General features: G+C 72.7%; 45 protein-coding genes, 9 tRNA genes and 2 pseudogenes (1 of these 56 running past the window's edge). 32 read left to right on the plus strand and 24 right to left on the minus strand.

Annotation, left to right across the window (positions count from 1 at the left end):
- The 5 genes and pseudogenes from ACFVS6_RS35390 to ACFVS6_RS35410 all read left to right on the plus strand — a co-directional run.
- A pseudogene (locus tag ACFVS6_RS35390) lies at window positions 1-677 on the plus strand (DNA polymerase III subunit gamma and tau); the annotation flags it as partial.
- Window positions 678-737: 60 nt separating this feature from the next.
- Window positions 738-1,991: a phosphoribosylamine--glycine ligase gene (gene purD / locus ACFVS6_RS35395; protein ID WP_389710573.1), complete on the plus strand. Its 1,254-nt coding sequence runs from the start codon at window positions 738-740 to the stop codon at window positions 1,989-1,991.
- A 288-nt stretch (window positions 1,992-2,279) separates the two neighbouring features.
- Window positions 2,280-4,142: a hypothetical protein gene (locus ACFVS6_RS35400; RefSeq protein WP_389710575.1), complete on the plus strand. Its 1,863-nt coding sequence runs from the start codon at window positions 2,280-2,282 to the stop codon at window positions 4,140-4,142.
- A 294-nt stretch (window positions 4,143-4,436) separates the two neighbouring features.
- On the plus strand, window positions 4,437-5,912 hold the full coding sequence (locus ACFVS6_RS35405) for a N,N-dimethylformamidase beta subunit family domain-containing protein (RefSeq protein ID WP_389710577.1): 1,476 nt from the start codon (window positions 4,437-4,439) through the stop codon (window positions 5,910-5,912).
- 85 nt (window positions 5,913-5,997) lie between these two features.
- Complete coding sequence (locus ACFVS6_RS35410) at window positions 5,998-6,900, plus strand: phosphoribosylaminoimidazolesuccinocarboxamide synthase (protein ID WP_389710579.1); 903 nt, start codon at window positions 5,998-6,000, stop codon at window positions 6,898-6,900.
- Between the two features lie 44 nt (window positions 6,901-6,944).
- Here the strand turns inward: ACFVS6_RS35410 and ACFVS6_RS35415 are convergent.
- From ACFVS6_RS35415 to ACFVS6_RS35450, 8 genes are all read right to left on the minus strand, one after another.
- A tRNA-Gly gene (locus ACFVS6_RS35415) sits at window positions 6,945-7,017 on the minus strand.
- 24 nt (window positions 7,018-7,041) lie between these two features.
- Complete coding sequence (locus tag ACFVS6_RS35420) at window positions 7,042-7,653, minus strand: response regulator (RefSeq protein WP_385572654.1); 612 nt, start codon at window positions 7,651-7,653, stop codon at window positions 7,042-7,044.
- Window positions 7,650-8,882 (minus strand): sensor histidine kinase, encoded by a 1,233-nt coding sequence (locus ACFVS6_RS35425; protein ID WP_389710581.1) that lies wholly within the window; start codon window positions 8,880-8,882, stop codon window positions 7,650-7,652. Before ACFVS6_RS35425 ends, ACFVS6_RS35420 begins: the two co-directional genes overlap by 4 nt.
- Window positions 8,883-8,911: 29 nt before the next feature.
- Window positions 8,912-9,673 (minus strand): ABC transporter permease, encoded by a 762-nt coding sequence (locus tag ACFVS6_RS35430; protein WP_389710582.1) that lies wholly within the window; start codon window positions 9,671-9,673, stop codon window positions 8,912-8,914.
- A complete protein-coding gene (locus ACFVS6_RS35435; protein WP_389710584.1) occupies window positions 9,670-10,638 on the minus strand; it encodes an ABC transporter ATP-binding protein in 969 nt (322 codons plus the stop codon). Before ACFVS6_RS35435 ends, ACFVS6_RS35430 begins: the two co-directional genes overlap by 4 nt.
- Before the next feature lie 185 nt (window positions 10,639-10,823).
- Window positions 10,824-10,896: transfer RNA gene (locus ACFVS6_RS35440), tRNA-Gly, on the minus strand.
- A 78-nt stretch (window positions 10,897-10,974) separates the two neighbouring features.
- Window positions 10,975-11,046, minus strand: a tRNA-Gly gene (locus ACFVS6_RS35445).
- A gap of 86 nt (window positions 11,047-11,132) precedes the next feature.
- Window positions 11,133-11,450 (minus strand): Lsr2 family protein, encoded by a 318-nt coding sequence (locus tag ACFVS6_RS35450; RefSeq protein ID WP_388891686.1) that lies wholly within the window; start codon window positions 11,448-11,450, stop codon window positions 11,133-11,135.
- Window positions 11,451-11,776: 326 nt separating this feature from the next.
- Here ACFVS6_RS35450 and purS point away from each other — a divergent pair, with 326 nt between their 5' ends.
- The 8 genes from purS to ACFVS6_RS35490 all read left to right on the plus strand — a co-directional run bounded on the left by purS (window position 11,777) and on the right by ACFVS6_RS35490 (window position 19,450).
- Entirely contained in the window at window positions 11,777-12,037 is a 261-nt protein-coding gene (purS, locus tag ACFVS6_RS35455) for a phosphoribosylformylglycinamidine synthase subunit PurS (RefSeq protein WP_385572651.1), read from the plus strand.
- Between the two features lie 2 nt (window positions 12,038-12,039).
- Window positions 12,040-12,720 carry a phosphoribosylformylglycinamidine synthase subunit PurQ gene (gene purQ, locus ACFVS6_RS35460; RefSeq protein ID WP_389710587.1) on the plus strand — a complete coding sequence of 227 codons (681 nt, stop codon included), beginning with the start codon at window positions 12,040-12,042 and terminating at the stop codon, window positions 12,718-12,720.
- On the plus strand, window positions 12,717-14,966 hold the full coding sequence (gene purL / locus ACFVS6_RS35465; RefSeq protein WP_389710589.1) for a phosphoribosylformylglycinamidine synthase subunit PurL: 2,250 nt from the start codon (window positions 12,717-12,719) through the stop codon (window positions 14,964-14,966). The genes purQ and purL overlap by 4 nt, the downstream gene beginning before the upstream one ends.
- A 125-nt stretch (window positions 14,967-15,091) precedes the next feature.
- The gene (locus ACFVS6_RS35470; RefSeq protein ID WP_389710591.1) at window positions 15,092-15,610 is read left to right on the plus strand and encodes an ArsR/SmtB family transcription factor; all 519 of its coding nucleotides are present in this window, start codon (window positions 15,092-15,094) and stop codon (window positions 15,608-15,610) included.
- 13 nt (window positions 15,611-15,623) lie between these two features.
- Window positions 15,624-16,457, plus strand: coding sequence for a M23 family metallopeptidase (locus tag ACFVS6_RS35475; protein ID WP_389710593.1), 834 nt, complete (start codon window positions 15,624-15,626; stop codon window positions 16,455-16,457).
- A 57-nt stretch (window positions 16,458-16,514) separates the two neighbouring features.
- Window positions 16,515-17,765 (plus strand): hypothetical protein, encoded by a 1,251-nt coding sequence (locus ACFVS6_RS35480; RefSeq protein WP_389710595.1) that lies wholly within the window; start codon window positions 16,515-16,517, stop codon window positions 17,763-17,765.
- Between the two features lie 54 nt (window positions 17,766-17,819).
- On the plus strand, window positions 17,820-18,611 hold the full coding sequence (locus ACFVS6_RS35485) for a sterol carrier family protein (protein ID WP_389710597.1): 792 nt from the start codon (window positions 17,820-17,822) through the stop codon (window positions 18,609-18,611).
- A 47-nt stretch (window positions 18,612-18,658) separates the two neighbouring features.
- Window positions 18,659-19,450, plus strand: coding sequence for an META domain-containing protein (locus tag ACFVS6_RS35490; protein WP_389710599.1), 792 nt, complete (start codon window positions 18,659-18,661; stop codon window positions 19,448-19,450).
- A gap of 81 nt (window positions 19,451-19,531) precedes the next feature.
- On the opposite strand, the gene ACFVS6_RS35495 is transcribed toward ACFVS6_RS35490, so the two are convergent.
- The 3 genes from ACFVS6_RS35495 to ACFVS6_RS35505 form a co-directional block, all read right to left on the minus strand.
- Complete coding sequence (locus tag ACFVS6_RS35495; RefSeq protein ID WP_389710601.1) at window positions 19,532-20,140, minus strand: hypothetical protein; 609 nt, start codon at window positions 20,138-20,140, stop codon at window positions 19,532-19,534.
- A gap of 20 nt (window positions 20,141-20,160) precedes the next feature.
- Complete coding sequence (locus ACFVS6_RS35500; protein WP_389710603.1) at window positions 20,161-21,585, minus strand: sulfatase-like hydrolase/transferase; 1,425 nt, start codon at window positions 21,583-21,585, stop codon at window positions 20,161-20,163.
- Between the two features lie 188 nt (window positions 21,586-21,773).
- The gene (locus tag ACFVS6_RS35505) at window positions 21,774-21,869 is read right to left on the minus strand and encodes a putative leader peptide (RefSeq protein ID WP_319189759.1); all 96 of its coding nucleotides are present in this window, start codon (window positions 21,867-21,869) and stop codon (window positions 21,774-21,776) included.
- Between the two features lie 194 nt (window positions 21,870-22,063).
- Here ACFVS6_RS35505 and purF point away from each other — a divergent pair, with 194 nt between their 5' ends.
- Both purF and purM read left to right on the plus strand, forming a co-directional pair.
- A complete protein-coding gene (gene purF / locus ACFVS6_RS35510; protein ID WP_319189761.1) occupies window positions 22,064-23,581 on the plus strand; it encodes an amidophosphoribosyltransferase in 1,518 nt (505 codons plus the stop codon).
- 106 nt (window positions 23,582-23,687) lie between these two features.
- Window positions 23,688-24,758: a phosphoribosylformylglycinamidine cyclo-ligase gene (gene purM, locus ACFVS6_RS35515; RefSeq protein WP_389710605.1), complete on the plus strand. Its 1,071-nt coding sequence runs from the start codon at window positions 23,688-23,690 to the stop codon at window positions 24,756-24,758.
- A 93-nt stretch (window positions 24,759-24,851) separates the two neighbouring features.
- On the opposite strand, the gene ACFVS6_RS35520 is transcribed toward purM, so the two are convergent.
- A complete protein-coding gene (locus ACFVS6_RS35520) occupies window positions 24,852-25,121 on the minus strand; it encodes a DUF3073 domain-containing protein (protein ID WP_267088905.1) in 270 nt (89 codons plus the stop codon).
- Window positions 25,122-25,399: 278 nt separating this feature from the next.
- Window positions 25,400-26,539 (minus strand): Leu/Phe/Val dehydrogenase, encoded by a 1,140-nt coding sequence (locus ACFVS6_RS35525; protein WP_389710606.1) that lies wholly within the window; start codon window positions 26,537-26,539, stop codon window positions 25,400-25,402.
- Window positions 26,540-26,797: 258 nt separating this feature from the next.
- Between ACFVS6_RS35525 and ACFVS6_RS35530 the strand changes: the two genes are divergently transcribed.
- On the plus strand, window positions 26,798-27,652 hold the full coding sequence (locus tag ACFVS6_RS35530; protein WP_389710608.1) for a hypothetical protein: 855 nt from the start codon (window positions 26,798-26,800) through the stop codon (window positions 27,650-27,652).
- A 587-nt stretch (window positions 27,653-28,239) separates the two neighbouring features.
- Window positions 28,240-28,446: a developmental transcriptional regulator BldC gene (gene bldC, locus ACFVS6_RS35535; protein ID WP_003949541.1), complete on the plus strand. Its 207-nt coding sequence runs from the start codon at window positions 28,240-28,242 to the stop codon at window positions 28,444-28,446.
- Window positions 28,447-29,127: 681 nt separating this feature from the next.
- On the opposite strand, the gene ACFVS6_RS35540 is transcribed toward bldC, so the two are convergent.
- Both ACFVS6_RS35540 and hrpA read right to left on the minus strand, forming a co-directional pair.
- Window positions 29,128-29,201, minus strand: a tRNA-Asp gene (locus ACFVS6_RS35540).
- 70 nt (window positions 29,202-29,271) lie between these two features.
- Window positions 29,272-33,195 (minus strand): ATP-dependent RNA helicase HrpA, encoded by a 3,924-nt coding sequence (gene hrpA, locus ACFVS6_RS35545; protein WP_389710610.1) that lies wholly within the window; start codon window positions 33,193-33,195, stop codon window positions 29,272-29,274.
- A 110-nt stretch (window positions 33,196-33,305) separates the two neighbouring features.
- Between hrpA and ACFVS6_RS35550 the strand changes: the two genes are divergently transcribed.
- The 3 genes from ACFVS6_RS35550 to ACFVS6_RS35560 all read left to right on the plus strand — a co-directional run bounded on the left by ACFVS6_RS35550 (window position 33,306) and on the right by ACFVS6_RS35560 (window position 35,432).
- Window positions 33,306-33,767: a hypothetical protein gene (locus ACFVS6_RS35550; RefSeq protein WP_389710612.1), complete on the plus strand. Its 462-nt coding sequence runs from the start codon at window positions 33,306-33,308 to the stop codon at window positions 33,765-33,767.
- Window positions 33,768-33,840: 73 nt separating this feature from the next.
- On the plus strand, window positions 33,841-34,593 hold the full coding sequence (locus tag ACFVS6_RS35555) for a DsbA family protein (RefSeq protein ID WP_389710614.1): 753 nt from the start codon (window positions 33,841-33,843) through the stop codon (window positions 34,591-34,593).
- Window positions 34,590-35,432, plus strand: a complete 843-nt coding sequence (locus ACFVS6_RS35560; RefSeq protein ID WP_389710616.1) for a cytochrome c biogenesis CcdA family protein — start codon at window positions 34,590-34,592, stop codon at window positions 35,430-35,432. The genes ACFVS6_RS35555 and ACFVS6_RS35560 overlap by 4 nt, the downstream gene beginning before the upstream one ends.
- 40 nt (window positions 35,433-35,472) lie before the next feature.
- Here ACFVS6_RS35560 and ACFVS6_RS35565 read toward each other — a convergent pair.
- From ACFVS6_RS35565 to ACFVS6_RS35575, 3 genes are all read right to left on the minus strand, one after another.
- Window positions 35,473-35,546, minus strand: a tRNA-Phe gene (locus ACFVS6_RS35565).
- A gap of 22 nt (window positions 35,547-35,568) precedes the next feature.
- Window positions 35,569-35,642: transfer RNA gene (locus tag ACFVS6_RS35570), tRNA-Asp, on the minus strand.
- Between the two features lie 41 nt (window positions 35,643-35,683).
- Window positions 35,684-35,756: transfer RNA gene (locus ACFVS6_RS35575), tRNA-Glu, on the minus strand.
- Between the two features lie 103 nt (window positions 35,757-35,859).
- Between ACFVS6_RS35575 and ACFVS6_RS35580 the strand changes: the two genes are divergently transcribed.
- From ACFVS6_RS35580 to ACFVS6_RS35620, 9 genes are all read left to right on the plus strand, one after another.
- Window positions 35,860-36,210 carry a metallopeptidase family protein gene (locus ACFVS6_RS35580; protein ID WP_030225620.1) on the plus strand — a complete coding sequence of 117 codons (351 nt, stop codon included), beginning with the start codon at window positions 35,860-35,862 and terminating at the stop codon, window positions 36,208-36,210.
- A gap of 44 nt (window positions 36,211-36,254) precedes the next feature.
- Window positions 36,255-36,725, plus strand: coding sequence for a CrcB family protein (locus tag ACFVS6_RS35585; RefSeq protein ID WP_389710618.1), 471 nt, complete (start codon window positions 36,255-36,257; stop codon window positions 36,723-36,725).
- Window positions 36,722-37,096 (plus strand): fluoride efflux transporter CrcB, encoded by a 375-nt coding sequence (crcB, locus tag ACFVS6_RS35590; protein WP_389710620.1) that lies wholly within the window; start codon window positions 36,722-36,724, stop codon window positions 37,094-37,096. The genes ACFVS6_RS35585 and crcB overlap by 4 nt, the downstream gene beginning before the upstream one ends.
- Window positions 37,097-37,182: 86 nt before the next feature.
- Window positions 37,183-37,815 carry a hypothetical protein gene (locus tag ACFVS6_RS35595; protein WP_389710622.1) on the plus strand — a complete coding sequence of 211 codons (633 nt, stop codon included), beginning with the start codon at window positions 37,183-37,185 and terminating at the stop codon, window positions 37,813-37,815.
- Between the two features lie 305 nt (window positions 37,816-38,120).
- A complete protein-coding gene (locus ACFVS6_RS35600; RefSeq protein ID WP_389710624.1) occupies window positions 38,121-40,091 on the plus strand; it encodes a DEAD/DEAH box helicase in 1,971 nt (656 codons plus the stop codon).
- Between the two features lie 183 nt (window positions 40,092-40,274).
- Window positions 40,275-40,347 (plus strand) — tRNA-Lys (locus ACFVS6_RS35605).
- Between the two features lie 191 nt (window positions 40,348-40,538).
- A tRNA-Met gene (locus tag ACFVS6_RS35610) sits at window positions 40,539-40,612 on the plus strand.
- Window positions 40,613-40,786: 174 nt separating this feature from the next.
- Complete coding sequence (locus tag ACFVS6_RS35615; RefSeq protein WP_389710642.1) at window positions 40,787-41,953, plus strand: PP2C family protein-serine/threonine phosphatase; 1,167 nt, start codon at window positions 40,787-40,789, stop codon at window positions 41,951-41,953.
- Window positions 41,954-42,282: 329 nt separating this feature from the next.
- A complete protein-coding gene (locus ACFVS6_RS35620) occupies window positions 42,283-43,338 on the plus strand; it encodes a M23 family metallopeptidase (protein WP_389710626.1) in 1,056 nt (351 codons plus the stop codon).
- On the opposite strand, the gene ACFVS6_RS35625 is transcribed toward ACFVS6_RS35620, so the two are convergent.
- The 4 genes and pseudogenes from ACFVS6_RS35625 to ACFVS6_RS35640 form a co-directional block, all read right to left on the minus strand.
- Window positions 43,335-44,690 carry a PrsW family intramembrane metalloprotease gene (locus ACFVS6_RS35625; RefSeq protein ID WP_389710628.1) on the minus strand — a complete coding sequence of 452 codons (1,356 nt, stop codon included), beginning with the start codon at window positions 44,688-44,690 and terminating at the stop codon, window positions 43,335-43,337. The genes ACFVS6_RS35620 and ACFVS6_RS35625 overlap by 4 nt on opposite strands.
- Before the next feature lie 41 nt (window positions 44,691-44,731).
- A complete protein-coding gene (gene trmB, locus ACFVS6_RS35630; protein ID WP_389710630.1) occupies window positions 44,732-45,607 on the minus strand; it encodes a tRNA (guanosine(46)-N7)-methyltransferase TrmB in 876 nt (291 codons plus the stop codon).
- Between the two features lie 148 nt (window positions 45,608-45,755).
- The gene (lhgO, locus tag ACFVS6_RS35635; RefSeq protein ID WP_389710632.1) at window positions 45,756-46,976 is read right to left on the minus strand and encodes an L-2-hydroxyglutarate oxidase; all 1,221 of its coding nucleotides are present in this window, start codon (window positions 46,974-46,976) and stop codon (window positions 45,756-45,758) included.
- Window positions 46,977-46,995: 19 nt separating this feature from the next.
- A pseudogene (locus ACFVS6_RS35640) lies at window positions 46,996-48,600 on the minus strand (sporulation protein).
- Between the two features lie 643 nt (window positions 48,601-49,243).
- On the opposite strand from ACFVS6_RS35640, the gene ACFVS6_RS35645 reads away from it, so the two are divergent.
- Entirely contained in the window at window positions 49,244-51,538 is a 2,295-nt protein-coding gene (locus tag ACFVS6_RS35645; protein WP_389710634.1) for an asparagine synthase-related protein, read from the plus strand.
- A gap of 31 nt (window positions 51,539-51,569) precedes the next feature.
- On the opposite strand, the gene ACFVS6_RS35650 is transcribed toward ACFVS6_RS35645, so the two are convergent.
- On the minus strand, window positions 51,570-53,543 hold the full coding sequence (locus ACFVS6_RS35650) for a sigma-70 family RNA polymerase sigma factor (RefSeq protein WP_389710636.1): 1,974 nt from the start codon (window positions 53,541-53,543) through the stop codon (window positions 51,570-51,572).
- A gap of 1,394 nt (window positions 53,544-54,937) precedes the next feature.
- A complete protein-coding gene (locus ACFVS6_RS35655; RefSeq protein WP_389710638.1) occupies window positions 54,938-55,714 on the minus strand; it encodes a TetR/AcrR family transcriptional regulator in 777 nt (258 codons plus the stop codon).
- A gap of 342 nt (window positions 55,715-56,056) precedes the next feature.
- Between ACFVS6_RS35655 and ACFVS6_RS35660 the strand changes: the two genes are divergently transcribed.
- Together ACFVS6_RS35660 and ACFVS6_RS35665 are read left to right on the plus strand one after the other, a co-directional pair.
- Window positions 56,057-57,475 carry an NAD(P)/FAD-dependent oxidoreductase gene (locus ACFVS6_RS35660; RefSeq protein WP_389710640.1) on the plus strand — a complete coding sequence of 473 codons (1,419 nt, stop codon included), beginning with the start codon at window positions 56,057-56,059 and terminating at the stop codon, window positions 57,473-57,475.
- Between the two features lie 157 nt (window positions 57,476-57,632).
- Window positions 57,633-57,671, plus strand: the beginning of a protein-coding gene (locus tag ACFVS6_RS35665) for a SpoIIE family protein phosphatase (RefSeq protein ID WP_389710644.1). It continues 1,692 nt past the right edge of the window; 39 of the gene's 1,731 nt are visible here — the first part of the coding sequence; the start codon lies at window positions 57,633-57,635; the stop codon falls past the right edge of the window.

Here is a 57,671-nt window from a genome sequence, read left to right on the forward strand (position 1 = left end):
GTGCCTGGCCCAGCGCCGCCGCCCCGGGCAGCGGGGCCCCGGCGCCCGCCCCGGCCCCGTCGGCCCCCTCGTCCCCGTCCGCCGCCGCGCCCGCCGCGGCCGCGCCCTCCCCCGGCATGGCAGCCGGGGCGGGCCAGGTCCAGGCGATGTGGCCCGGGGTGCTGGACGCCGTCAAGAACCGGCGTCGCTTCACCTGGATCCTGCTCAGCCAGAACGCCCAGGTCACCGGCTTCGACGGGACCACCCTCCAGCTCGGGTTCCCCAACCCCGGAGCCCGCGACAACTTCGCGAGCAGCGGCAGCGAGGAAGTCCTGAAGGCGGTCCTGGCCGAGCAGTTCCAGGTCAACTGGAGGATCGAGGCGGTCGTCGGCCAGGGCGGCGCCCCCGCCCCCGCGGCCCACGGTTCGTACGCCCCGCCCGCCCCGACCCACAACCCGCCGCCCGCGCAGTACCAGCAGCCGCAGGCCCCCGCCGCCCCGCAGCAGTCGTACGACCAGGCCCAGCGGCAGGCTCCCGCGCAGCAGCCCCCCGCGCAGCAGGCGCCGCCGCCGGTGGCCCCCGAGGACGACGTCGCGGAGGCCGACGATCCCGACCTCGTGGAGAGCGCGCTGTCCGGGCACGACCTGATCGTGCGCGAGCTCGGGGCCACCGTTGTGGAGGAATACACGAATGAGTAGCGCCCCGTAGTTGGGTGGCCGCACGAAACCGGCCGCGCCGTCCGGGCTACCCTGGGCGGCGTGAAGGTCCTCGTCATCGGCGGCGGCGCCCGCGAACATGCCCTGTGCCGCTCTCTGTCCCTCGACCCCGACGTCAACGCGCTGTACTGCGCTCCCGGCAACGCCGGCATCGCCGAGGTGGCGGAGCTGCGCCCGGTCGACGCCCTCGACGGCGACGCCGTCGCCCTCCTCGCCACCGAACTCGGCGCCGACCTGGTCGTCGTCGGCCCGGAGGCCCCCCTGGTCGCCGGGGTCGGCGACGCCGTCCGCGAGGCCGGCATCCCCGTCTTCGGCCCGTCCGCGGCAGCGGCCAGGCTGGAGGGGTCCAAGGCCTTCGCCAAGGACGTCATGGCCGCCGCCGGGGTCCCGACCGCGCGCAGCTACGTCTGCGTCACGCCCGAGGAGGTGGACGAGGCCCTCGACGCCTTCGGTCCCCCGTACGTCGTCAAGGACGACGGCCTCGCCGCGGGCAAGGGCGTCGTCGTCACCGACGACCTGGCCGCGGCCCGCGCCCACGCGCTGGCCTGTGACCGCGTCGTCATCGAGGAGTACCTCGACGGCCCCGAGGTGTCCCTCTTCGCCATCACCGACGGCGTCACCGTGCTGCCGCTCCAGCCCGCGCAGGACTTCAAGCGCGCGCTCGACGGCGACGAGGGCCCCAACACCGGCGGCATGGGCGCGTACTCACCGCTCCCCTGGGCCGACCCGAAGCTCGTCGACGAGGTCATGGAGCTGGTACTCCAGCCCACCGTCGACGAACTCCGCCGTCGCGGCACCCCCTTCTCCGGACTGCTCTACGCGGGCCTCGCCCTCACCGGCCGCGGCACCCGCGTCATCGAGTTCAACGCGCGCTTCGGCGACCCCGAGACCCAGGTGGTCCTCGCCCGGCTCCGCACCCCGCTGGCGGGCGTCCTGCTGAACGCCGCCAACGGCACCCTGGACGCCGGCGCCCCGCTCAGCTGGAGCGACGAGGCGGCCGTCACGGTGGTCATCGCCTCCCACAACTACCCGGAGACGCCGCGCACCGGCGACCCGATCGAGGGCCTGGCCGAGGTGGCGGAGCAGGACGGCCCCGACGCCTACGTGCTGCACGCCGGCACCCGGAGCCAGGGCGACGCGGTCGTCAGCGCGGGCGGTCGCGTGCTCTCGGTGACGGCGACCGGATCCGATCTGGCGCAGGCCCGGGAGAAGGCGTATAAGGCCGTCGGGCGCATCCGGCTCGACGGATCGCAGCACCGCACCGACATCGCCGCCAAGGCGGCCGAAGGCCGCTGACCAGCACGAGAGCGGCAAGGCGGGCCCGGGGCGCGAGCTGTGCGCACCGGGCCCGCGCGCATGTCCGCGTACGACTGCATCCAGCCGCGTTCGAACGCACCCACCTTTGCCCAAAGCCATTCCATCGGGTGATCGTCACCCGGACCGCCTGACGTTCGCCCGTGCCCCAACTAGGGTGCGGCGCAAGCATTCCGGCACATGGCCCACCGGCATTGCGATGTCGGTGGCGGGTGTCACAGTGGGGGAGTGAGCTACGCCGCCGCAGGGCAAAGGGGGTGAGGTCCGGCCGTGTCCGGAACAGGTTCGATCGCAGAAGTGGGCGCGCCCTCCGCGCGTTCACGGGCCCTCGCCGTGCTGCAGGTCCGCAGCAGGGCGCTGGCCGCCGTGCTGCTGCCCGCCGCTGTCGCGGTGGTGTTGGTGAGCGCCCGGATGACGGGCCGGCTGGCCGGGGATCCCTGGCCGGCGGTGACCCTGGTCGTCTGCGCGGTCGCCGCGCTGGTGCTGCTGGCGGGCGGCGCCTTCGCCGCGGTGGTGCTGCGTGCCGGCCCCGCCGTGACACCGACGGTGCCCCTCTCGGAGGCCGCCGCGCCCGACCTCTACCGGCTCGTGCGCGATCTGGCCGACCGGATGGACGTGCCCGCGCCCTCGGCGATAGCCCTCACCCCGGACTGCGACAGCTGGCTGGAGGACCGCACGCACCCGGCCCACCGCCGGAGCGCCATATCCGCCGGGCCCGAGTCGGAGCCGGGCGCGGCCCCCGTGCTGGTGATCGGCTCCCCGTTCCTGTGGTGGATGCGCGTCGCCGAACTCCGCGCCGTCCTCGCGCCGGTCGTCGCCGGTACGGGCCCCTCCGCGCACCCGGACATAGCCGACGCGCGCGGCTTCGTCCGCGGGCTCGACGCCGCCGTGGACGTGGGCGGTCGGCGCGGCCTGGGCTGGATCGCCCCTCCCGCCCGACTGCTGCTGCGGTTGTGCCGCACGGACGCCGCCGAGATGGAACGCGGGGTGGCCGCGGCCGCCTCCGACCGTGCACAGGGTGTGGACTACGGGCTGCGCATCGTCGCCCAGGAACAGGTCGGCCTCGCCTACGCGGGCTGGGACCGGCTGCTGACCCGTGTCGCCCTGCCCGCCTGGCGGATGGGCCGCTGGCCGGCGCACCTCGACGCCGGGGTGGTCTCCGCCCTGACCGAGCTGTCCCGCCGGGACCGGCTGGCCGACGGCTTCACCTCGCGCCTCGGCGAGCGCCCCGCCTGTGACCTGCTGGAGCAGCCCGGCGCGATCGACGAGGCCACCTCGCTGCTCGCCGCCCGACTCTTCCACGGCGGCCCCGCCGAGGCCGGTCCGGACTGGTCGCCGGTGGACTGGACGGCGTACCCGGAGGAGGTCGTGGACCGCAAGTGGCGTACGGAGGCGGCGCGGCTGCACACCGCTCTGGACGCCCTGTCCGTCCCGGCGGGCCCGCCGACGGCCACGCCGGCGCCGGACTCCACCCGCCCCGCCGAACCGCCGCCGACGCACGGCCCGAACGCCTCCCGTGCCCCCGCGGGCCCCACCGGCCCCGTGGGCGTTGCCGCGGGAGCGGGAGCGCCGCCCGCGTACGCCTCGGCCTCGGCCCCGGCGGGATCCGCCCAGTCGCCCGCGGCCCCGGCCCCGTCGGTGCCCACCGCCCCGTCCACCGCCCCGTCCACCGCCCCGTCCCCGGCCGGGGACGCCTTCGACGGCCCCACCCTCGAACGGGTCCTGGGGCACCTGACCGACCCGGGCGGCGACTGCCTGGCAGCCGAGGCCCTCGCCGGGCGACTCAGCGGCGACCTGGCGCGCGAGGAGCACGCGGCGGGCAGCCGCGAGGGCTCCGGCAAGGCCAGGGGCGCTGACACGGTGCCGCTGTTCCCGCTCCAACCGCCGCGAAGCGGCCGGGACCTGCTGGCCGACCACGTCACGGCACTGGTGTGCTGCGCCGCCGTGGACTCGGCCGGCGCCGGCCCGGGCCTGGACTGGCTGGACGGCCCGGTCCTGCTGGTCGGCGGCGAACGCCGCTCCGACCTCGCCCCCCGGGTGCTGTCCCTCGTGGAGGACGGCGACCCCGGCCCCCTGCGGGACTGGCTCGCCGAACTCGGCGTCCGCCCGGACAAGCCGGTCCGCCTGGTCTGAAGCCCGGGGGACCACCACACCCCCACACGACCGGATCCCGCCACAACGGCCCGCGCGCCACTCGACGGGAGCCCTCCCCGCCGCCCCCCGAAAGCCACCCCGACCACCGCAATCCGACCGGCCGAAGCGGGGGCCGGCCTTCCATTCCGGCTCCGGGCACGTCAATTCGCGACGAACGGTGACGGAGTGCGTGCGTAATGTGATGTGCTGGGACCGGTGGCGGCAGGTGTCCGAAAGCTGTCGTGCACCGAAGCGAATGAAGACGCGTTCGGGGGAGCGAGGGAGGGGAGCGGAATGGGTGCGGACCAGATCCGGCGTTGGGAGTCAGGTGCGCTCGCGCACGCGGTGAACGACCCCTTCGGTCAGGGCCCCCTGCCCTGGTTCCGGGGCAGCGAGCTCTACTACGACGACACCGGCCAGGTCGTCCCCTGGTACGTCGACCCGGCGGTCGCCGCCGGTCAGATCCCGCGCGCCCGCACCGGCGGCCCCCGTACCGCCGATGACGTCCACCGCCAGATCAAGGGCTTCGCCTCCACCGGAGCCGTCTCCCCCGGCGAGGCGATCGACTTCCACATCACCGTCGACCCGCCCCAGCAGTTCTCGGTCGACGTCTACCGGATCGGCCACTACGGCGGCGACGGCGCGTTCAAGATCACCACGAGCCCGCGGCTGTCCGGCATCGTCCAGCCGGCCCCGCTCACCGCCGACCGCACGGTCTCCTGCCACCACTGGTGGCTGTCGTGGCGGCTGCAGGTCCCCTCCTACTGGACCGTCGGGGCCTACGTCGCCGTCCTCACCACCGCCGACGGCTACCGCTCGCACATCCCCTTCACGGTCCGCGACGACCACCCCGCGGACCTCCTGCTCCTGCTGCCCGACATCACCTGGCAGGCCTACAACCTCTACCCCGAGGACGGCCACACCGGCGCCAGCCTCTACCACGCCTGGGACGAGGACGGCCGGCTCCTCGGCGAACGCGACGCCGCGGTCACCGTCTCCTTCGACCGCCCCTACGCGGGCGCCGGCCTGCCCCTGCACGTCGGCCACGCCTACGACTTCATCCGCTGGGCCGAGCGCTACGGCTACGACCTCGCCTACGCCGACACCCGCGACCTGCACGCCGGCCGCATCGACCCCACCCGCTACCGCGGCCTGGTCTTCCCCGGCCACGACGAGTACTGGTCGGCCCCCATGCGCCGCACCGTCGAGCGGGCCCGCGACCACGGCACCTCCCTCGTCTTCCTCTCCGCCAACACCATGTACTGGCAGGTCGAGCTGGGCCCCTCCCCCTCCGGGGTCGCCGACCGGCTCCTCACCTGCCGCAAACGCCGCGGTCCCGGCCGCCCCAGCCTCTGGCGCGAGGTGGACCGCCCCGAGCAGCAACTGCTCGGCATCCAGTACGCGGGCCGCGTCCCCGAGCCGGCGCCGCTGATCGTCCGCAACTCCACGCACTGGCTGTGGGACTCGACCGGAGCCGCCGAGAACGACGAGCTCGACGGCCTCGTCGCCGGCGAGGCCGACCGGTACTTCCCGCGCACCCAACTGCCCGAGCACCAGGACCGGATCCTGCTCGCGCACTCCCCGTACCTCGACACCGAGGGCGCCAAGCGGCACCAGGAGACCTCCCTCTACCGGGCGCCCAGCGGGGCCCTGGTCTTCGCCTCCGGCACCTTCGCCTGGTCCCCGGCCCTGGACCGTCCCGGCCACGTGGACGAGCGCGTCCAGCGGGCCACCGCCAACCTCCTCGACCGGATCTGCAAGCGCGACTGACCCGCCCGCCGCACCCCCGGGGCCGGGCACGGGCCTCCGTACGGGAGAATGGCCACGCGCTCGTACAGAACCACAGGGAGACCCCGTGTCCGGATTCGTCGAAAAGCCCGAGCCGGTCCAGGTGCCCGGCCTCGTCCACCTCCACACCGGCAAGGTCCGCGACCTCTACCGCGACGAGGACGGCCGGCTCGTCATGGTCGCCAGCGACCGCATGTCCGCCTTCGACTGGGTGCTGCCCACCGAGATCCCGGACAAGGGCCGCGTCCTGACCCAGCTCTCCCTGTGGTGGTTCGACCGGCTCACGGACATCGTCCCGAACCACGTCCTCAGCACCGAGCTGCCCGCGGGGGCCCCCGCCGACTGGGCCGGCCGCACCCTGATCTGCAAGAACCTCGACATGGTCCCCGTCGAGTGCGTGGCCCGCGGCTACCTCACCGGATCAGGCCTGGCCGAGTACGAGCAGACCCGCACCGTCTGCGGCCTCGCGCTCCCCGAGGGCCTCGTCGACGGCTCCGAGCTGCCCGCCCCGATCTTCACCCCGGCCGCCAAGGCCGCGGTCGGCGAGCACGACGAGAACGTCTCCTACGAGGAGGTCGCCCGCACCGCCGGCCCCGAGACCGCAGCGCTGCTGCGCCGGACCACCCTGGACGTGTACGGGCGCGCCCGGGACATCGCCCGCGAGCGCGGCATCCTCCTCGCGGACACCAAGTTCGAGTTCGGCTTCGACGCCGACGGCACCCTGGTGGCGGCCGACGAGGTCCTCACCCCGGACTCCTCCCGCTTCTGGCCCGCCGACCAGTGGGAGCCGGGCCGCGCGCAGCCGTCCTTCGACAAGCAGTTCGTCCGCGACTGGCTGAAGTCCCCGGCCTCCGGCTGGGACCACAAGGGCGAACTCCCGCCGCCCGCGCTGCCGCAGGACGTCGTCGACCGGACCCGCGCCAAGTACGTCGAGGCCTACGAGCGCCTCACCGGCCAGAGCTGGACCTGAGGAACGACGAAGGCCCCGATCGGTGATCGGGGCCTTCGTGGCTGAGCGGACAACGCGACTCGAACGCGCGACATCCACCTTGGCAAGGTGGTGCTCTACCAACTGAGCTATGTCCGCCTGTGCGCCGTAGCGCGAGGACAACTATACCCAACCCCGCTCGCGTGCGAGACGCACTGCCGTGTGCCGGTTCTCGGCGCCCAGCTTCGTCGCCGCCGAGGACAGGTAGTTCCGTACCGTCCCCTGCGACAGCGAGGCACGCTCCGCGATCTCCGCGATCGGCGCGCCGTCCGCCGCGAACTCCAGCACCTCGGCCTCCCGGGCGGTCAGCGGCGAATCCCCCGCGCTGATCGCGTCCGCCGCCAACTCCGGGTCCACGTAACGCCCGCCGCCGTGCACGGTCCGGATCAGCTCGGCCAGCCGCTGCGCCGACACCGTCTTCGGCGCGAAGGCGCGCACGCCGGCGGCCAGGGCCCGCTTGAGGTGCCCGGGCCGCCCGTGACTGGTCACGATCATGGTCTTGCAGTCGGGGAGTTCGGACCGCAGCGTTGTGGCCACGCTCACACCGTCCGCCCCCGGCATCTGGAGGTCCAGGACCGCCACGTCGGGCCGGTGCGCCCGCGCCATGGCGAGCGCCTCCGGCCCCGAGGCCGCCTCCGCGACGACCACCAGGTCGTCCTCCAGACCCAGCAGCGCGGCCAGCGCGCCCCGGATCAGGTGCTCGTCGTCCGCCAGCAGTACTCGTACGGGGTTCACGCCCGCGCCTCCACTCGTCGCATCTCCGGACCCGGAACCTCGGCCCGCAGCCGGAACAGGCCGCCCCCGGCCGGTCCCGCCAACAGGGTCCCGCCCACCGCCGCGAGCCGCTCGCGCAGCCCGGCGAGACCGGAGCCGGGCGGCCCGGCCGGGGCGTCGGGGGCCCCGTCGTTCTCCACCAACAGGGTCACCGGGCCGGAGCCCTCCGGCACCGTCAGCCGGATCAGGCAGCTGCGCGCGTCCCCGTGCCGCAGCACGTTCGTGGTCGCCTCCCGGACCACCCAGCCCAGCGCCGACTGCACTTCGCCCGGCAGCGTCCGCCCCCGCGCCTCCAACTCGACGCGGCAGTCCATGCCGGCCGCGCTCAGCACCCCGCGCGCCCCTTCCAGCTCCACCGCGAGGTCCGCCTCCCGGTAGCCGCGCACGACGTCGCGGACCTCGCGCTGCGACTCGCGGGCGATCCGCTGCACCTCGATCATCTGGTCCACCGCCTCCGGGCGCTCGCGCCGCGCCAGCTGCACCGCGAGCTCGCTCTTCAGGGCGATCACCGCCAGGTTGCGGCCCATCACGTCGTGCAGGTCCCGCCCGAACCGCAGCCGCTCCTCGGCGACCGCCAACTGCGCCTGGAGCTCCCGGGCGTGGTCCAACTCGTAGACCGTCTTCAGCAGCCACCGGGAGAACCCGCAGGTGAAGGTCAGCAGCAGGCTGACGATCAGGAACCCGACGGCGAACCCGAAGGAGTCCAGCGCGGGCTGCCCGGTCGCGAGGGCCATGCAGGCCACCCCGACCGCCCCGATGGGCGCCGGGAGCAGCATGTGGCGGACCTTGTCCAGCATCAGCGTCAGCGCACCGGAGGAGAAGGCCATGGTGTTGATCACGAGGGCGGGGGCGACGTTCTCGTGGGTGATCGTCCCGGTGGACCGCAGGGCCATCGCGGTCACGCTGATCGCGGCCGTGAGCGCGACCAGCGCCACCGCGAGCGGCAGGGGCCGCTCCCGGCGGCCCAGCGCCCAGTCCAGCGAGCGCGAGGACAACAGCCCGCACAGCGCGACCTGCGCGGCCAGCGGCAGCACCAGGGCGGCGGTGACGGTGCCGCCGCCCTGGGGGGCGAGGCCCACCAGTACGGCGAAGGCCTGGATCACCATGAAGAAGTGGAACGACCAGCGCGTGTACAGCTCGACCTTCGCCGCGCTGCTGCGGTTCTTCCACCATCCGGTCAGTTTCGACACGTCTTTCCCACGTCCCCCGGTCCTACGCGCTAGCGGCGCGGTTCCCAGCGGAACCACCGCTGGACAGCAAACACCGTCACCATGATCCAGGCCACCGTGACGGCCGCGGCGGTCAGGAGTTCCCCGCCCGCCGCGCCCCCGCTCCAGCCGGCCCGCACGAGGGTCATCACCCCGCTGAGCGGGAGGAGTTCGCAGATCGACGCCACCGCGTCGGGCAGCGAGTCCAGCGGGAGGAACAGCCCGGAGCCGAGCGCCGTCAGGAGGAACAGCGGCAGCGTGGTGATCCCGGCGGTCTCGACGTTGCGGGTGAAGGCGCTGGTGGCGGCCGCCATCCCGGCGAGCAGCGGCAGCGCCGCGAGGACGGCGGCGACCAGCAGCAGCGGGTTCTCCGGCGCGGGCGCGTCGAGGACGGCCGCCCCGGCCAGGGCGAGGGCGATGATCTGCACGAGGGCGATGACGGCGGCGGGCAGCGCGGTCCCGGCGAGGATCTCCAGGTCACCGGCCTCCCCGGTGCGCAGCCGCTTCAGGACGAGTTCCTCGCGCCGGGCGACGAAGGCGGAGACCAGGTTCATGTAGACGACGAGCAGGAGCACCATCCCGATGCCACCGGTCAGCGTGGCCTCGGCGAGAGCGCCCGCGGTGTCCGCGCTCAGGGTCGTTCGCAGGACGAAGACCATCATCACCGGCATGAGCAGGGCCACGCTCAGGGCGGCCCGGTTGCGCACGAGCAGCGTCAGTTCGGAGCGGCCGAGCGCCGTCAGCCGGCCGGGGTTCAGGGCGAGCGCGTTCATCGGGTCCCCACCATCACGTCGTCGTTGTCGTTTCCGTTGGTGCCGGTGGGCTCCGCGGCGGCCGCGCGCCGGTTCCGCGCGATGTCCAGGAAGGCCTCCTCCAGGGAGGCGGAGCGGGCGTCGAGCCCGATCAGTTCCACCTCGGAGTCGTACGCCCAGCGCAGCAGTTCGCCGAGCGCCCACTGGAGCCGGTCGGTGCGGATCTCCACGTGCGGGCCGTCGGCAGCCGCCCGCAGCCCCAGCGGGAGCCGCCCGGCGGGCACGCCCTCCGGCAGGGTGAAGCGGATCCGGGACGGCCGGGTCGCCGTCACCTCGGCGGGGGTGCCGGTCAGGACGAGTTCCCCCTCGTGCAGGATCGCCAGCCGGTCCGCGAGGGCCTCGGCCTCCTCCAGGTAGTGCGTGGTCAGCAGCACCGTGGTGCCCTCCGCCCGCAGTTCCCGTACGAGGGCCCAGGTGTCCCGGCGCCCCTCGGGGTCCATGCCGGTGGTGGGCTCGTCCAGGAACAGCACCTCGGGACGCCCCAGCAGGGCCAGCGCCAGGTCGAGCCGCCGCCGCTCGCCGCCGGACAGCTGCTTGACCCGTACGGAGGCCCGCGCGCCCATCCCGACCAGCTCCAGCACCTCCGCCGCGGGCCGGGCGCCCGAGGTGAGCCCGCTCCACATCCGGACGGTCTCGGCGACCGAGAGGTCCGAGGGGAAGCCGCCCTCCTGGAGCATGACGCCGGTCCGCGGGCGGACCTCGCTGCGCCGCGTGTACGGGTCCAGGCCGAAGACGCGGACCTGCCCGCCGGTCGGCGCGGCCAGCCCCTCCAGCAGTTCCACCGTGGAGGTCTTGCCGGCCCCGTTGGTGCCGAGCAGCGCGAAGATCTCGCCGCGGGCCACCGAGAAGGAGACGCCCCGTACCGCCTCGAACCCGCCGGCGTAGCCGCGGCGCAGTCCCTCTGCCTGGATCACTGTGTCGGTCATGTCCCCAGCCTCGCGGCGGTGGGCCGGGCCGGTCAGTGCGGGCTGTCACGGCTCCCGATGACATTTGTCATCGGCCGTGATCCGCGCCACAGGGCAATGCGGGTCATCGGGGCACAGGGCCGGGGGAAGAACGCGACGCACACACGACGAAGGCCCCGATCGATGATCGGGGCCTTCGTTCGCTGAGCGGACGACGCGACTCGAACGCGCGACATCCACCTTGGCAAGGTGGTGCTCTACCAACTGAGCTACGTCCGCATGCTTGCACGACACGAGTGCCGTGGGCTGCGAGCATCACTCTACCTGATCCACAACCGTGGCCGGTAAAGTGTGCAGAGCGGGTGACAGGGATCGCACACTGCGCCTCCCCCCTGGAAGGGGGGTGTTCTGCTACTGAACTACACCCGCACGACTTCGGGTTCCGGCCTTCCGGCTGGCCCCTCGGCGTGATCCACACATTAGCCGATCGATGGGGGTGCTTGGCAAATCAGCTCTCAGTGGGCTGCGTTGTACGCCTCGTAGACGCGCTTGGGGATGCGCCCGCGGGGCGGCACGTCGTGCTGGTTCGCGCGGGCCCAGGCCCGGACGACCGCCGGATCCGGGGCGACGGCCGTGTGCCGGAACACCTTCCCGGAACGTGACTGGCGGCGGCCGGCGGCCACGAAGGGAGCCAGGCCCTTCCGCAGTTTCTTTGCGTTGGCCGCATTGAGGTCGATCTCGTACGACTTACCGTCCAGAGCGAACACGACCGTTTCCGCCGCTTCCCCGCCGTCGAGGTCGTCGGAGAGCGTGACTACTACGCGCTGCGCCACGGATATCGGTCCCTTCGTGCGCGGTCACTCCCCGCTGACGTGCGGCGATGTCGCGTGTGTGGTTGTTTCGGTGGAATGCATCAAACCGCCGGAATCCCGGCTGATTCCTTTGTACCGTGATTCTCATTGAATAGCGAAGCCCAGTTAATTCTCCCCGCGTGTCCCGCCGCAATGCCGGGGGCGTGGTTTTCCGGTGGATTTTGCGAAGCGTTGGTGAAGCCGAAACGGCGGGATCATCGGGGGCATCCGATATCTACCCGCGTAGAAATTTTGGCCGGGTACGCTGATGGAACCGCCTTCGCACCAACCACCACACGGGAGTGCCAGTGGCACGCGTCGTAGTCGACGTCATGCTCAAGCCGGAGATCCTCGACCCCCAGGGCCAGGCGGTGCAGCGTGCACTGCCGCGTCTGGGCTTCGATGGGATCGCCGACGTCCGCCAGGGGAAGCGCTTCGAACTGGAGGTGGAGGGACCGGTCGACCAGGCCGCCCTCGACCGCATCCACAAGATGGCCGAAACCTTCCTCGCCAACACCGTCATCGAAGACTTCACCGTCCGCGTCGAGACCGTGAAGGTCGAGGCCTGACGGTGACCACTCGCATCGGAGTCGTCACGTTCCCCGGAACGCTCGACGACCGTGACTCGCTGCGCGCCGTCCGCCTCGCGGGGGCCGAGCCGGTCTCGCTCTGGCACCGCGACAAGGACCTGCACCAGGTCGACGCGGTCGTCCTCGCGGGCGGCTTCTCCTACGGGGACTACCTGCGCGCCGGGGCCATCTCCCGCTTCTCGCCGGTCATGGAGACCATCATCGAGCAGGCCAGGGGCGGCATGCCCGTCCTCGGCATCTGCAACGGCTTCCAGGTCCTCACCGAGGCCCACCTGCTGCCGGGGGCGATGCTCCGCAACAACCACCTCCACTTCATCTGCCGCGACCAGAAGCTGCGGGTGGAGAACACGGAGACCGCGTGGACCGGCGACTACACCGCCGGCCAGGAGATCTCCGTCCCGCTCAAGAACATGGACGGCCGCTACACCGCCGACGAGCGCACGCTCGACGAACTGGAGGCCGAAGGCCGCGTGGCCTTCCGGTACGTCGACGTGAACCCGAACGGCTCGCTGCGCGACATCGCGGGCATCACCAACGCCGCGGGCAACGTCGTCGGCCTCATGCCGCACCCCGAGCACGCGGTCGAGCCGCTGATCGGGACGGGCCGCACCGACGGCCTCCCGTTCTTCACGTCGGTCCTGAAGAAGCTGGTCAGCGCATGAGCCTCGATACCGTCAAGAACGCCACCGGCACCCCGGACGCCGCGCAGCCCTGGAAGGAGCTCGGCCTCAAGGAGGACGAGTACGCGCGCATCCGCGAGATCCTCGGCCGCCGCCCCACGGGCGCCGAGCTCGCCATGTACTCCGTCATGTGGTCCGAGCACTGCTCGTACAAGAGCAGCAAGGTCCACCTGAAGCAGTTCGGCGAGAAGGTCCCGGAGAACGACGCCATGCTCGTCGGCATCGGCGAGAACGCGGGCGTCGTCGACGTCGGCCAGGGCTACGCGGTCACCTTCAAGGTCGAGTCGCACAACCACCCCTCGTACATCGAGCCCTACCAGGGCGCGGCCACGGGCATCGGCGGCATCGTCCGCGACATCCTCGCGATGGGCGCCCGCCCGGTCGCCGTCGTGGACCCGCTGCGCTTCGGCGCGGCCGACCACCCCGACACCAAGCGCGTCCTGCCGGGCGTGGTCGCCGGCATCGGCGGCTACGGCAACTGTCTGGGCCTGCCGAACATCGGCGGCGAGGTCGTCTTCGACGCCTGCTACCAGGGCAACCCGCTGGTCAACGCCGGCTGCATCGGCGTGATGAAGCACGAGGACATCCACCTCGCCAAGGCCTCCGGCCCGGGCAACAAGGTCATCCTCTACGGCGCCCGCACCGGCGGCGACGGCATCGGCGGCGTCTCGGTCCTCGCGTCCGAGACCTTCGACGACACGAAGCCGACCAAGCGCCCCGCCGTGCAGGTCGGCGACCCCTTCCAGGAGAAGCTCCTCATCGAGTGCACCCTGGAGATCTTCAAGGAGAAGCTGGTCGCGGGCATCCAGGACCTCGGCGGCGCCGGGCTCTCCTGCGCCACGTCCGAGCTCGCCTCGGCCGGTTCCGGCGGCATGCGCGTCGAGCTGGACACCGTCCCGCTGCGCGACGCGACGCTCTCGCCCGAGGAAATCCTCATGAGCGAGTCGCAGGAGCGCATGTGCGCGATCGTCGAGCCGCAGCACGTCGACCGCTTCATGGAGATCTGCGAGAAGTGGGACGTCATCGCCACCGTCATCGGTGAGGTGACCGAGGGCGAGCAGCTGGAGATCTACTGGCACGGCGAGCTCATCGTGGACGTGCCCCCGGGCACCGTCGCGCACGAGGGCCCGACGTACCACCGCCCGTACGCCCGCCCCTCCTGGCAGGACGCCCTCCAGGCCGACGACGCGGGCAAGCTGCCCCGTCCGCAGACCTCCGAGGAGCTCCGCGCGCAGGTCCTGGCGCTGGTGTCGTCCCCGAACCAGGCCTCGAAGTCCTGGATCACCGACCAGTACGACCGGTTCGTGCAGGGCAACACGGTGCTCTCGCAGCCCGAGGACGCGGGCATGGTCCGCATCGACGAGGAGACCAACCTCGGCGTGGCCATGGCCACCGACGGCAACGGCCGCTTCGCCAAGCTCGACCCGTACACGGGCGCGCAGTTGGCGCTGGCCGAGGCGTACCGCAACGTCGCGGCGACCGGTGCGAAGCCGCTGGCCATCTCCGACTGCCTGAACTTCGGCTCGCCCGAGGACCCGGACGTCATGTGGCAGTTCGCCGAGGCCACCCGCGGTCTCGCGGACGGTTGCCTGGAGCTGGGCACCCCGGTGACCGGCGGCAACGTCTCCCTCTACAACCAGACGGGCGAGACCGCGATCCACCCGACCCCGGTCGTGGCGGTCCTCGGTGTGATCGACGACGTCAACCGCCGTACGCCGATGGCGTTCGCGGAGGCCGGTCAGCTGCTGTACCTGCTCGGCGACACGGCCGAGGAGTTCGGCGGCTCGGCCTGGTCGCAGGTCGTCCACGACCACCTCGGCGGCATGCCGCCCAAGGTGGACCTGGGTCGGGAGAAGCTGCTCGGCGAGATCCTGATCTCCGCCTCGCGCGACGGCATGGTCGACGCGGCGCACGACCTGTCCGACGGCGGCGTCATCCAGGCGCTCACCGAGTCCTGCCTGCGCGGCGGCAACGGTGCGCGGATCGTGGTCCCCGAGACCCTGGACGCGTTCACCTTCCTGTTCTCCGAGTCCGCGGGCCGGGCCATCGTGGCCGTCCCGCGCAGCGAGGAGCTCCGGTTCACCGACATGTGCGGTGCGCGGGGCCTGCCGGCCGCCCGCATCGGCGTGGTCGACGGCGACGCGATCGAGGTGCAGGGCGAGTTCACGCTCCCGCTGGCCGAGCTCCGCGAGGCCCACGAGGCGACGATCCCGGCGCTGCTCGCCTGATCCCGCCCGCCCGTTCCACGTACGAGCCCCCGTCCGGACACCGTCCGGGTGGGGGCTCGCACGTTTTCGGCGGCCGTTGCCGTCGGCTCTTGTATGGAGTTACGTAATGACGTAATTTCGGAGTCATGGAGCTCGATGACCGGGTCGCCGCGCTGGAACGCCGGCTGGCCGCACTGGAGGCGCGGGGCGACGCCCGCCCCGAACCCGCCCCCACCGGCGGGGACTTCTGGGCGCTGGAGGGCTGGAAGGCCCGCCTCGCCGAGGCCGGGGACGCAGCCGGAGCGGGCGGGGTGCTCTTCACGGGGGCCGTCACCCTGCCCACCGGGGAGCGCTACGAATGGCAGCAGGCCGCCGTCACCGAGGACGTCCTCGACCCCGGGGCGGAAGCCGGACGCACCGCCGACTCCCTCGCCGCCCTCGGCAACCCGGTCCGCCTCCGTCTGCTCCGCGAGATCCTCGCCGGGCGGCGCACGGCGGCCGAACTGACCGCCCTCGACGGGGTCGGCACCAGCGGGCAGGTCTACCACCACCTGCGCCAGCTGACCGCGGCCGGCTGGCTGCACACGACCGGCCGGGGCCGCCACGAGGTTCCCGCCGGCCGGGTGGTCCCGCTCCTCGTCCTGCTGTCCGCCGCGATCGGCTGAGGTGACCGTGCCCATGATGGCCAAGGTGTTGTACGTGCTCTACCGGCTGCTGCTGGTCCTCGCGTTCGCCATGATCGCGCTGGACCTCGCGGTCGGACTGCCCTTCGGAACGGCCTGGTTCCTGGCCTGCGTGGCGGGCGGAGTGGTCCTCCAGCTCGCGACCGGGGTGGTGGCGGCCCGCAACCCCCGCACCGCCGAGCCGCCGATCGAGCTCGACCCGCCGGTGCGGGGCCGGTGGAGCGCCCTCAACAGCCCGGCCGACAAGGTCCCCAGCCATGGCACGCACCGCTTCGGACAGGCCTGCGCGATCGACGTCGTCGCCGAGCCGGAGCCCGGTTCGGGCCGTGCGCGGCCCCCGTTCGCCGCGTTCTGGCCGCTGGTACGGCCCGCCGCGGACTTCCCGGCCTTCGGCGCCCCGTTGTTCGCCGTCGCAGACGGCACCGTCGTGCGGGTGAGCGACCACCGGCGCGACCACGCGAGCCGCAACTCCTGGCCCGCCGCGCTCCACCAGATGCTGATCGCCGGGGGCGTCCGCGATCTCGCCGGCGCCGGCTGCGTCCTCGGCAACCACGTGGTCCTCGACCTCGGCGAGGGCCGGTACGCCGTCTACGCCCACCTGCGCCGCGGCACCCCGACCGTCCGCGCGGGGGACCGCGTCACCGCCGGCGACCTCCTCGCCGAGTGCGGCAACTCCGGCAACTCCACCGAACCGCACCTGCACTTCCAGCTCATGGACGGCCCCGACCCGGACACGGCCCGGGGCCTGCCCTTCACCTGGCGCGGCGTCGGCGTCCCTGCCGGCGGCGAGACCTTCGACGCCGGAACCGGACGCGCGATCCGGCTGTAGCGATTCCGTGTCACGGCGGGCACCTCCGGCCGCGGGCGGTTTCCGCATACTGACGCCGTGAGTGACATCGTCAAGTACCTGCCGCCCGCGGCGATACCCGCGGGCGGCGCCCCCGAATGGAAGGTCGCCGACGCCGAACGCTGGCGCGCGGCCCGCGTCCCCGCCGTCCTCGGACCCGTCGCGGGAGGCTGGATCCTCCTGCCCCTCGTCCTGTGCGCGGTCGTCCTGCTCGCCTGGAACACCCCCGAGGACACCTCCGTCGGCACCGAATGGGGCGGCTACCCGGCGGCCGTCCTCCTGCTGGCCCTCCCCGCCTGGTACCGGTTCCTGCCGGTCGCGACCGCCGTCGCCGCACCCCTGATCGCCCTGGACGCGTGCCTCGTCCTCGGTGAACTCGCCCCGGACGACGCAGCCGGCCGGGTCGGGGCCGGCCTGATCATCGGCACCGCCCTGTCGGCCCTCACCGGCGCCGTCCTGCGCCTGCGCTCCCGCAGGATCCAGCGGGCCCTGATCCTGGAGGCGGCCGGGGAAGCCCGCAGCGCGCTCCCGGACGCCCTTCCCCACACTCACCGCATCCGCGGCCGCACACTGCTCCTCACCGGCGCCCCGCTCTGCGCACTCGCCGCCGCCCTGATCCTGACGGGCCTCGCCCAGGACCTGAACGCGCCCGCGGGCCACCCGTACGACGCCACCGGCCAGCAGGTCCTCGCCCTGCTGCTGCTCGTCCCCGGCACCCCGCTGCTCGGCCGCGGCATCACGGCCGGCGGCGCCGCCCGCCGGCTCCACCACGGAGGGCAACCCGTGCTGCGCGTCGGCGTCCGCCGCTCCGCGGACCGGGCCTGGATCCTCGCGGACGCCCGGACCCCCACCGCCCCGCCGCTGGTCGCCTTCCGCAACCGCTTCGACGACAGCTACTCCTCCCTCCCCGGGCGGATCCTCGTGGGCGGCCCGCAGGAGCGGCTGCGCGCCGACCACCACGACATCGACCCGTTCGCCGAACCGTACGAGGCGCTCATGTACGGCGTGCCCCGCGAAGGCGCCGAAGTGGTCCTGGAGTTCGCTGTCAACACCCACGACGGCCACATCGTCACCAGGTTCACCGCCGCCCCCCTCATGCCGTTCCGCCGCTCCGCCCCGCGCCCGTGGACCGCGGCCGGCACCTCCTACGCCCAGCGCCGCGAGGACCTGGCCGAGCGCCACCGCGCCCAGCGTTCGTCGTCGTCCTCGTCGTCGGGGAGCTGCGGCTCCTCCGGCGGCTGCGGGAGCAGTTGCGGCAGCAGCTGCGGCGGGGGCTGCGGCGGCGACTGACGTCCGGCGGCCACCTCCCGGCCCGGGGGCCCGGCCCCCGAGTAGGGTCGGCCCATGCCGCCTGGGAAGAAGAAGCCGCGCACGTACGACCCCGCGAAGATCCGTACGGCCGTCACCACGCAGTTCGGGCACGTCGCCGAAGCCGTACCGGGCCTGACGCCGGAGCAGCTCGCACGACCCACCGGGCTCGGCGACTGGACCGTGGCGGACCTCGCCGCCCACATCGCGTGGATCGCCGACTCGCTCGCGGCCGGCCTGGCCCGCCCGCCCGCCGCCGTCGCCGAACTCCCCGCCGTCGAATGGCCCTTCGCCACCGCCTCGCTCGCCGGGAAGATCTCCGAGGCCGCCCGCGAGACCCTGGACGGCGCCCCGCTGCCCGAGCTGTACGAGCGGGCCGCCGCCCGGCTGGCCGCGGAGCTCGAACGCAACGCGGGCAGCAGGGTGCTCGACCTGTGGATCGGCGACATGACCCTCGCCGACTTCCTCGTCACCCGGACCGTCGAACTGGTCGTCCACACCGACGACCTGAACCGGGCCACCGGACTGGAGGTGCCCCTCGACCGGCAGGCACTGGCCGCCTGCACCCGGCTGCTCGCCGACGCCCTCGCGGTCAAGGCGCCCGGCGGGTCGGTGGAGGTACGGATCCCGCCGTTCGCGGTGGTCCAGTGCGTCGAGGGCCCCCGCCACACCCGCGGCACCCCGCCCAACGTGGTCGAGACCGACCCGCTCACCTGGATCCGGCTCGCCACGGGACGCACCGGCTGGGCCGAGGCCCTGGACTCCGCCCGGGTCACCGCGAGCGGGGAACGCGCCGACCTGTCGGCCCTGCTTCCCGTGATGCGCTGACGGAGCGGGCCGGGGAACCGTCCGGCGACCCGTCCCGTCACAGGAGCATGCGTACCCTCAGGCACCTCACGACCGGTCTGGCCCTCCTCGGCCTCGCCGCCTGCGGCCAGTCCGCGCGGAGCGGGTCCGACCCGCTCCCCGATCCCACGGGCTCCTGGGCCGTCGAGTCCCTGACCACCGGCGGCCGGACGCTCCACGCACCCGCCGCCGCCCGCGTCGACCTCGGCGCCGACGAGGCCACCGGCAACTACGGCTGCAACGGCTTCACGGCCCGGGTCGCCCGCGAGGGCGCCACCACCCTCGTCCTCACGCCCGGCGTCAGCACCACGATGGCCTGCGAGAACATGGAGTTCGAGACGGCCTTCGCCAAACTGCTCACGGGCCGCCTCACCCTCGACCGCGGCCCCGACCGGCTGACCCTGAAGACCGCCGACGGGAGCACCATCGCCATGAGCTCCAAGCCGCCGGTCCCGGACGCCCCCCTCGTCGCGACCCACTGGACCGTCGACTCCCTGATCAACGGGGAGAGCGTGTCCTCCCTCGCACCGGAAGCCGCGGGCCGGGCCCGGTTCACCCTCGCCGCCGACGGTGCCGCGAGCGGCACCCTCGGGTGCAACCGGTTCAGCGCGCAGGCCGAGGTCGACGGTCCCTCGCTCACCTTCGGGCCGCTCACCGCGACCCGGATGGCCTGCGAGGGACCGACGGGCGAGGTCGAGCGGGCACTGACCGAACTGTTCGGCAGCGGCCCGCTCGCCTGGAAGGTCCAGGGCACGTCCCTGACCCTCACCGCGCCCGACGGCAAGGGCCTCGGCGCCAAGGCGGTCACGGCCGTCGAATGACGGCCCGGCGCGGCCCGACCCGGCCGCCCGTTCTCCCGTCCGCCCGTTCTCCCGTCCGGGCGCTCGGCCGCCCGGGCGTGCTCAGACGTGCGCCGTACCGCCGTGCGCCGTGCCGCCGTCCAGCGCCATGGCCCGGGCGATCCGGTGCGCGGTGTCGGCCGCCACCGCGTCCGGCAGACGCGGCAGCAGGTCGTCCCACAGCGCCAGGTTCGAGCCGCGCAGCTGGAGCATGCCCTCGGGCCGGGCGAAGAGGAACATGTGCAGGTGGGCGCCCCCGTCGCCGTACCGGCTGACGTGGACGCGGGCGATCCCGCCCAGCCCCAGCACCGCCCGCTCCACGCGCTGGAGCATCGGCCCCAGCTCCGCGGCCCGCCCGGGCGGCAGGTCCAGCAGGTCGTGGTGGTCGCGCGGCAGCAGCTTGACGATCGCCGGCAGCCCCCCGTCGTGCCAGGCCAGCCGCCAGTGCTCGTCCGTCCACAGGAAGTCCGAGTCGGGCAGCCCGCAGGGCCCGCAGTCCTCCCGGCCGGCCTCCCCGTCGCGGGGCGGCTCCGGGAGGACCGGCCGGTGGAGCGGCTTCACCCGCAGCTCACCCTCGAAGGGGAAGGTCTCCCACATCGGGACGCCGTCGGCGGCGAGGGGTATCCGCTCGCCGATCGGCAACCCGCTGACGTACGCACTGGGTTCGGTCATGCGGTGATCATGGCAGCGGTTCAGACCGGGTAGGGCAGCAGGCCCGCGTCCGTCCTCTCCCACGCGGCCCGCAGCTCGGCCAGTCGGGCCGGCTCCACGGCCGCCTTGTCGGCCTGCTCCCTGATGTCCCCGGCCAGGTTGAACAACTGGTCCCGGCCCGCCTTGCCCCGGTAGTACTTCCAGTCGCCGCGCCGCAGCGCCCGCTCCCCGCGGACCCGCCAGAAGATGTCCCGCTCGGCGGGCTTCTCGCCGCGCAGCAGGTACCCGGCCAGGCTCACCCCGTCCAACGGGTACGCGCGGTGCGGACGGGTCCCGGCCAGCTCCAGCAGCGTCGCCGTCCAGTCAGGACTGAACACCGGAACGTGGCTGACCTGGCCGCCGTCCACCCGGGCCGGCCAGCGCAGGATGTTCGGCACCCGGATCCCGCCCTCCTGGAGCGAGGCCTTGTTGCCCGACAGCGGCCAGTTGTACGAGAACCGCTCGCCGCCGTTGTCACTGGAGAACACGACCACCGTGTTGTCCTCCTGCCCGGAGCGCTTCAGCGCCTTGAGCACCTCACCGATCGACCGGTCCAGGTCCTCCACCAGCTGCTTGTACTTCTCGACCGAGCCGCCGTCCTGGTGCCACAGCGCCCGCCCGTCGCCCGCCTTGATCCGCCGGACGATCTCGGCGCTCTCCTTCGTGTCCCCCTCGGCGATCCACGGCCAGTGCGGGGTGGTGAAGTTGAGGTTCAGCAGCCACGGCTTGCCGTGGTGGTCGCGGGAGACGTACTCGCTCGCCCGCTCGGTGAGGACCTTCGTGTAGTACCGCAGGTCCTTGTACTCGGCGTCGCCCTCGTACAGGTCGTACTCGCCGCCCAGGCCCAGCTTCGAGTAGTACTCCAGGGCCCCGCCGAAGTTCCCGAAGAACTCGTCCCAGCCGGACCGGGTCGGGCTGTAGTCCGGCAGGTACCCCGCGTGCCACTTGCCGATCAGCGCGGTGGCGTAGCCGGCGTCCTTCAGCAGCGAGGCCAGCGTCGGGTGCGTCGGCTCCAGGCCCACCGACTTGTCGGCGATCGGCTCCGCCAGTCCGCCCTTCGTACGGGCCGGGTAGCGCCCGGTGTACAGGCTGAAGCGGGTCGGGGAGCAGGTCGCGGAGCCCGAGTAGGCGTCGGTGAAACGGACGCCCTGACGGGCGAGGCGGTCCAGGTTCGGGGTCTTGATGTGCGGCGAACCGTACGAGGACAGGTCCGACCAGCCGAGGTCGTCACCCAGGATGAAAAGGACATTCGGCCGCTTCGAATGCCGCCCCCGGGCGGCCCGGAACTCCCTCTCCTCGGGCCCGGCGTGCTCCGCCCCGGCGGCCGCTGCCGGGCCGGCGCCCAGCCCCACCGCGGCGACGGCCGCGGTCACCCCGACCGCGCCTCCGAAGGCACGTCGGGACAGGTTCGATTCGTACGAACTCACAAGTACTCCAAGGCATGGCGGACCGGCCTGCCCGGGGCGGCGCGGGACGGCGCACGGCACGACGGGGCGGGCTCGGTCGGGGCAGGGTTGCAGAGCGGGAAGGGCCGGCGCGGAACGTCACAACACGGGTCGGTGCGACGGGAAGAGCCGGAAGGAAGGAACGCGCGCGCCGCGGCGCGCGGGGATGCCTACGCGCAGCTTCGACAGATGGCGCTCGCGACACGGACCAGGTCCACGTGTCGGCGCTCGACGAGGGTGACGGAGCGGTCACCGAAAGGCTGCATGAGTCGGAACCTTGTACGAACCCACAGGCACCTGTCAACCAGGGCATTCCGGATACCGAGACGGCCCCCCACGACCCCCGCCACGACGCCGTTCGCGGTCACCCTCCGCAGGGGTTACCCGACTGTCCGCACTGTGACTTTTCCGGGAGGTCCTCAATTCGGACCAGTGGTCGATCTCGCCTACACTCGGAGCCGTGCCTCGTGGTGATGGACGACTCAACCACGACCTGCTCCCCGGTGAGAAGGGCCCCCAGGACGCTTGCGGCGTCTTCGGTGTCTGGGCTCCGGGTGAAGAGGTCGCCAAGCTCACCTACTTCGGACTGTATGCACTGCAGCACCGCGGACAAGAGTCCGCGGGAATCGCTGTGAGCAACGGTTCCCAGATCCTCGTCTTCAAGGACATGGGCCTCGTTTCCCAAGTCTTCGACGAAACCTCTCTCGGCTCGCTCCAAGGTCATATCGCGGTCGGTCACGCCCGCTACTCGACCACCGGAGCCTCCGTCTGGGAGAACGCCCAGCCGACCTTCCGCGCGACCGCCCACGGCTCCATCGCCCTGGGTCACAACGGCAACCTGGTGAACACCGCCGAGCTTGCCGAGATGGTCGCCGACCTCCCCCGTCAGGACGGCCGTGCCACCCAGGTGGCGGCCACCAACGACACCGACCTGGTCACCGCCCTGCTCGCGGGGCAGACCGACGAGGACGGCAGGCCGCTGACCATCGAGGAGTCGGCCACCAAGGTCCTCCCCCAGGTCAAGGGCGCCTTCTCCCTCGTCTTCATGGACGAGGGGACCCTCTACACCGCCCGTGACCCGCAGGGCATCCGCCCGCTGGTCCTCGGCCGCCTTGAGCGCGGCTGGGTGGTCGCGAGCGAGACCGCCGCCCTCGACATCTGCGGCGCCAGCTTCGTCCGCGAGGTCGAGCCGGGCGAGCTCATCGCGATCGACGAGAACGGCCTGCGCACCTCGCGCTTCGCGGAAGCGAAGCCCAAGGGCTGTGTCTTCGAGTACGTCTACCTGGCGCGCCCGGACACCGACATCGCGGGCCGGAACGTCTACCTCTCGCGCGTCGAGATGGGCCGGCGCCTCGCCAAGGAAGCCCCCGTCGAGGCCGACCTGGTGATAGCGACACCGGAATCGGGCACGCCCGCCGCCGTCGGCTACGCCGAGGCCAGCGGGATCCCGTTCGGAGTCGGCCTGGTCAAGAACGCCTACGTGGGCCGGACCTTCATCCAGCCCTCGCAGACGATCCGCCAGCTCGGCATCCGACTGAAGCTCAACCCCCTCAAGGAAGTCATCCGGGGCAAGCGCCTGGTGGTCGTCGACGACTCGATCGTCCGCGGCAACACCCAGCGCGCCCTCGTGAAGATGCTCCGCGAGGCCGGCGCGGCCGAGGTCCACATCCGGATCTCCTCGCCGCCGGTGAAGTGGCCGTGCTTCTTCGGCATCGACTTCGCCACCCGGGCCGAGCTGATCGCCAACGGCATGACGGTCGACGAGATCGCCACGTCGATGGGCGCGGACTCGCTCTCGTACATCGCGCTCGACACGATGATCGAGGCGACGACCATCCAGAAGCCCAACCTCTGCCGGGCCTGCTTCGACGGCGAGTACCCGATGGAGCTGCCCGACCCGCAGCTCCTGGGCAAGCAGCTCCTGGAGACCGAGCTCGCCGGCGGCACGGACGCCGCCGACGCGCTGCGCCGCCCGTAGCCGGATCCCCCGCGCGGCCCGCTCAACCTGCGCGGGGCCCTGTCTTTCAAGCTTCTCCCAGGGCCCTGCACCACCCGCAGTAACGACACGAAAGCTCTCTCCTGTCATGACAGAGAAGACCACCGGTGCCAGCTACGCAGCCGCAGGCGTGGACATCGAAGCGGGCGACCGCGCCGTCGAGCTGATGAAGGAGTGGGTGAAGAAGACGCAGCGCCCCGAGGTCCTCGGCGGCCTCGGCGGCTTCGCCGGCCTCTTCGACGCCTCCGCCCTCAAGCGCTACGAGCGGCCCCTCCTGGCCTCCGCCACCGACGGGGTCGGCACCAAGGTGGACATCGCCCGCCGGCTGGGCGTGTACGACACGATCGGCCACGACCTGGTCGCGATGGTCATGGACGACATCGTCGTGTGCGGCGCCGAGCCGCTCTTCATGACGGACTACATCTGCGTCGGCAAGGTCCACCCCGAGCGTGTCGCGGCCATCGTCAAGGGCATCGCCGAGGGCTGCGTACTCGCCGGCTGCGCCCTGGTGGGCGGCGAGACCGCCGAACACCCGGGCCTCCTCGGCCCCGACGACTTCGACGTGGCGGGCGCGGGCACCGGCGTCGTCGAGTACGACCGCCTCCTGGGCGCGGACCGCATCCGTACGGGGGACGCCGTCATCGCGATGGCATCGTCCGGCCTTCACTCGAACGGGTACTCGCTGGTCCGCCACGTCCTCCTGGACCGGGCCGGGATGTCCCTGGACCAGCACGTCGAGGAACTCGGCCGGACCCTCGGCGAGGAACTGCTGGAGCCGACCAAGATCTACTCGCTGGACTGCCTGGCACTCACCCGTACGGCCGAGGTCCACGCGTACTCGCACATCACCGGCGGCGGACTCGCGGCCAACCTGGCCCGGGTCATCCCGGACCACCTGCACGCCACGGTCGACCGCACGACCTGGTCCCCGGGCGCGATCTTCGACCTGGTCGGCAAGGCCGGACAGGTCGAGCGGCTGGAGCTGGAGAAGACCCTGAACATGGGCGTCGGCATGATGGCCGTCGTCCCGCAGGAGTCGGTGGAAGTGGCCCTGACCGCCCTCGCCGACCGGGGCGTCGACGCCTGGGTCGCGGGCGAGATCCTGGACCGCGGCGACCACACCGAGGGCGCGACCCTCACCGGCACCTACGCGGTCTGAGCAGCACCGAAACCCGGTCCGGGGCCATGCCCCGGACCGGGTTTCGATGTATGTCAGCCGACTTGGACGCCGTTGAGCAGGAGGTCCTGCGCGTCAAGCCCCACGACGGTGCGCCGACGGACCGGACTCTTCGTCCTCGTCCTCGTCGTCATCGCTGTTGTACAGAGCCGCGTACTTGGCGTACGGGTCGTCGTCGTCATCGTCCTGATCGTCATCGACTTCGACCGGCGCGCTGATAGGCAGCGGCTCCGTCGGCGATGCGCCCAGCTCATTGGCCAGACGCGAGAGGTCAGTCCCGCCGCTGTTGTACTTCAGCTGGCGGGCGACCTTTGTCTGCTTGGCCTTGGCCCGGCCGCGCCCCATGGCTCGACCCCCTCGGTGACGGGGCTCGACGGCCCCAGAGTCTGACACGCGTTCATGGTTCGGAGCGGGCTCTCCGTGGAGAGACCGTCCGTAGGGGTTTAACGGTACCTGCTTCCGCGGCCATACGGTACGCCGCCCGCATGACGCGCCCCGGTGCAGAACCAGCGGGACACCCCGTACTCGCTGGTCAGCTGCGATTTTAACCCTTTCCTGGCGGGCGACCCGCCGAAGTGCAGTGAGTTCCGTCTCGCCGCACCCCGACGGGCCCCCTTCCGGGGTTACGCCGTACGGGCACCGCCGGCCCGGGCGGCGGCGCGGGCCGCGAGGGCCTCGGACATCCGCTGCTCGGCGATCCGGTCGGCCGCGGCGGCCGGCGGGATCCCGTCAGCCTTCGCACGTGCGAATATGGCCAGGGTGGTGTCGAAGATCTTCGAGGCCTTGGCCTTGCAGCGGTCGAAGTCGAAGCCGTGCAGCTCGTCGGCGACCTGGATGACACCGCCCGCGTTGACCACGTAGTCCGGCGCGTAGAGGATCCCGCGGTCGGCGAGGTCCTTCTCGACGCCCGGGTGGGCGAGCTGGTTGTTCGCCGCGCCGCACACCACGGTGGCGGTGAGCACCGGGACGGACTCGTCGTTCAGCGCGCCGCCGAGGGCGCACGGGGCGTAGATGTCCAGACCCGGGGTGCGGATCAGGGCGTCCGTGTCGGCGACCGAGGTGACCTTGCCGCCGGGGTGCTTGTCGAGGATCTCCTGGACCGACTCCGCGCGGACGTCGGTGATCACGACCTCGGCGCCGTCCTCCAGCAGGTGCTCCACGAGGTGGCGGCCGACCTTGCCGACACCGGCGACGCCGACCTTGCGGCCGCGCAGCGTCGGGTCGCCCCACAGGTGCTGGGCGCTGGCGCGCATGCCCTGGAAGACGCCGTAGGCGGTGAGGACCGAGGAGTCGCCTGCGCCGCCGTTCTCGGGGGAGCGGCCGGTGGCCCAGCGGGTCTCGCGGGCGACGACGTCCATGTCGGCGACGTACGTGCCGACGTCGCAGGCGGTGACGTAGCGGCCGCCGAGCGACTCCACGAACCGGCCGTAGGCCAGCAGCAGTTCCTCGCTCTTGAGGACGTCCGGGTCGCCGATGATCACGGCCTTGCCGCCGCCGAGGTCGAGACCGGCGAGGGCGTTCTTGTACGACATGCCGCGCGCGAGGTTCAGCGCGTCGAGGACGGCCTCCTCGTCGGAGGCGTACGCGTGGAAGCGCGTGCCGCCGAGGGCGGGGCCCAGAGCGGTGGAGTGGATCGCGATGACGGCCTTGAGGCCTGAGGCTCGGTCCTGGCACAGCACGACTTGCTCGTGGCCGCCCTGTTCCGTGCGGAACAGGGTGTGCAGGACGCCGTCGGTCATTTCGGTCACGGTGGTGACTCCCATGGAAGAGATGCGGCGGAAAGACGCCCGCCCTGCGGGTGGGGGAGGGCGCGCTGGGAGCAGCGTAAGACCTGTGGGCCGCCCGGGAAGGGCCTGTCCGGGGATCGGAACACTCCCGTGTCACACCGGCCCCGGGGGCACGGCGGAAACCGGCCGGAGCGAGTGTTTCCGGGGGACGCGCGGAGCGGTTCGGGAGCCGCGTTCCGGGCCGTGGGATGTCCCGGAGGTGAGGGAGCCCCGAAAACGGGGAGGTACGACAGCGTGAGCGAATCCCCCGAATTGCGGCCGCCGTCCGCGCGCCCGGTGCCGACCGTCCCGTACGCCTCCTACCTGCGCGTCTACGAGCCATTGGCGGCTTTCGCGGAACCGGAACGGACGCACTGGGCGGACTACGTCCGGCGCGGGGTGGTCGCGACGGCGCAGGACGAACTGCGCCGCTCGCTGGCGGACTTGGTCCGCGTCCCGGTGGTGGGGGTGCCGGCGCACGAGAGCGCGGACGCGTTCACGGCGGAGCGGGACGGGGTGGTCCTGGTCTGCCCTTGGCGCACCCGGCTGCGCGGCTGGCTGGCGCTCCAGGAGCTGACGGAGTCGTTCCCGCTGCCGGTGCTGGACGCGGCGCTGCCGGCGTCGACGCGCCGGCGGGCGGCGGAGGAGTACGAGGAGTGGCGGGAGCGGAACCCGGACGCGCGGCCGTGGATCCGTACGGGGGTGTGGCAGGTTCCGCTGCGCTGGTTCGTGCTGGTCGGGGACGAGGAGCGGGAGTACGTGCCGGGCGAGCGGCTGCGGTACCGGACGCCGATGGTGCAGGCCCGCCGCCGGCTGGCCCGGGGGTTGCGGACCCTGCGGCGGGCGGAGGGGTACGCGCCGCTCGCCGAGGGGCTGGTGGAGGTCGGGAGCTGGCTGGAGGAGTTCCATCCGCGGTCGATGGTCGAACTGGATTACGGGGGGCTGCTGCACGCGCTGCCGGCTGACGCCCTCGCGGGCGACCGGTCGGCCCGCGACCTCGCGGCGGGGATGGAGGCGCTGCGGTCGGGCGACCGGGAGGGCGCCTCGGAGGTGTACGGCGAACTCGCTCAGCGCTGGCGGGCGGTCCGGGAGAGACTGTTCGCGAACTAGCAGACCTGGCAGGGTGTCCTTCGCCACGGTGCGGCGGGGGCCGTCGCCGGGCCCTGGGCGTATCACCCGTATCGGTCGTATCGGCCGATCGGCCATAAGGTGCAGATCAGGGGCTTGATCGTCACATTAGGGCCTTAGTTCCAGGACCTACGTCCCGATACGGGCCATTGGCCCAAGGGTGACGGACCGCACTATCTACACCCTTGCGCCCTTCCCCTACCCTCGTGCCAAAATAGGACAAGGAGTCCGGGGAGGGTTCCTTCCGTCCAACTAAGGGCGGAATGCTCGGTATTGCACTCTATGGGGGGTCTGACGACTCCTGATCGCTCTGTGACTGATCGTCACAGTGGGGTGACTGTCCGTTATGGGGCGGTCCATCGGCTTCCGCCGCTGATGAACACCTCGGAGGGCAATTCCATCGGTTTGGCCGTCGAGGCTGGACGGATGGTGTAGTTGTAGTGCCGAGGACAAGCCGTTCGTCCTATAACCGACTCGGCCTGCGTATGTCCATTTCGGGCAACGCGGGCCAAGGTGCAGAATTTAGAGGAAAGAACCGAGATGGTTCGGTTCTCCCGAGGAGGCCGCTCATGACCGCTCGCACCCCTGATGCCGAGCCGCTGCTGACCCCGGCTGAGGTTGCCACGATGTTCCGCGTGGACCCGAAGACGGTCACCCGCTGGGCCAAGGCTGGCAAGCTCACGTCCATCCGCACCCTGGGTGGACACCGCCGTTATCGCGAGGCCGAGGTTCGCGCACTGCTCGCGGGAATTCCGCAGCAGCGCAGCGAGGCCTGAGGTCCCGCAGCACCACCGCATTAACGGGTCGATATCGGGTCCCCCAATCCGATGAAACCCACAACGCTTCAGACGGTTGAGGCTGCCCCAACAGCCTCATTGCCGTTCGATCGCGCTGGACTCCGCCGGGTCCAGCGCGATCTTTTTTATGCCCGCGGGAGGGTGGAATCGCCGGAGCGCGCGGGGGGCCGCGCGGTGGGTGCCATTGCACATATTAAATCGAGCCGGCGTAGGTGTGCGATAAACGTGCGAGTCTCAAAAACTCGTGTGGTGACTCCCGTCACAGTTGATCACTCTTGTACATCCGGCATTGCGCCCGTAAGGGGATGTCCGCCGCAGAGCGCCTCGTCCGTGCGGGGGGATTTTGCCCCGCGTGGGTGGTGTGCGGGTCGGGACGCGCCGGCGGCCCGCTGAGGGCTTCGCGGGGTCGGTCGGGGGTTCGGGGGCCACGCGCCGGCGCCGGCGCCTCCTGGGGGCCTTCAGCGGCCCCGACGGCTGCCGGATGATCATGAGGCGGGGTTCGGGGCGTGCGACCCGCGTCGGGCCGGCCGCTCCGGGGTCGGCCGCACGGGCGGAAAGGCGGGGGCGCCGAACGGCCGAACGGCCGAACCGCCGAACCCACGGGCACCACAACGCGTCAGGGCCCGTATCCCCTGAGGGATACGGGCCCTGACGTTTCTGCGAACCTGACGGGACTTGAACCCGCGACCTCCACCTTGACAGGGTGGCGAGCTAACCAACTGCTCCACAGGTCCTCGTTCGCGGCCGCTTTTCTCGGCTGCGAACGCCACTGTACAGCAGCTCAGGGGGTGTGGTCTAACCCGCTCACGGAGCGAGTGCGTCGACCGCCTTCACGATCCTCTTGTCCGAGATCGGGTACGCCGTTCCGAGCGCGTGCGCGAAGTAGGAGACCCGGAGTTCCTCCAGCATCCAGCGGATCTCCGTGACCTCCTCGGGCACCGGCCGGCCCTTCGGGAGCTGCTCCAGGAGCCACAGGTACTCGTCCCGCATCTCGTGGACCTTCTCCATGCGCGTGGTGTCCCGCTGGGCGCCCGTGGGCATCTGCTGGAGCCGTCGGTCCGCCGCCACCAGGTAGCGCATCAGGTCCGGCAGCCGGCGCAGGCCGGCGAGCGTCACGAAGCCGGCCGGCACGAGCGCGGCCAGCTGGGCCTTCACGTCGGCGACGTTGGCCATCAGGGCCAGGCTGTTGGTCGCCTTCAGGCGCCGTTCGCAGGCCTGCCAGGCGGCCAGCACCTGCTGCACCTGACCCACCGTCCGTACGGTCGTGTCCACCAGGTCGGCCCGTACGGCGTCGTAGAGCTTCCGGAAGCCCGCCTCGTCCCAGGCCGGTCCGCCGTGGTCCGCGATCAGCTTGTCGGCGGCCGCCGTCGCGCAGTCGTCGAACAGCGCCTGGATGGAGCCGTGCGGGTTCCGGGACAGGGCCAGCTTCTGCTGGTTGGTGAGCTTGTCCGAGGCGAACTTCGCCGGGTTCACCGGGATGTTCAGCAGGATCAGCTTCCGCGTGCCGAGCCACATCGCCCGCCGCTGCTCGGCCTCGGTGTCGAAGAGCCGTACGGAGACCGTCGTCCCGTCGTCCACCAGGGCCGGGTACGCCTTCACCGGCTGGCCGGCCCGGCGGGTCTCGAAGACCTTCGTCAGGGAGCCGATCGTCCAGTCGGTCAGCCCGGAACGCTCCAGGGACTCCCCGCCCGCCCGCTCGGCGGTGGCGGCCGCGGCCTTGGACAGGGCCTGGCGGGCCTTGGGCTTCAGGCGCAGCCGCAGGGCCTCCAGGTCCTTGTCCTCGGCGATGTTCTTGCGCCGCTCGTCAACGATCCGGAAGGTGATCTTCAGGTGCTCGGGGATCCGGGACAGGTCGAAGTCGTCCGCGGAGACCGGCACCCCGACCATCCGGTGCAGCTCGCGCGCCAGGGTCACCGGCAGCGGCTCCTGGAGCGGAACGACCGTGTCCAGGAAGCGCGTCGCGAAGTTCGGCGCGGGCACGTAGTGCCGGCGGATCGGCTTCGGCAGCGAGCGGATCAGCTCGGTGACGACCTCCTCGCGCAGCCCCGGGATCTGCCAGTCGAAGCCCTCGTCGGTGACCTGGTTCAGCACCTGGAGCGGGACGTGGACGGTCACGCCGTCCGCGTCCGCGCCCGGCTCGAACTGGTAGGTCACGCGGAACTTCAGCGGCCCCTGCCGCCAGCTGTCCGGGTAGTCGGCCTTGGTGACCCCGGCCGCCTTCTCGGTCAGCAGCATCTCGCGCTCGAAGTCGAGGAGTTCGGGCTCCTCGCGCTTCTTGTGCTTCCACCAGGAGTCGAAGTGCGCCCCCGACACCACGTGGTCCGGGATGCGCCGGTCGTAGAAGTCGAAGAGGGTCTCGTCGTCCACCACGATGTCGCGGCGCCGGGCCCGGTTCTCCAGCTCCTCGACCTCGGTCAGCAGCTTCCGGTTGTCGGCGTAGAACTTGTGGTGCGTGCGCCAGTCGCCCTCGACCAGCGCGTTGCGGATGAACAGCTCGCGCGAGACCTCGGCGTCGATCCGGCCGTAGTTGATCTTTCGCTGGGCGACGATCGGAACGCCGTACAGCGTGACCTTCTCGTACGCCATCACGGCCGCCTGGTCCTTCTCCCAGTGCGGCTCGCTGTACGTGCGCTTGATCAGGTGCTGCGCGAGCGGCTCCACCCACTCGGGCTCGACCTTCGCGTTCACCCGCGCCCACAACCGCGAGGTCTCGACCAGCTCGGCCGACATCAGGAACTTCGGCTGCTTCTTGAACAGCGAGGAGCCGGGGAAGACCGCGAACTTCGCGGACCGGGCGCCCAGGTACTCGTTCTTGTCGGTGTCCTTCAGCCCGATGTGCGAGAGCAGGCCGGCCAGCAGCGAGATGTGGACGTGCTGCTCCGGCGCGTCCGTCTCGTTGACGTGGATGCCCATCGTCTTCGCGACCGTGCGCAGCTGGGTGTAGATGTCCTGCCACTCGCGGATCCGCAGGAAGTTCAGGTACTCCTGCTTGCACATCCGGCGGAACGACGAGGAGCCCCGCTCCTTCTGCTGCTCCCGGACGTAGCGCCACATGTTCAGGTACGACAGGAAGTCGCTGGTCTCGTCCTTGAAGCGGGCGTGGTTCTGATCGGCCTGGGTCTGCTTGTCCGAGGGCCGCTCGCGCGGGTCCTGGATCGACAGGGCCGCCGCGATGACCATGACCTCTCGGACGCAGTTGTTCTTGTCGGCCTCGACCACCATGCGGGCCAGCCGCGGGTCCACCGGCAGCTGCGAGAGCTGGCGCCCCATCGGCGTCAGCTTCTTGCGCGGGTCCTTCTCCGCCGGGTCGAAGGCGCCCAGCTCCTGGAGGAGCTGCACGCCGTCCCGGATGTTGCGGTGGTCCGGCGGGTCGATGAAGGGGAACTTCTCGATCTCGCCCAGTCCGGCCGCGGTCATCTGGAGGATCACGGAGGCCAGGTTGGTGCGCAGGATCTCGGCGTCCGTGAACTCCGGCCGGGAGAGGAAGTCGTCCTCCGAGTACAACCGGATGCAGATGCCGTCGCTGGTGCGGCCGCAGCGGCCCTTGCGCTGGTTGGCGCTCGCCTGGGAGATCCGCTCGATGGGCAGGCGCTGCACCTTGGTGCGGTGGCTGTAGCGGGAGATGCGGGCGGTGCCCGGGTCGATCACGTACTTGATGCCGGGCACGGTCAGCGAGGTCTCGGCGACGTTCGTCGCGAGGACGATCCGGCGTCCGGTGTGCTGCTGGAAGACCCGGTGCTGCTCGGCGTGCGAGAGCCGCGCGTAGAGGGGGAGCACCTCGGTGAGGCGCAGTTTGCGCTTCTCCAGGGCGTCCGCGGTGTCGCGGATCTCCCGCTCGCCGGAGAGGAAGACGAGGACGTCGCCCGGCCCCTCGGACTGGAGTTCGTCGACGGCCTCGCAGATCGCGGTGATCTGATCGCGGTCCGCGTCCTCGGAATCGTCCTCCAGGAGCGGCCGGTAGCGCACCTCGACCGGATACGTCCGGCCGCTGACCTCGATGATCGGGGCATCCCCGAAGTGGCGCGAGAAGCGTTCCGGGTCGATGGTCGCCGAGGTGATCACGACCTTCAGGTCGGGACGCCTCGGCAGCAGCCGGGCCAGGTAGCCCAGCAGGAAGTCGATGTTCAGGGACCGTTCGTGGGCCTCGTCGATGATGATCGTGTCGTAGGCGCGCAGATCGCGGTCGGTCTGGATCTCGGCGAGCAGGATGCCGTCGGTCATCAGCTTCACGAAGGTGGCGTCCGGGTTCACCTGGTCGGTGAAGCGGACCTTCCAGCCGACGGTCTGCCCGATCTCGGACTTCAGTTCCTCGGCGATCCGCTCCGCGACGGTGCGGGCGGCGATCCGCCGGGGCTGGGTGTGCCCGATCATGCCCCGGACGCCGCGGCCCAGCTCCATGCAGATCTTGGGGATCTGCGTGGTCTTGCCGGAGCCGGTCTCGCCGGCGACGATCACGACCTGGTGGTCGCGTATCGCCTCGGCGATCTCGTCCTTCTTCTGGCTGACGGGCAGGTTCTCGGGATACGTGACCTCCGGCATCCGGGAGGCACGGCCGGCGAGCCGCTCGGCGGCCTTCGCGGCCTCCGCGGCGATCTCGTCGAGCACGGCCTGCTGGGCCTCGGGCTTGCGGATGCGGCGGGCGCCTTCGAGGCGGCGGCCGAGGCGGTGCGCGTCACGGAGCGAGATCTCACCGAGAAGCGTCTGCAGGGCGGCGAAGGAAGTAGACATACCTGATCGAGGATCTCACCTGGGGCCTCCGGGTGGCGAACGCATTTGTGGCCCTCCCCGTACCATTTCGGGACGAGTCCCCCAGCCGTACGAGTGAGAGGCAGCCCACCTTGTCCCGCCGCCACCAAGTGTGCTGCCTGCTGGCGGCCGTACTCGTGGTGCTGCTGGGCACGGTGACGTCCGGTGCCGCCTCGTCGACCCCGGGGCGTTCGGTTCCGGTTCCGGTTGCTCACGGTGCCACGGCCGCCGCGGCTGCTCGGGTCGCTGCGGTCGGTCCGGCCGTTCCGGCCGTACCGCAGCCGGGAGCCGCGGCGCCGACCCGCGCCCCGGTCCCGGCGGCCTTCGCCGACCCGGCCGGGAGCCGGGGGCCCTCCTGCGCCCCCGGCGCCCCCGACACCGGCCGGACCCCGGCGGTCCCGCCGCGCGCCGGGCAGGACCACGCGCCGCTCCCGGCGGCCCGGCCCGCGCCCGAGGAGGGCAGGCCGCACGGCACGATGCCCGTACGGGGTCCCGTACGCGGGCCCGACCGGCCCGCGCCCGGCCCGGTGGAGCTCTCGGTGATGCGGGTCTAGGGGCTGTCGTCCGACGAGCCCCTGAGGGGCCGCGCGCCGGCCCCGACGCCACCCGTACTCCTGGAGCACCCGCATGCCTTCCCCCGCCCGTTCCCCCCGCCCCTCCCGCACACCGCTGCTCGCCGCCGCCGGCGTGGCCGTGGCCGCGATCACCCTCGGCCTGGTGTCCTGGCAGGCCACCGCCCCCGAGGACAGGTCCCGCGACACCTCCGCCGGCTCCCCCGCGGCCTCCGCCCACGCCGGCCCCCGTACGGACGTCGCCCCGGAACTGCTGGCCCTGGCCCGCCGCGACGGCGCCGACAAGCTCGCGACCGGCCGCGCCGACGCCCCCGTCGTCCTCATCGAGTACTCCGACTTCCGGTGCGGCTACTGCGGCAAGTTCGCCCGCGACACCGAACCCGAACTCGTGCGGAAGTACGTCGAGGACGGCACCCTGCGCATCGAGTGGCGCAACTTCCCGATCTTCGGCGCCGAGTCCGAGGCCGCCGCGAAGGCCGCCTGGGCCGCCGGGCGGCAGGACCGCTTCGCCGCCTTCCACGCGGCCGCGTACGCCGACGGCGCCAAGGAGGCGGGCTTCGCCGGGGAGCGCCTCGTGGAGCTGGCCCGGCAGGCAGGGGTCCCGGACCTGGAGCGGTTCAAGGAGGACATGGCCGGCGAGGAGGCCGCCGCCGCGCTGAAGAAGGACCAGGACGAGGGCTACCGCATCGGCGTCACCTCCACCCCGTCCTTCCTGGTCAACGGCCGGCCCATCGCCGGGGCGCAGCCCCTGGACGCCTTCACCGCTGCCATCGCGCGGGCGAAGACCGAGGCGGCGGCGCGCAAGTGACCGGCATCGGATACCTGGCCGCCCTGCTGGGCGGCCTCCTCGCCCTGCTCAGCCCGTGCAGCGCGCTGCTGCTGCCCGCGTTCTTCGCGTACTCGATCGACTCCCACTCCCGGCTCCTCGCGCGCACCGGGATCTTCTACGCGGGCCTCGCGAGCACCCTCGTGCCGCTGGGCGCGGCCGGTTCGTACGCGGGACGGTTCTTCCACGAGAACCGTGACGGGCTGGTCCTCGCCGGAGGCTGGCTGATCATCGCGCTCGGCCTCGCCCAGATCCTCGGCCTCGGCTTCGCCCCGAGGCGCCTCGTCGAGCTGTCCGGCCGGATCCGCCCGACCACCGCCCTGTCGGTGTACGCGCTCGGCGCGGTCTACGGGCTGGCCGGCTTCTGCGCCGGCCCGATCCTGGGCAGCGTCCTCACGGTGGCGGCGGTCAGCGGCAGTCCGGTCTACGGGGGGCTGTTGCTGGCGGTGTACGCGCTGGGCATGGCCGTGCCGCTGTTCCTGTTGGCGCTGCTCTGGGAGCGCTTCGACCTGGGCGGCCGGCGTTGGCTGCGCGGCCGGGCCCTTCGGGTCGGGCGTCTGGAACTGCACACCACGTCGCTGCTGTCCGGGCTGTTCTTCCTGACCCTGGGCACGCTGTTCCTCGTCTACGACGGGGCGAGCGCGCTGCCGGGGCTGCTCGACGTGGACGACTCGTTCGCGGTGGAGCAGTGGGTGGGTTCCGTCGCCGACGCCGTGCCGGACCCGGCACTGCTGGGGCTGGTCGCGGCGGTGGCGGTGGCCGTCGGGCTGACCCGGTGGCGGCGTGCGGTCCGCGCGGAGCAGCCGGAACCGGAGGGGTGACGCACAGAAGGCCCCGTCCGAGGACGGGGCCTTCTTCTTGTGGCTGGGGCCGGGGTCGAACCGGCGACCTATCGCTTTTCAGGCGATCGCTCGTACCAACTGAGCTACCCAGCCACGAGACCGTTTCCGATCTCAGCGAACCTGACGGGACTTGAACCCGCGACCTCCACCTTGACAGGGTGGCGAGCTAACCAACTGCTCCACAGGTCCTTGCAATGTGCGAGCACAAGTCTCGCACACAGTTTAATGCGTACCCCCAACGGGATTCGAACCCGTGCTACCGCCTTGAAAGGGCGGCGTCCTGGGCCACTAGACGATGAGGGCTAAAGGCCCGCCGGGCACTTCTCAGCGCGTCGGGGACGTGAGAAGCATATGGGATCCGGGGAGCTATCGCCAAAACGGTTTCCCGCGGAGCGACAATGGCCGGGTGCTGGAGATGACGCGCGAGGAGTTCGAAGAGCTCGTCGCAGAGGCCCTGGACCGGATTCCGCCGGAGCTGACGCGGCTGATGGACAACGTGGCGGTGTTCGTCGAGGACGAGCCACCGGCGGACGACCCCGAGCTCCTCGGGCTCTACGAGGGGACACCCCTCACGGAGCGCGGCGAGTGGTACGCCGGGGTGCTGCCGGACCGCATCACGATCTACCGGAACCCCACGTTGCGGATGTGCGAGGACCGGGAGAGCGTGGTCGCGGAGACGGAGGTGACCGTCGTGCACGAGATCGCCCACCACTTCGGCATCGACGACGAGCGGCTGCACGCGCTGGGCTACGGGTGACCGGACCGGCGCCCGCCCCCGGGCCGACCGGCGACCCGGATCCCGTGGACCGGGGTCCCGTGGACCCGGACGTCGACCTCCGGGTGGCGGCGGAGCGGACCCGGCCGCAGGGCCCGGTGCTCGCGGCCGTCGCCGCCGGCGGAGTGGTCGGTGCCTGCGCGCGGTACGGGGCCGGGCTGCTGTGGCCCGCCGGGCCCACGGCCTTCCCGTGGACCACCCTCTGGATCAACGTCCTGGGCTGCGCGCTGATCGGCGTGCTGATGGCGGCGGTCGCCGAGGACGGGCGCACCGCCCACCCCCTGCTGCGGCCCTTCGCGGGAACCGGCGTGCTCGGGGGCTTCACCACCTTCTCGGCCTACGCCCTGGACGTCTCGCGGCTGCTGGACGCCGACGAGGCCGGGGCGGCGCTCGGGTACGCCGCGCTCACGGTCGTCGCGGCGCTCGCGGCCGTCCTGGCGGGGGCGACCCTGACCCGGCGGCTCCTGCGGCTCCCCGCCCGGCGGGGGCGCGGATGAACTGGCTGCTGGTGATCGCGGGCGCGGCCGTGGGCGCGCCGCTCCGCTACCTGACCGACCGGGCCGTGCAGGCGCGCCACGGCTCCGACTTCCCGTGGGGGACCTTCGTGGTCAACGCGGCCGCGTGCCTGGTGCTGGGCGCGCTGACCGGGGCGGTCCTGGCCGGGGCGGCCTCCCCGGGCCTGTCCGCGTTCCTCGGGACGGGCCTGTGCGGGGCGCTGAGCACGTACTCGACCTTCTCGTACGAGACCCTGCGGCTGGCCGAGCGCGGTGAGACGTTCCTGGCGGCCGCGAACGTCCTGGGATCGGTGCTGGTCGGGCTGGGTGCCGTTCACCTGGGCTCGCAGGTGGCCCGGCAGCTGTTCGCGTAAGGGGCGTGTCTCTTACGGGGTAAAGGGAGTTGGGCAACTTGACCCGCTCATCGCGGACCCCGCCGCCGTGTTCCGGAGGTGCCCCCGTGCGCCAGTTGACCACTTCCCTGAGACTGGCCGTCTCCGCGCTCGCCGTGGCGGCGACGGCGGGCTGCATGAGCGTCGGCGAGGACGCCGCGAAGCCCGGGCCGGCCGTGCCGGTGGGTGCCAAGGACGCCGCCGGTACGGGTGCGGCCGCAGGGGCCGGGCGGGGCTCCGGCGGCCACGGCAACGGGCACGGGGGCAAGGACGCCACCGGCAACCAGAACGGCAGGGCCGGTGAGTCCGGCAAGGCCTCCGGAGCGACCGGGGCCTCTCCCAGCCCGGGCGCCCCCGCCGGCCGGCCGGGGCTTCCCTCGCCGTCGGCGGGACCGGGTGGCGGAGCGGGCGGTCAGGGGCCGCAGGAGCCGTCCGGCGGTGGCGCGGGCGGCGCGGGCGGCGGCTCCGGATCCGGCGGCTCCGGCTCGGCGTCGGGTTCCGGGGGCTCGGGTTCCGGCGGTTCCGGGTCGGGCTCGGGGTCGGGTTCCGGGTCCGGCGGGTCCGGTTCCGGGGGGTCCGGGGGCTCGGCCACCGTCCCGCCCGTCGATCCCCCCGTCGATCCGCCTGTGACGGAACCCACTCCCACCCAGCCCACCGATCCGGGTCCCGCCCCGACCTCCGGGACGGGCACGACTCCGTAGTCCCGGGCGCCTCCGGGTGGATCGGCCGGGCTTCCCCGAGGTCCGCGCCGATGGCATCGTCCCAGGTCAGAGAGGTTTCTGCCGGGGCGACTTGCCAGACCCCCAGGAGGGTGCGTATGGTTATAGATCGTTTGATCCCATTGCCCGGCGCCGAATCCGAAGAGCGCCGTGTGGCGCGTACTCTCCCTAGCCGTGGCTGACCGCATTGAGGCGGTCGATTTGCGATTCACGGAGTTTGGGCGCGTGCCGAGACTCCGGAAGGTTTCGCATTTCGCATGTCCATTTCCAGTTCTGACCGTTCCGTCATGCCCGAGAACGACTCCAACGAGATCGTCGACGCCGAGACCCTTGCGGTCACCGAGGCCATGGAGGCCATCGAGGCCGACGAGATCATCGAGGCCCTCGAGGCCGACGTGACGTCCGACGGTCCCCTCTCCGACGAGGCCGACGAGGCCGACGCGGAGCCCACCATCACCTTCGGCGACCTGGGCCTGCCCGACGGCATCGTCCGCAAGCTCGCCCAGAACGGCGTCACCGCGCCCTTCCCGATCCAGGCCGCGACCATCCCGGACGCCCTGGCCGGCAAGGACATCCTGGGCCGCGGCCGCACCGGCTCCGGCAAGACCCTCTCCTTCGGTCTGCCGACCCTGGCCTCGCTGGCCGGCGGTCACACCGACAAGAAGAAGCCCCGCGCGATCATCCTCACGCCGACCCGTGAGCTCGCGATGCAGGTCGCGGACGCCCTCCAGCCCTACGGCGACGTCCTCGGCCTGAAGATGAAGGTCGTCTGCGGCGGTACCTCCATGAGCAACCAGATCTACGCCCTGGAGCGCGGTGTCGACGTCCTCGTCGCCACCCCCGGCCGCCTGCGCGACATCATCAACCGCGGCGCCTGCTCCCTGGAGAACGTCAAGATCGCGGTCCTCGACGAGGCCGACCAGATGGCCGACCTGGGCTTCCTGCCCGAGGTCACCGAGCTGCTCGACCAGATCCCCGGCGGCGGCCAGCGCATGCTCTTCTCCGCCACCATGGAGAACGAGATCGGCACCCTGGTCAAGCGCTACCTGTCCAACCCCGTCACGCACGAGGTCGACAGCGCGCAGGGCAACGTCACGACCATGACGCACCACGTCCTCGTCGTGAAGCCGAAGGACAAGGCGCCGGTCACGGCCGCCATCGCCGCCCGCAAGGGCCGCACCATCATCTTCGTCCGCACCCAGCTGGGCGCCGACCGCATCGCCGAGCAGCTCATCGAGGCCGGCGTGAAGGCCGACGCGCTGCACGGCGGCATGACGCAGGGCGCCCGTACCCGCGTCCTCGCCGACTTCAAGGACGGCTACGTCAACGCGCTCGTCGCGACCGACGTCGCCGCCCGCGGCATCCACGTCGACGGCATCGACCTGGTCCTGAACGTGGACCCGGCCGGTGACCACAAGGACTACCTGCACCGCTCGGGCCGTACCGCCCGCGCCGGCAAGTCCGGTGTCGTCGTGTCGCTGGCGCTCCCGCACCAGCGTCGCCAGATCTTCCGCCTGATGGAGGACGCGGGCGTCGACGCCTCGCGCCACATCGTCCAGGGCGTCGGCGCGTTCGACCCCGAGGTCGCCGAGATCACCGGTGCGCGTTCGCTCACCCAGGTCCAGGCCGACTCGGCGAACAACGCCGCCAAGCAGGCCGAGCGCGAGGTCGCCGACCTCACCAAGCAGCTGGAGCGCCTGTCGCGCCGCGCCGTGGAGCTGCGCGAGGAGGCCGACCGCCTCGTCGCCCGTTCCGCCCGCGAGCGCGGTGAGGACCCGGAGGCCGCCGTCGCCGAGGTCGTCGAGGCCGCCGAGGCCGAGGTCGCGGCAGCCGTCGCAGCCGTCGCCGAGCCCGTCGCCCAGGAGCGCACCTTCGAGCGTCGCGACGACCGCGGCAACTACGAGCGCCGCGACAACCGTCGTGACGACCGTGGTGGCGACCGTGGTGGCTTCCGCCGTGACGACCGTCCGTCGGGTGGTTTCCGTTCCGGTGGTGACCGTCGTGATGACAACCGTGGTGGCGGCTTCCGTCGCGACGACCGTCCGTCCGGTGGCTTCAACCGTGACGACCGTGGTGGCGACCGTGGCGGCTTCCGTCGCGATGACCGTCCGTCCGGTGGCGCCGGTGGCTTCCGCTCCGGTGGCGCCGGCGAGCGCCCCTACGGCCGCCGCGACGACAACCGCCCCTCCGGCTCCGGCTCGACCGGCTCCTTCGGTGGCCGTCGTGACGACAAGCCCCGCTGGAAGCGCAACGGCTGACGCCTGAGCGTCATCTGACACCGACTCGGCCCCCACAGCACTCCGGTGCGGTGGGGGCCGGGCCGTTTTCCGGCCCCCGCACCCCTCCCGTGACCGGTGGCGGAAAACCGCCGGGGCCACACCCGGCGATACCCGATCGGCCAGGAGCCCCTCTCCGGCTATGCTCTGGGGTGAGCACATGGAGGGCCATTAGCTCAATTGGCAGAGCAGCGGACTTTTAATCCGTTGGTTGTCGGTTCGAGTCCGACATGGCCTACCGCTCGCAGGACCCGGGAAGCCCTTCCCGCCCTGCCACTTGGCGCCCCACTCGATGACATCGGGTGGGGCGCTTCGTCGTTCGGACCCCGATTACATGCTCCTGACCTGCGGTGATGTCCTGTTGAAGGGTGCGCGGGGGGTTAATTGGTGGGGGGCGTCCCCCGAATGACGTAGAGTTGGGTTTACCGACGCGGGGTGGAGCAGCTCGGTAGCTCGCTGGGCTCATAACCCAGAGGTCGCAGGTTCAAATCCTGTCCCCGCTACTCAGTACGAAGGCCCGGTTCCCTTGTGGAACCGGGCCTTCGTCGTTCCCCGTTGGGCCGGGACCCGTTCGTGGCGTCACCCGATCGGCGCGGTCCGGTCGCCGTACGGGGGCCGGTGCCGCCAGCCTGGAGGGGGCGAGGCGGGACCTGGCGGCAGGAGGCGGCGTGGCGGGGCTGGGCCGGCAGGACAAGGAGCGTGCGACCGTCCCCGGCGACGGCGCGGTTCCGCGGGTGGCCCGGCTGCTCCCCGTCCTGCTGATCCTCATCGGGCTCCTGTTCAACGTGCTGACCCCGCCCAGCTTCACCGGCTCGCCCTTCTTCTCCGCCGCCCCGCTGGTCGCCGCTCCCCTGTTCACCTTCCGCGCGACCGCCCTGACCGGTGTGGCCGCCTCGCTCGCCGTCGTCGGCCTGCACGCCTACGCCGGCACCGGCTGGAAGGTCGAGGCGCTGACCGAGCTGGCCACCGTGCTCACGGTGTCCGGGCTGGCGCTGCTGATCAACCGGGTCGTGCGGCGCAGCGTCGAGCGGCTCGCCTCCGCGCGCGGGATCGCCGAGGCCGTCCAACGGGCCGTGCTGCCCACCCCCGCCGAACGGATCGCGGGGCTGCACGTCTCCGCCCGCTACGTGGCCGCGCAGGCCGACGCCTTCATCGGCGGGGACCTCTACGCGGTCCAGGACACCCCGTACGGGGTGCGGCTCGCCGTGGGCGACGTACGGGGCAAGGGCCTGGGGGCGGTGGAGGCCGTCGCCGTGGTGCTGGGCGCCTTCCGCGAGGCGGCGGACACCGAACCGACCCTGGAGCGCCTCGCGCAGCGCCTGGAGCGCGCCCTGAACCGGGAGGGCGTCCGCCGCGACAGCCTCGACGCGGTGGAGGGGTTCACGACGTGCGTGCTCGGGGAGATCCCACCGGGTGCCGAGCACCTGCGACTGCTCAACCGGGGGCATCCCGAACCGCTGCTGCTCCACGCCGACGGGGGCCTGGTGGTGCTCGCCCCGGCCGAACCGGCCCTGCCGCTGGGGCTGGGCGGGCTGGCCGTCCTCGGTCCGCCGGACCGGGCCGGGCAATGGGCCTTCCCGGCCGGGAGCACGCTGCTCCTGTTCACGGACGGGCTCACCGAGGCCCGCGACGAGGCGGGGACCTTCTACGACCCGGCGGACCGGTTGCGGGGGCGGGTCTTCCCCGGGCCGGACGAGGTGCTCGTCGCGCTCAGCCGCGACGTGCGCCGGCACACGGGCGGCGGGGCGACCGACGACATGGCCCTGCTGGCGGTGGGCCGGCCCGGGGAGGGCCAGCCGGAGCGGAGGCGGACCGTACCGGTGGTGCCGCGGGAGGAGGCGTGAAGGGAGGTCCCCGGAGGGCTCCGATGCCTCCGTCGTGACCGTGTGTGGTGGGCGGGATGCTCTGCGCAAGTTGCCTGACGGGGCGTCATTTGGCCAATGTGGCTGAAGTGATGAGCAAAAGAGGGGTTCTTTGCCCCGTTTGATCATCGATAGTGGCCGATGTCCAGGCCAAAGCCGTGCGGGGAGTGGCTGATTGGCGTTAACGATCAATCGCAACAGCTTGGAATCACTCCCCCATGTCTATTACCTTTCGATAACGCATCGCGGTCGTCCCAGTCGTCGCAAGAGGCGACACCGTGTGCGTTCTCGCCCATGAGGAGTGTGCCCCGGTGGCCTCCAACTCGCCTGCCCCTGACGGCACCGACGTCCAGGAGGCGCCCAACGCCGGAGCCTGGGGCGAGTGGAACCCCACCGAGGACTCGGTCCGTCCGGTCCGCGGCAAGCACCGCACCCTCAAGCCGCGCGGCGGTCTCGCCCGCAGTTCGACCGTGCTCGGCGTCGGCGTGATCGCGGCCGTCGGCGCGGGCGGCATCGCCACCGCCCAGGACCGCCCCCAGGTCTCCATATCCATGCCCTCGCTGCCCGACCTGATGGGCGGGGACCGCGCGAGCGACACCGCCCCCACGGGCGCGCCCGCCGCCACGGACACCCGGACCGCGGAGATCCCCCAGCAGGCCGACGCCCAGGGACAGGGCGACGCCGGTGAGGCGCTGCGCAACCGCATCCTCCAGCAGGCCGAGTCGCAGCAGGACGCGACCGACACGCAGGCCCTGGCCGACGCCGAGCGGACGGCCCGCGAGGCCGCCGCCCAGGAGGCGCGGACCCAGAAGGAAGCGGCCGACAAGGAGGCCGAGACGGTGCGCGCGGCCGCCGAGAAGGCTGCCGCGGACCAGGCCGCCGCGGAGAAGACCGCGGCCGACGAGGCCGACGCCAAGGCCAAGGCCGAGGCGGCCTCCGCTCCGGCGCCCGCTCCCGTCGCCAAGTCCGCGGGCAGTTTCTTCCTGCCGACCTCCGCCTACACCCTCACCTCGCGCTACGGCGCCGCCGGCTCCATGTGGTCCTCCGGCCACCACACCGGCCTCGACTTCGCCGCCCCGACCGGAACCCCGGTCAAGGCCGTGGGCGCCGGAAAGATCACCTCGGCGGGCTGGTCCGGTGCGTACGGCTACCGGATCGTGCTCCAGCTCAACGACGGTACGGAGATCTGGTACTGCCACCTGTCCTCGATGTCGGTGACCTCCGGCGCGGTGGGTGCGGGCGAGACCATCGGCCGGGTCGGCGCGACCGGCAACGTCACCGGTGCCCACCTCCACCTGGAAGTCCGCAAGGGCGGTTCGACGATGGACCCGATGGCGTGGTTGAACAGCAAGGGCCTCAGCGTCTAGAGGTCGCGCGGCCCGCTCCGGGCCGCGGAGGTGACCGACTCCTCGCGCGGTCGGGGGTGCTCCCCGCGGGTCGCCAGGTGCCTTCTCGGTGCCGGGACGGCCGCGAGGGTGCCCGTGGGGGGCTGCGCCGCGGCGGGCGGGACCTCCGCCGGCAGGCCCGAGCGGGGCGGCAGCAGTTCCTCCAGTACGGCGGCCCGGGCCAGTGCCGGAGCGGCCGTCGCCCTGCGGAGCCACAGGGCGTCCAGCAACTCCCGTTCCCGCTCGGCGAAGTCCGGCTCCCAGGCCGACCGGCCCCGGCGACGGGCTCGGTGGCGCAGCACGGCCAGGGCGGTGGCGTCCGCCGCGTAGCGGGTCACCGCTCGGGCGGACGCGCGGCCTCCGGTGGCTCGGGCCAGGCCCTTCGCCAGTGAGCGGGCCGGCAGCGAAGCCAGGGCCGGTACTTCCGCCGGACTGAGCCAGCCCGCGCGGGCGTACACCGACAGTTCGGCGGCGACGGCCCGGAGCCGGTGGCGCCGCATCCGCACGGCCAGCCACAGCAGCAGCCCGAACGCCGGGACCATCACGCAGCCGTAGACCACGTAGAAACCGTACTCACCGAAGTGTGAGGAGCCGTTCCACAGCGCGTGCGTTCCCATGGCCAGCGCCAGGCCGAGCAGGGGCAGGCCGATCCGGCGCGAACGGCCGGCGCTGAGCGAGGCCGCCCCGAAGCCGAGGCCCGTCAGGACGGTGAACAGCGGGTGCGCGAACGGCGACAGCACGACCCGTACGAAGAACGTCGCAGCCGTCACGGAGTCCAGTACGCCGGTGCCGTTGGCCACGTCCTCGTAGAAGGCGTTGCCCAGGTAGAGGATGTTCTCGGTGAAGGCGAACCCGGTGGCGGTGAACCCGGCGAGCACGAACCCGTCCGCGGGTCCCGCGAAGTGGCGTCTGCGGAAGGCGAACACGAGGAACAGGGCGGCGGCCTTGGCGGTCTCCTCGACGACCGGAGCGATCGCGACCGAGCCGAGCTGATCGGCGTCGGAGGGGTCGGCGGTGGCGGCGGCGACCCACTGCGTCGCGAAGCTGTTGGCCAGTATGGCGATCAGGGCCGCGGTGCAGGCACCCCACCCGAAGCAGAACAGCAACTGCCGCCAAGGGCCGGGCGCGGCCCGGCCGAGCCATCGGAACGCCGCCATGAGCGGCGGGACCGGCAGCAGGGCCAGGCCGAGACCCACGAAGAATCCGGCGGTGCCGGTCTGCTCCCGCACCAGTTCGAGGATCGCGATCCCGGTGGCGGTGAGCAGGGCGACGAGCACGCACGTCCGGGCCCTGCCCGAAGGGCGTGCGAGCACGCGGGAGAGCGCTCGGAACACATGATGACCCTACCGAGCCGAGCGGACACCCGGAGTGACGTTTATCCGTTCGTGGTGGGGAGGTTGGGGTCGGTGGGGAGCGTGGTGTCGGTGGGAATGCCGGGGGTCCGGTGTGCGGCGCGGCGGAAGAGGAGGTCGTGGACCACGTGTCCCTTGTCCAGGCCCTGTCCCTCGAACCGGGTGAGGGGGCGGAAGTCGGGGCGCGGGGCGTAGCCGCCGTCCGGCCGGGTGTTCTCGAAGTCGGGGTGCGCGGTGAGGACTTCGAGCATCTGCTCGGCGTACGGCTCCCAGTCCGTCGCGCAGTGCAGGACCGCGCCGGGGGCCAGGCGGGTGGCGGCGAGATCGAGGAACTCGGGCTGGATCAGTCGGCGCTTGTGGTGACGGGCCTTGGGCCAGGGGTCCGGGAAGTACACGCGCAGTCCCGCGAGGGAGTCCGCCGGCAGCATCTCGCGGAGCAGGATGATCGCGTCGCCGTTGGCCACGCGGACGTTGGTGAGGCCGCTGCGCTCCGCGAGGGCGAGGAGGTTGCCCTGGCCGGGGGTGTGCACGTCGGCGGCGAGGATGCCGGTGTCGGGGTCGGCGGCGGCCATCTGGGCGGTGGCCTCGCCCATGCCGAAGCCGATCTCCAGGACGACGGGCAGTCCGTCGAAGAGCCGCTTGAGGTCGATGACCTCGTGGCCGTCGATGTCGAGGCCCCAGGTGCTCCAGAGGCGCTTCAGGGCTTCGCCCTGTCCGGTGGTCACCCGGCTGCGGCGCGGCTGGAAGCTCCGGATGCGGCGCTCGTGGTGCGAGCCGGCCGGGTCGGGGGCGGGGCCGTCGGGGAAGCGGGGCTCGGTGCGCCACTTGGGGGGCACGTACGAGGACGCCTCCGGCGCGGTGTCCGGGAGGCTGGGCTGGGGATTCGGGGACTCAGACACAATGCCGAGATTCTACGACGCGGGGGGCGCCGGGTGCGGTGCCCCGGCCGGGGGTGCGGGTGGCTTCGGGGTCGGAGGTGGGGGGCTGCGGGTACCGGGGCGCGGGGCCGGGGGCTGCGGGTGGGTCGGCCCGGTTGTGGTGGGGTGGTCAGGCGGTGCGGAGGGCGTGGAGGGCTCGGGTGGCGACCTCGCGGCCGATGGGGAGGGAGGCGGTCGCCGCGGGGGAGGGCGCGTTGAGGACGTGCACCGTGCGGGGGGCCTCCCGGATCAGGAAGTCGTCGACCAGGGTTCCGTCCCGCAGGACGGCCTGCGCGCGGACGCCGGCCGGGGCGGGCGTCAGGTCCGCCGCGGTGACGGCGGGCAGCAGGCGGCGTACGGCCTCGGTGAACGCCCGCTTCGACAGGGAGCGGCGGATCTCGCCCGCCCCGTACCGCCAGTGCCGCGCGCCCATCCGCCAGGATCCCGGCCAGGCCAACTCGGAGCCGATGTCGCGGGGGCGGACGGTGGACCAGCCGTAGCCCTCGCGGGCCAGCGCGGGCACCGCGTTCGGTCCGACGTGGACGCCGCCGCCGATGCCCCGGGTGAGGTGGACGCCGAGGAACGGGAACGCCGGGTCGGGTACCGGGTAGACCAGGCCCCGGACCAGGCCCGGGCGGGCCAGGTCGTAGTACTCGCCGCGGAACGGGATGATCCGCATGCCCGGGTCGTCGCCGGCGAGGCGGGCGATCCGGTCGCACTGCAGGCCCGCGCAGTTCACCAGCACCTTCGCCCTGACCACCAGGCCGGACGTCGTGCGGACCGCCACCGCCGAGGGGCGGCGGGACACGAGGTCGACCGCGCCGCCGTAGACGATCTCCGCGCCGGAGGACTCCGCGAGCTGCGCCGCCACCCGCCCGTAGTCGACGATGCCCGTGGTGCCGACGTGGATCGCGGCGAGGCCGCGGACCTCCGGTTCGTACTCGGAGATCTGGGCCGGGCCGAGTTCCCGCACGGGGATGCCGTTCTCCCGGCCGCGCTGGACGAGGGAGTGCAGGCGGGGCAGCTCCCGGCGGTCGGTCGCGACGATCAGCTTGCCGGTCACCTCGTGCGGGATGCCGTGCTCGGCGCAGAACTTGACCATCTCGGCGGCACCGCGCACCGCGAAGCGCGCCTTGAGCGAGCCGGGACGGTAGTAGATGCCGCTGTGGATGACCCCGCTGTTGCGGCCCGTCTGGTGCCGGGCGGGCCCGGCCTCCTTCTCCAGGACGACCACGCGCGTCCCCGGGGCCAGTCGGGAGAGGGCATGCGCCGTCGACAGGCCGACGATCCCACCACCGATCACCAGCACGTCGCAGTCCACGCTGACACCTCCCACCCCTGCATACTGCACCCCGCCACCGACAAAGCGGCTACGCGGGTGTCACCAGCAGCGGCCGCGCCCGCTCGCGGAGCTCCGCGACGCGCGGTTCGTCCCCGTACGGTTCGAGCCGGTGCAGGAGGTCCCGTACGTACTCGTTCGTCCGGGCGGAGGAGATCCTGCCCGCGACCTCCACCGCGCGGGTGCCGGCCGCGCACGCCGCGTCGAGGTTGCCCGATTCCAGCTCGGCGACCGCGCTGACGACGAGGCGCAGCCCGTGCGAGCGCGCGTACTCCTCGGTGGGGCGGGACAGGGCCTGTTCGGTGAAGCGGCGGACCTGGCGGGGGAGTTTGAGGTCCCGGTAGCATTCCGCCGCATCCGCCGCGAAACGGTCGTACGAGTAGAAACCGAGCCAGGTCGGGTCGCCGTCGCCTTCGCGGGAGCGCTCCAGCCAGCCCTCGGCGGCGCGCAGCGCCGTCCCGGCGGCGGCCGAGTCGCCCGCCTTCGCGTGCGCCCGGGCCTCGACGAGGTGGAAGAAGCTCATGGTGCGGGCGGTGGCGAGACCGCGGTTGCGTTCCACGGCGGCCTGGGCGAGGTCCACGCCCTCGTCCGGGAAGTCCCGGTAGGTGGCCTGGAGGGACATCGAGGCCAGGACGTAGCCGCCGAGCGGTACGTCGGCGGCGGCGCGGGCCAGCCGCAGGGCCTGGATGTAGTAGCGCTGCGCCGCCTCCTGCTGACCGGTGTCGAAGGCCATCCAACCGGCCAGCCGGGTCAGTTCGGCGGTCGCGCCGAACAGCGCGCGCCCCACCTCGTCGGTGTAGGACCCGAGCAGCAGCGGAGCCGCGTCCATCCGCAGGCACTCGGGGACCATCGACGAACGCCAGTCCCCGCCGCCGTACTTGGAGTCCCAGCGGCGCGCCTCCTCGGCGGCCTCGCGCAGCTTCGTCACGTCGCTGTGCCCGACCCGCTGCGGGGAGCCCTCCGGCGGCGCGCCGGCGGCCTGGGCGGTCGCCGCGCCGGTTTCGCTCCCGGGCGGCGCGGGCACAACGTCCTGCGCGGGGGGAACGGCTGCCGGCCGGGTCGGGGCGGGCTGCCGGACCGCGGTGGAGGGGCGCGCCGCCGGGGCGGGAGGAGGGTCGCCGGCCGCCGTGGGCGACGTACCGGCTTCCCGGACGGGGCCCGGTTCGCGGGCCACCGAACTGTCGGCCGGAGATATCAGCCAGCGCGAGGCGGGCGTCGCGTACGCGGACACCGCGAAGGAGCCGGCGAGGGACTGCCAGATCCCGCCACCACCACGCCGCCCGGCGAGGTCCAGCCGGTAGAGGTCGGTGGCGGACCGCACGGCCGCGCCGATGTCGCGGGGGAAGGCCAGTCCGACCTCGGGCGCGGGATCCGCGTCCGCCAGCCCGATCTCGTGCAGCGGAACCGGCCGGCCCAGCTTCGCCCCGATGGCGGCGGCGATCAGGTGCGGGGCCGCGCCCTGCGGCACCATCCCCTTCGACACCCAGCGGGCGACGGAGGTCTTGTCGTAGCGAAGCGTCAGACCGCGCTGCGCGCCGAGGTCGTTGACCCGCCGGGCCAGCCCGGCGTTGCTGATGCCCGCCAGGGCGAGGACGGCGCCGAGCTTCTCGTTGGGCTCGCGGAGCTCCCTGGACATGCGCCACCCCTCGTCACACGCGGAACGCAGACGCCGCCGGGGCATAGGCGCCCGGCATTTCGTAAACCCAGCGTAGTTCCCCGCCTCCCAAGCGTTAAGGCCCCGAGTTCCGTATGGCGGGATTGTTGTCCGTATGCACAGTCGGGCCGGGGCCCGTGCCCGGGGCGCACGTGTCAGTCCGTGCTCCGGCCGTGTGGCCGTGCGCCCGGCCGTGCGCTCTGGCCCGTGCCGTGGCCCGGCGATTCGATGTGCGGTGCGTGGGTCGGCCCGCCACGTGGACCAGGTGGGCCGGGGGATGCCGCTACCTCAATCCCCGCGGGTGGCGGAACGGTCCGGGGGGTGGATCCCGCCCCCCGGACCGCGGCCACCGCCGAAGCCGGCGGCGGCGCGCGCAGGTACTCAGTACGGCTGAAGAATGGCCGAAACCGACCTATGGGGCGGTGGGAACGGAACGCCAAATACCGTGTGGCCGGGGCGTATTCGTTTACATGTGCGCCCCCCGAAGTCGCTCTCGCACGCCCATCACGTGGCAGCATGGACCCCGAGCCACCCGGGGCCCCGCCGGCCGCGCCCTCAGCGACGACCGCGTCGTCCGAGCCGTGCACCGCCCCGGTCATTTGCCCACAGGCTGGGGGAGGCGGCGGTGCGCTGGTTGGTCGGCTGGAGCAGTATCGCCGCGAGCTTCGGCACGGCCGGGCGCGTCTCCGGCCAGGGCACATCGGGGGCGTACGGAACACCGCCGGGCGCCTACGGGACCTCGGGCGGACGTGACTCCGCCGCCAACGGCCACGACCCGTACGGGGACCGGCCCCGCGGCGGCATCGCGGACGCCGCCCACCCCGACGACCCCGCCGCCCAGGACGCCGAACGCACCGTCCACCCCGTCGGCGCCCAACTCCTCTGGGGAGACCCCGACCCCCTGTGGGCCGTCGGCGACTGGCGCCCCGACGAGATCCGCACCGTCACCGCCGACCCCGCGGACCCCTTCACCCGACTCGCCGTCCTCGGCTGCTGCGGCGCCACCGACGCCGAGCTCAGACGCGCCCTCTACGCCGCCCGCGGCGGCGCCCTGCGCCACCTCACCCAGTGGTCCGGCAGCTACACCGCCGTCGTCCAGGCGGGCCGCCGCATCACCGTCCTGGGCGACCTCGCCGGTGCCCGGCCCGTGTTCTACACGCCCTGGGCCGGCGGAACCGCGTACGCCACCGCCGCCCTCCCGCTCGCCGACCTCATCGAGGCCCAGCTCGACGTGGGCCACCTCGCCGCCCTCCTGGCCTGCCCCGACAGCCCGGAGGCACTGGGCGACGGCACACCGTACGCGGGCGTGCGGCGCATCCCGCCCGGCCACACCCTGATCCTCCGCGAGGGCTCCCGGGAGATCACCGGCTACGAACCGGTGGCATCCCTCGCCGTGGCCACGCCCGAGGCCGACGCCGAGCGCGCGGTGGAGGGCGTACGGGAAGCTTTGGTCGACGCGGTGCGCGCCCGGCTCACGGCGCCCCGGCATGCTCCCGAAACAGTTGTTCCCGACCCGGGCCCGGTACCCGGAATGGGCCCCGCCGACCGGCGGGCCGCCCGCGGCGCCCCCGCACCCGGAGTCGGCGCCGACCTCTCCGGCGGCAGCGCCTCCGCCACCCTCGCCCTGCTCGCCGCAGGCCTGCCCGGCGCCCCCGGCACCATCCCCGGCTCGGGCTCGCGGCTCCTCGCCGTCACCTTCAACGACCTCGCCACCCCGCAGGGCCGCGAAGCCGAACTCGAACGCGCCCACGCCATCGCCGCCAACCCCCGGCTGCACCACGTCGTCGTCGCCGCCGCCGAAGAAGCCCTCCCCTACGCGGAACTCGACGGACCGCTCACCGACGAACCCGGCCCCTCCCTCGTCGTCGCCGCCCGCGAACGCCGCCGCCTGGCCGCCGGGTCCGCCGACCACTTCGTCGGCCACGGCGCCCGCCAGGTCCTCGACGCCCACCCCGCCCGCATGGCCGACCTCCTCATGGACCGCCGACGCCGACACCTGCTGCGCCCCGTCGCCGCGCTCGCCCGCTCCGCGTCGGCCTCCGGCGAGTCCCTCCTCGTTCCGCTCACCGTGTACTCGGCGGCCCGCCGCCTCGCCCGTACGCCGTACCGCGCGGGCATCGAGGCCGCCGCGGCCCGACTGCGCGAGGGCGCCGTCGGGGGCAGCGTGGCCAGCGCCGTCGACGCCTCCCTCGCCGCCCTCACCTGGTCCCGCCCCGGACCCGCCGCGGCCTGGCTGACCGGCGAGGCCCTCGCGGAAGTATCGATCCGTCTCGGCGCCGCCGCCGGACGCCCACCGCTCTCCCTGCGCCCCGGCGAGGCCCGCGCCCGCGCCGTGTTGACCCGTCACGCCGCCGACCACCGGGTCTTCGAACAGGCCGTGGAGGTGCGCAGCCAGCGCCTGCACGCGCCGTTCCTCGACAACCAGGTCGTACGGGCCGCACGTGCGCTGCCGGAATCGCTGAGGGTCCAGCCCGGCGCCCGGGCCGCGATCCTGCGCAGCGTCCTGACCTCCGCCGGAGTGCGCGAACTCCCGCCCGGCTGGGGTGCCACCGCCCACACCCCGAACGAGACCGCGACCCGCCTAGGGCTGCGCGCCGCCCTCCAGGAACTCCTCGCGCTGTTCGCCGCCCCGCTGCTCGCCGACGCCGGCCTGATCGAAGCCAGGGTCGTGCGGCAGGCCCTGCTCGACGCCGCCGACGGCCGGCCCGTCCCGCTCGACGGACTCGCGGAACTCGTCTCGATGGAACTGTGGCTCCGGCGCCTCCTCGCCCGCCGCGGCACCTGCTGGACCGGCACCTCCACCCCCCGCCGCCGCGCCGTCCCCGTCCTCGACACCTCTCTCGGCCGGCTCACACCCGGCGTCCCCCTCCGCCTGCAACCCGCCGCCACCGACCACCTCCGCCGGCCGGCGGACCGCTGACGGGTGGAGCGCGCGGACGTCGCCGTCCGGCTCAACGGCAGCTGATCACCGCATCGCCCCAGGCGGCCAACGTCGGCAACCTCCCCTGCCCGACCTGTTCCACCACCAGCCGCAACGTCCCGCGCCCGACCAGCGACACGTCCACCACCGCCGGGGCGTCCGCGTACCCGAGCACGCCCGACCGCCACAGCCGCTGCCCGTCCCCGTAGACCGAGAACCGCACCGTGCCGTCGGTCAGCAACGACAGGCCGTCCACCCCCGCCCGCGCCGAGAAGGCGGTGCACTGCCGGTTCAGGGTGATCTCCACCGAGGAACGGGAGTTGACGGTGATCCCCTGCCCGAAGCGCTGCCCGCCGATCACCTGCCCCCACCGCTGCCACACCCAGCTGCTGCGCCAGGTCTCCAGCTCCGGACCGCGGTGCGCCCCGTACGCGGAGTGGCCCAACCGGGCCAGCGGGAACCCCTGCGGGGGCTGTGGCGGCGGAGGGGCGGGCGTCGGCGTCGGCGAGGGCTTCGCCGGCGTCGGCTCCGGCTTCGGCCGGGCGGTCACCGGGGCCGGTCTCGAAGCCGAGGGCCGGGCCGAAGCGGGCGCGGAGGGCACCGGAGCGGGAGGCGCGCTCGTGGGTCGCGGAGGTACGGATCCCCGCGCGGCCGGGGCCGGAGCCCCCGCCGGAGTCGACCCGGGCGGCGTGGGGGACGGGCTCGGTTCCGGAACCACCGGCCGGACCGGCGCCGCCACGCCGGGCGTCGGCTTCGCCCGGGCCTGCTGCTCGGGCTCGTCCCCGGCCAGGGCGAACACCACCCCGGCGGCCGCCGCGACCGCGATGCCGGCGGCGATGGCGGCCTTGGCCGGCAGCCCCAGCCCCTCGGAGACCACCGCACCCCCGGCCCCGGCACCACCCCCGGCCCCACCCGCGGCGCCGGCACCCGCCCCGGCGGCTCCGGCCCCGGCCGCACCGGCGCCCGCCGACGAACCGCCCGCGGCGGCGGCAGCCGCTCCGGCCCCGCCCGCGGCCACGGCCCCACCGGCCACCACCCCGGCCGCCTTGGCCGCGTACCCGGCGGCGAACCATCCGATGACCGCGACCGGCAGCAGCGCGGGGATGCCCGCGTTGACGTCCTTCAGCTCCCCGGCGGCCAGCCGGCACTTGACGCACTCCTCCAAGTGCTTGCGCAGACCCCGTTCCGCACGCATCCGCAGCCCGCCCCGGGCGTACGCGCCCAGTCGGTCCGCGTACCGGGCGCAGTCCCCGCCCGAGCTGAGCGCGGAACTCACGTGGGCCTGCAGGTAGGCCTGCTTGAGGCCCTCCCGGGCCCTACTGGCCAGCACCGCGGTCGCGTTGGGGCTCAGCCCGAACAGCGGGGCGATCGCACTCGGCGAAGCCTCCTCGACGGTGGTGTGCCACAGCACGGCCTGCCACCGCTCGGGCAGGCTCCGGAAGGCCTGCATGGCCAGCGACTGCTCGGCCTGGTGCATGGCCCGTACGTCCGCGCCCAGTTCGAGGGTGTCGGCCCCGCTCAGCCCGGACGCGGCCTCGGCTCCCGTCGCCTGCTCCGCGAACAGGGCGAAGTCCTCGACGAGGTGTTCCCGCTTGGCGGTCTTCGCCCACGCCGCAGCGACCCTCCGCACGGTGGTGAGCAGATAGGCCCGCACCGAATGATCCGGCCCGGCCCCGCCGCGCACCGCCTGGAGGGTCCGCGCGAACACCTCGGCGGTCAGGTCGTCGGCGGTGTGCGCGTCGCGGCAACAGGTGCGCGCGTAGCGGCGGACGGCCTCGGCGTGCCGACGGAAGAGTTCCTCGTACGCGCCGTCGTCCCCACCGCGCATCCGGGCGACCAGCTCGGCGTCGGAAGGCGGCAGTTCGGTGCCGCCGCCGCCCGTGACCGGGGTGGCATGCCGGCCGCGCGGTTCGCGCTGGGCCGGTACCTGACGGGCGGGCAGGCTCCCCGACTCGACCTCGCCTCCGGCACCACCGCGAGACTCGTCCCGCCCGTCAACGCCCATCGCGGAAGCCCCCGCACGCCACACTCAACCGGTACACCGATCCAGCGTGGCACACGGCGAAGGCACGCCGACCCCCTCCGAGCGCCATCCACTCATCCGGGCAAGATCAGACGATCCACCGTGCCGATCCTCACCCGTTCGAGCGACGGACTGTTCGAGTAACCCCCTTGACGCACACCTCCGTCAACCCCGTCAGCACCTGGAAACCCCACACCCCGAAGCCCACCACGCCCGCCCATGCCACCCGGCATCCACGAGCGAAGCCCACACCGACACGCCGACCGCTGGTCGGAGCCCGCACCGCAGCGGCGTCGCCGGCAAGGCACTTGCCGATGTGGCTCACACCGACGCGGCGCCCGCGAGTGCACCACTCACCGACGCGGCTCCCGCCGGGCCCGGCCCGCACCGGAACAGCATCCGCCGGCGCAGTACTCGCTTACACGGCATCCGCCAGTGCGGCGCCTACCGACGAGGCTCGCACCGAAGCGGCTCGCACCGAAGCGGCTTCCGCAGGGCGGGGCCCACAACTGGAGCGGCGGTCACCAACGGGGCACTCGCCGCCACGGCGTCCGCCGGCACGGCACAAACCGACGCGGCTTCCGCCGTACGGGGCCCGCACCGGAACAGCATCCGCCGGTGGGGCACTCGCCGGCGCAGTACTCCCCGAGGCGACCTCCGCCAGAGCGGCCCTCGCAGCCACGGCGTCTGTCAGCACGACACGAACCGAGGTGGCTTCCGCCGGGCGCGGCCTGCACCGGAGCAGCATCCGTGAGTGCGGTACTCACCGAGGCGGCTTCTACCGGCGGGGTACTCACGGCGGCGGCTTCCACCGGCGCGGTGAGCGCCGAGATGGCTTCCGCCGTACGGGGCCCGCACCGGAACAGCATCCGCCGGCGCGGCGCTCACCAGCGCGGCACCCTCCAGGCGGGGCACTTCACGGACGCGGCATCCGCCGGCGAGGTACCCGCCAGGCCCGGTACTCGCCCGGTGCAGCCCAGCTATCCGGTATCTCACCGGACTCAGCACGTGCCAGCCCGGCACGAACCGGCAACGCCCCCGGCGACGCGCCACGTACCGCCGCGCTCCACCGAAGAGGCGGCCACCAAAGAGCCGGCTGCCGACGAGCCACCCACGATCAGCCGCCACCGGCCCGGACCACCGGCCCGGACCACCGGCTGCCAAGTGCCGGGCTCACCCACCGGCCAGGTGAAGCGCGCCGGGGGCCCGGGGCCCGAGCCCCCGGCGCGTCACCTCGGGCGTCCACCCGGAACCACGTCCCGAGCGAAACGCCTCACACCATCCGGGAACGCCACCCCCACCGAGCAGCGCCGCCCCGGCGAAGGGCTCCGCCCCCACCGAGCAGCGCCGCCCCGGCAAAGGGCTCCGCCCCCGCCTCACACCGTCCGGGAACGCAGCCCTTCGAGCAGGATGTCCAGCAGTCGGGCCGAGGCCGCGGCCTGATGGGCCGGGTCCGGCAGCGCGGGCGCCGCGGTCGCGATGACCAGCAGCACATCGGCCACCGTGACATCGGCACGCAGCTCACCGGCCTCCCGGGCACGGTCCACCAGCCGACCGACGACCTCCAGCAGCGCACCCGCGCCGGAGTCGTCCGCCAGGTCGTCCTCGACGGAGTGCCGCGCGCCCACGACCCGGAGGTCGGGCGCCCCGCCCGCGACGGCCTGACGCTGGTGCGGAACCCGTGCCGCGGCGGCCGGCGCCTCCTCGGCCCCGTCCTCCCCGTCCGCGTCGACCCGCAGGATCTGCGGCGGCAGCAGTCGGCCCGCGCCGGAGGCCACGGAGGTCCGCAGGAAGCGCGACAGCGCCTGCCACGGCTCCTCCTCCTGGCCCAGCGCGGACTTGGCCTGCTCCGTGAGCCGGGCGGTCTCCTCCTCCGCTATACGGCGGACCAGGACGTCCTTGCTCGGGAACCGCCGGTAGACGGTGCCGACGCCGACGCGGGCGCGGCGTGCCACGTCCTCCATCGGAGCGCCGTAGCCCAGCTCGCCGAATACCTCGCGAGCCGCGCGCAGTACGTGTTCGAGGTTGCGCTGAGCGTCCACGCGCAGCGGCGTCGAACGGCCCACCCCGTGGGTCGTCGTGCCCGCCATCACGCGGCCGCCGCTCTCGGCAGACAGAGCGGTGGCAGAACCATGGAAATCGGAAATGTGCATATGTATCCCCCGGTAATCATTTGTCTCCCCCCGGAGACACTCCCCGCCTTCGCGTCGAGGGGGGCCACGGTCATGAGGGCCCCGGTCCTACTCCTCGACGAGATACGAACATAGTTGAGCCAGAGTCAATTCAGAAGGGGCAGCCCCGGACCGGCCGCCGCCCGATCGGAGCATTGACCCTCACTTTTCCCCAGGAAGCCTCCGGAATCTCACCCTCCGCACCTCCTGACCTGCGGACCTTCGCCCCCTCCAAGCCCCTGCGGCAACCCCGTCCCGCCACCCCCACCGGTCACACAATTTGACGGGCCTGTGGACAAACTCCCAGCCACGTTGCGTCATGGGGTGGTGAAGGCTGCTAACTCCCGGGGCGACGCCCCCGGTACCCCGCCCCGCACGCGCATCCTCATCGTCGGCGGCGGCTACGTCGGCATGTACACGGCCCTGGGCCTCCAGCGGAAGCTGAGATCCGGCGAGGCCGAGGTCACGGTGGTCACACCCGAGCCCTACATGACCTATCAGCCCTTCCTCCCGGAGGCCGCCGCCGGCTCGATCTCGCCCCGCCACGTCGTCGTCCCCCTCCGCCGCGTCCTCGACCGCTGCCGCATCGTCATCGGCGAGGCCAAGAGCATCGACCACGCCAAACGCACCGCGACCGTCACCACCCTCGCCACCGCCGAGGAGGGCACCGGCGCGATCGAGATCGAGTACGACGAGATCGTCCTCGCCCCCGGTTCCGTCTCCCGAACCCTCCCCATCCCCGGCCTCGCCGACTACGCCATCGGGTTCAAGACCGTCGAGGAGGCCATCGGTCTGCGCAACCACGTCATCGAGCAGATGGACATCGCCTCCTCCACCCGCGATCCGGCGATCCGCGACGCCGCCTTGACCTTCGTCTTCGTCGGCGGCGGATACGCGGGCGTCGAAGCCCTCGGCGAACTGGAGGACATGGCCCGTTTCGCCGCCCGGTACTACCACAACGTCAAGCCCGAGGACATGAAGTGGGTGCTGGTCGAGGCCAGCGACCGGATCCTCCCCGAGGTGGGCCCGGAAATGGGCACCTACACCGTCCGTGAACTGCGTCGCCGCAACATCGACGTCAGGCTGGAGACCCGCCTGGACTCCTGCGAGGACCGCGTCGCCGTCCTCAGCGACGGATCCCGCTTCCCGACCCGCACCGTCGTCTGGACCGCCGGCGTGAAACCGCACCCGGTCCTCGCCGCCTCGGACCTCCCCAGGAACGAACACGGCCGCCTCACGTGCACGTCCTTCCTCACCGTCAAGGGCGTCGACCACGCCTGGGCCGCCGGCGACGCCGCCGCCGTCCCCGACATCACCGCGGCCGAACCGGGCCACACCTGCGCCCCCAACGCCCAGCACGCCGTCCGCCAGGCCAAGCAACTCGCCGACAACCTCATCGCCGCCCTGCGCGACGAGGTCCTCACCGAGTACGCCCACAGGTACGTCGGCTCCGTCGCCTCCCTGGGCCTCCACAAGGGGGTCGCCCACATCTACGGACGCAAGATCAAGGGGTACCCGGCCTGGTTCATGCACCGCGCATACCACCTCAGCCGCGTCCCCACCTTCAACCGCAAGATGCGCGTCCTTGCGGAATGGACCCTCTCAGGTCTGTTCAAGCGGGAGATCGTCTCCCTAGGCTCACTCGAACATCCCAGGGCAGAATTCGAACTCGCCGCAGGCGGAGGCCCGGCACACCACAAGCCCCGCCCCGCCCCCGAACCCCCGCAGGACAGCCAGGGCTGACGTTGTCAGTGCGGTCCGCCACACTGGACGTGTGACCATAGGTGCGCTCACACCTGCACAGAGTGACCGTGCAGGTGTACGCGCACCGAGTGACATGCCCAGAGACCGACCACGAGCGACACAGCGACCACTTGCGACACCACGAGGCTTGAACGCAGTGAACTTCACGCGCTGGAGCGCCCGGTTTCCCGGAACG

This window comes from Streptomyces sp. NPDC057939, from assembly GCF_042887545.1.
In the GTDB taxonomy this organism is placed as follows: domain Bacteria; phylum Actinomycetota; class Actinomycetes; order Streptomycetales; family Streptomycetaceae; genus Streptomyces.

Coding starts and splice junctions, on each gene's coding strand:
- ACFVS6_RS35405 (WP_389710577.1), top strand. CDS start 4,437: ATGGGTGCGGACCAGATCCGGCGTTGGGAGTCAGGTGCGCTCGCGCAC.
- ACFVS6_RS35430 (WP_389710582.1), bottom strand. CDS start 9,673: ATGAACGCGCTCGCCCTGAACCCCGGCCGGCTGACGGCGCTCGGCCGC.
- ACFVS6_RS35435 (WP_389710584.1), bottom strand. CDS start 10,638: ATGACCGACACAGTGATCCAGGCAGAGGGACTGCGCCGCGGCTACGCC.
- purL (WP_389710589.1), top strand. CDS start 12,717: ATGAGCCTCGATACCGTCAAGAACGCCACCGGCACCCCGGACGCCGCG.
- ACFVS6_RS35470 (WP_389710591.1), top strand. CDS start 15,092: ATGGAGCTCGATGACCGGGTCGCCGCGCTGGAACGCCGGCTGGCCGCA.
- ACFVS6_RS35475 (WP_389710593.1), top strand. CDS start 15,624: ATGATGGCCAAGGTGTTGTACGTGCTCTACCGGCTGCTGCTGGTCCTC.
- ACFVS6_RS35485 (WP_389710597.1), top strand. CDS start 17,820: ATGCCGCCTGGGAAGAAGAAGCCGCGCACGTACGACCCCGCGAAGATC.
- ACFVS6_RS35490 (WP_389710599.1), top strand. CDS start 18,659: ATGCGTACCCTCAGGCACCTCACGACCGGTCTGGCCCTCCTCGGCCTC.
- ACFVS6_RS35495 (WP_389710601.1), bottom strand. CDS start 20,140: ATGACCGAACCCAGTGCGTACGTCAGCGGGTTGCCGATCGGCGAGCGG.
- ACFVS6_RS35505 (WP_319189759.1), bottom strand. CDS start 21,869: ATGCAGCCTTTCGGTGACCGCTCCGTCACCCTCGTCGAGCGCCGACAC.
- purM (WP_389710605.1), top strand. CDS start 23,688: ATGACAGAGAAGACCACCGGTGCCAGCTACGCAGCCGCAGGCGTGGAC.
- ACFVS6_RS35520 (WP_267088905.1), bottom strand. CDS start 25,121: ATGGGGCGCGGCCGGGCCAAGGCCAAGCAGACAAAGGTCGCCCGCCAG.
- ACFVS6_RS35525 (WP_389710606.1), bottom strand. CDS start 26,539: ATGGGAGTCACCACCGTGACCGAAATGACCGACGGCGTCCTGCACACC.
- bldC (WP_003949541.1), top strand. CDS start 28,240: ATGACCGCTCGCACCCCTGATGCCGAGCCGCTGCTGACCCCGGCTGAG.
- hrpA (WP_389710610.1), bottom strand. CDS start 33,195: ATGTCTACTTCCTTCGCCGCCCTGCAGACGCTTCTCGGTGAGATCTCG.
- ACFVS6_RS35555 (WP_389710614.1), top strand. CDS start 33,841: ATGCCTTCCCCCGCCCGTTCCCCCCGCCCCTCCCGCACACCGCTGCTC.
- crcB (WP_389710620.1), top strand. CDS start 36,722: ATGAACTGGCTGCTGGTGATCGCGGGCGCGGCCGTGGGCGCGCCGCTC.
- ACFVS6_RS35600 (WP_389710624.1), top strand. CDS start 38,121: ATGCCCGAGAACGACTCCAACGAGATCGTCGACGCCGAGACCCTTGCG.
- ACFVS6_RS35650 (WP_389710636.1), bottom strand. CDS start 53,543: ATGGGCGTTGACGGGCGGGACGAGTCTCGCGGTGGTGCCGGAGGCGAG.
- ACFVS6_RS35655 (WP_389710638.1), bottom strand. CDS start 55,714: ATGCACATTTCCGATTTCCATGGTTCTGCCACCGCTCTGTCTGCCGAG.